This window comes from Pseudoalteromonas sp. MMG006, assembly GCF_018101025.1.
Classification (GTDB): domain Bacteria; phylum Pseudomonadota; class Gammaproteobacteria; order Enterobacterales; family Alteromonadaceae; genus Pseudoalteromonas.
Genome location: NZ_JAGJEJ010000014.1, coordinates 1 through 57,182, shown reverse-complemented (window position 1 = coordinate 57,182; position 57,182 = coordinate 1). Strand labels below are relative to the sequence as shown.

The 57,182-nt window shown below is 40.9% G+C and carries 57 protein-coding genes and 2 pseudogenes (1 of these 59 running past the window's edge); 42 read left to right on the top strand and 17 right to left on the bottom strand.

Going from position 1 to position 57,182, the window contains the following annotated elements:
- Positions 1-652, bottom strand: the 5' portion of a protein-coding gene (locus J8L73_RS13555) for a polysaccharide deacetylase family protein (RefSeq protein WP_211001333.1). 386 nt of this gene lie to the left of the window's left edge; the window shows 652 of its 1,038 coding nt (coding positions 1-652); the start codon lies at positions 650-652; its stop codon lies off the left edge, out of view.
- Between the two features lie 42 nt (positions 653-694).
- Here J8L73_RS13555 and J8L73_RS13550 point away from each other — a divergent pair, with 42 nt between their 5' ends.
- On the top strand, positions 695-1,966 hold the full coding sequence (locus J8L73_RS13550) for an MATE family efflux transporter (RefSeq protein WP_247659663.1): 1,272 nt from the start codon (positions 695-697) through the stop codon (positions 1,964-1,966).
- Between the two features lie 2 nt (positions 1,967-1,968).
- On the opposite strand, the gene J8L73_RS13545 is transcribed toward J8L73_RS13550, so the two are convergent.
- A complete protein-coding gene (locus tag J8L73_RS13545) occupies positions 1,969-2,238 on the bottom strand; it encodes a hypothetical protein (RefSeq protein WP_138682999.1) in 270 nt (89 codons plus the stop codon).
- A 9-nt stretch (positions 2,239-2,247) separates the two neighbouring features.
- Positions 2,248-2,823, bottom strand: coding sequence for a Fe-S biogenesis protein NfuA (gene nfuA / locus J8L73_RS13540; RefSeq protein ID WP_211001330.1), 576 nt, complete (start codon positions 2,821-2,823; stop codon positions 2,248-2,250).
- Between the two features lie 146 nt (positions 2,824-2,969).
- On the opposite strand from nfuA, the gene J8L73_RS13535 reads away from it, so the two are divergent.
- The 4 genes from J8L73_RS13535 to J8L73_RS13520 all read left to right on the top strand — a co-directional run bounded on the left by J8L73_RS13535 (position 2,970) and on the right by J8L73_RS13520 (position 9,803).
- A complete protein-coding gene (locus J8L73_RS13535) occupies positions 2,970-5,525 on the top strand; it encodes a M14 metallopeptidase family protein (protein WP_211017859.1) in 2,556 nt (851 codons plus the stop codon).
- A gap of 177 nt (positions 5,526-5,702) precedes the next feature.
- Positions 5,703-7,070 (top strand): alkaline phosphatase PhoX, encoded by a 1,368-nt coding sequence (locus J8L73_RS13530; RefSeq protein WP_211017857.1) that lies wholly within the window; start codon positions 5,703-5,705, stop codon positions 7,068-7,070.
- Positions 7,071-7,183: 113 nt separating this feature from the next.
- Positions 7,184-7,489, top strand: coding sequence for a hypothetical protein (locus J8L73_RS13525; RefSeq protein ID WP_211017855.1), 306 nt, complete (start codon positions 7,184-7,186; stop codon positions 7,487-7,489).
- Positions 7,490-7,682: 193 nt separating this feature from the next.
- Positions 7,683-9,803 (top strand): TonB-dependent receptor, encoded by a 2,121-nt coding sequence (locus J8L73_RS13520; protein ID WP_211017853.1) that lies wholly within the window; start codon positions 7,683-7,685, stop codon positions 9,801-9,803.
- Between the two features lie 9 nt (positions 9,804-9,812).
- On the opposite strand, the gene J8L73_RS13515 is transcribed toward J8L73_RS13520, so the two are convergent.
- Entirely contained in the window at positions 9,813-10,490 is a 678-nt protein-coding gene (locus J8L73_RS13515; RefSeq protein ID WP_211017852.1) for a phosphoribosyltransferase family protein, read from the bottom strand.
- A gap of 74 nt (positions 10,491-10,564) precedes the next feature.
- Between J8L73_RS13515 and bioH the strand changes: the two genes are divergently transcribed.
- The 3 genes from bioH (at position 10,565) to J8L73_RS13500 (ending at position 12,567) form a co-directional block, all read left to right on the top strand.
- Complete coding sequence (gene bioH, locus J8L73_RS13510; RefSeq protein ID WP_211017850.1) at positions 10,565-11,302, top strand: pimeloyl-ACP methyl ester esterase BioH; 738 nt, start codon at positions 10,565-10,567, stop codon at positions 11,300-11,302.
- A gap of 90 nt (positions 11,303-11,392) precedes the next feature.
- Positions 11,393-11,701, top strand: a complete 309-nt coding sequence (locus J8L73_RS13505; protein WP_211001323.1) for a hypothetical protein — start codon at positions 11,393-11,395, stop codon at positions 11,699-11,701.
- 5 nt (positions 11,702-11,706) lie between these two features.
- A complete protein-coding gene (locus J8L73_RS13500) occupies positions 11,707-12,567 on the top strand; it encodes a putative metalloprotease CJM1_0395 family protein (protein ID WP_211017848.1) in 861 nt (286 codons plus the stop codon).
- An 87-nt stretch (positions 12,568-12,654) separates the two neighbouring features.
- Here J8L73_RS13500 and J8L73_RS13495 read toward each other — a convergent pair whose 3' ends face one another.
- From J8L73_RS13495 to greB, 4 genes are all read right to left on the bottom strand, one after another.
- Entirely contained in the window at positions 12,655-14,973 is a 2,319-nt protein-coding gene (locus J8L73_RS13495) for a Tex family protein (RefSeq protein WP_211017846.1), read from the bottom strand.
- A gap of 168 nt (positions 14,974-15,141) precedes the next feature.
- Entirely contained in the window at positions 15,142-15,723 is a 582-nt protein-coding gene (locus J8L73_RS13490; protein WP_211001320.1) for a CBS domain-containing protein, read from the bottom strand.
- 50 nt (positions 15,724-15,773) lie between these two features.
- Positions 15,774-16,085: a hypothetical protein gene (locus tag J8L73_RS13485; RefSeq protein WP_211017844.1), complete on the bottom strand. Its 312-nt coding sequence runs from the start codon at positions 16,083-16,085 to the stop codon at positions 15,774-15,776.
- Between the two features lie 135 nt (positions 16,086-16,220).
- Positions 16,221-16,694, bottom strand: a complete 474-nt coding sequence (greB, locus tag J8L73_RS13480; RefSeq protein ID WP_211017842.1) for a transcription elongation factor GreB — start codon at positions 16,692-16,694, stop codon at positions 16,221-16,223.
- A 182-nt stretch (positions 16,695-16,876) separates the two neighbouring features.
- Here greB and ompR point away from each other — a divergent pair, with 182 nt between their 5' ends.
- Together ompR and envZ are read left to right on the top strand one after the other, a co-directional pair.
- On the top strand, positions 16,877-17,596 hold the full coding sequence (gene ompR, locus J8L73_RS13475; RefSeq protein WP_211017840.1) for a two-component system response regulator OmpR: 720 nt from the start codon (positions 16,877-16,879) through the stop codon (positions 17,594-17,596).
- Positions 17,597-17,601: 5 nt separating this feature from the next.
- The gene (envZ, locus tag J8L73_RS13470; RefSeq protein ID WP_138684017.1) at positions 17,602-18,918 is read left to right on the top strand and encodes a two-component system sensor histidine kinase EnvZ; all 1,317 of its coding nucleotides are present in this window, start codon (positions 17,602-17,604) and stop codon (positions 18,916-18,918) included.
- Between the two features lie 27 nt (positions 18,919-18,945).
- Here envZ and J8L73_RS13465 read toward each other — a convergent pair whose 3' ends face one another.
- Positions 18,946-20,988 (bottom strand): glycoside hydrolase family 97 protein, encoded by a 2,043-nt coding sequence (locus J8L73_RS13465; protein WP_211017831.1) that lies wholly within the window; start codon positions 20,986-20,988, stop codon positions 18,946-18,948.
- 159 nt (positions 20,989-21,147) lie between these two features.
- Between J8L73_RS13465 and J8L73_RS13460 the strand changes: the two genes are divergently transcribed.
- Positions 21,148-21,771 carry a methylamine utilization protein gene (locus J8L73_RS13460; protein WP_211001316.1) on the top strand — a complete coding sequence of 208 codons (624 nt, stop codon included), beginning with the start codon at positions 21,148-21,150 and terminating at the stop codon, positions 21,769-21,771.
- Positions 21,761-22,993, top strand: coding sequence for a hypothetical protein (locus tag J8L73_RS13455; RefSeq protein ID WP_211017829.1), 1,233 nt, complete (start codon positions 21,761-21,763; stop codon positions 22,991-22,993). Before J8L73_RS13460 ends, J8L73_RS13455 begins: the two co-directional genes overlap by 11 nt.
- Before the next feature lie 54 nt (positions 22,994-23,047).
- Here the strand turns inward: J8L73_RS13455 and speE are convergent, their stop codons facing one another.
- Positions 23,048-23,911 carry a polyamine aminopropyltransferase gene (speE, locus tag J8L73_RS13450; RefSeq protein WP_211017827.1) on the bottom strand — a complete coding sequence of 288 codons (864 nt, stop codon included), beginning with the start codon at positions 23,909-23,911 and terminating at the stop codon, positions 23,048-23,050.
- 199 nt (positions 23,912-24,110) lie between these two features.
- Between speE and speA the strand changes: the two genes are divergently transcribed.
- Genes speA through J8L73_RS13430 form a run of 4 tightly spaced genes read left to right on the top strand, consistent with a single transcriptional unit; the run spans position 24,111 to position 29,134 of the window.
- The gene (speA, locus tag J8L73_RS13445; RefSeq protein WP_211017825.1) at positions 24,111-25,991 is read left to right on the top strand and encodes a biosynthetic arginine decarboxylase; all 1,881 of its coding nucleotides are present in this window, start codon (positions 24,111-24,113) and stop codon (positions 25,989-25,991) included.
- Positions 25,992-26,051: 60 nt separating this feature from the next.
- Positions 26,052-26,933, top strand: a complete 882-nt coding sequence (locus J8L73_RS13440) for an acyltransferase (RefSeq protein WP_211017823.1) — start codon at positions 26,052-26,054, stop codon at positions 26,931-26,933.
- Positions 26,934-26,957: 24 nt separating this feature from the next.
- Positions 26,958-27,878, top strand: coding sequence for an acetyltransferase (locus tag J8L73_RS13435; protein WP_211017821.1), 921 nt, complete (start codon positions 26,958-26,960; stop codon positions 27,876-27,878).
- Positions 27,875-29,134: a mechanosensitive ion channel domain-containing protein gene (locus J8L73_RS13430; protein WP_211017812.1), complete on the top strand. Its 1,260-nt coding sequence runs from the start codon at positions 27,875-27,877 to the stop codon at positions 29,132-29,134. The genes J8L73_RS13435 and J8L73_RS13430 overlap by 4 nt, the downstream gene beginning before the upstream one ends.
- Here the strand turns inward: J8L73_RS13430 and chrA are convergent.
- On the bottom strand, positions 29,091-30,242 hold the full coding sequence (chrA, locus tag J8L73_RS13425; RefSeq protein WP_211017932.1) for a chromate efflux transporter: 1,152 nt from the start codon (positions 30,240-30,242) through the stop codon (positions 29,091-29,093). The two genes, J8L73_RS13430 and chrA, sit on opposite strands and share 44 nt — an antisense overlap.
- Before the next feature lie 205 nt (positions 30,243-30,447).
- Here chrA and J8L73_RS13420 point away from each other — a divergent pair, with 205 nt between their 5' ends.
- Complete coding sequence (locus tag J8L73_RS13420; RefSeq protein WP_211017810.1) at positions 30,448-31,080, top strand: OmpA family protein; 633 nt, start codon at positions 30,448-30,450, stop codon at positions 31,078-31,080.
- On the opposite strand, the gene J8L73_RS13415 is transcribed toward J8L73_RS13420, so the two are convergent.
- On the bottom strand, positions 31,077-32,855 hold the full coding sequence (locus tag J8L73_RS13415) for an ABC transporter transmembrane domain-containing protein (protein ID WP_211017808.1): 1,779 nt from the start codon (positions 32,853-32,855) through the stop codon (positions 31,077-31,079). The genes J8L73_RS13420 and J8L73_RS13415 overlap by 4 nt on opposite strands.
- A gap of 103 nt (positions 32,856-32,958) precedes the next feature.
- Here J8L73_RS13415 and J8L73_RS13410 point away from each other — a divergent pair, with 103 nt between their 5' ends.
- From J8L73_RS13410 to J8L73_RS13395, 4 genes and pseudogenes are all read left to right on the top strand, one after another.
- Positions 32,959-33,357 carry a DUF3224 domain-containing protein gene (locus tag J8L73_RS13410; protein ID WP_211017806.1) on the top strand — a complete coding sequence of 133 codons (399 nt, stop codon included), beginning with the start codon at positions 32,959-32,961 and terminating at the stop codon, positions 33,355-33,357.
- Between the two features lie 180 nt (positions 33,358-33,537).
- The gene (locus J8L73_RS13405) at positions 33,538-33,720 is read left to right on the top strand and encodes a hypothetical protein (RefSeq protein WP_211017804.1); all 183 of its coding nucleotides are present in this window, start codon (positions 33,538-33,540) and stop codon (positions 33,718-33,720) included.
- On the top strand, positions 33,721-34,338 hold the full coding sequence (locus J8L73_RS13400) for a LysE family translocator (RefSeq protein WP_211017802.1): 618 nt from the start codon (positions 33,721-33,723) through the stop codon (positions 34,336-34,338).
- A gap of 88 nt (positions 34,339-34,426) precedes the next feature.
- Positions 34,427-34,825: pseudogene (locus tag J8L73_RS13395) on the top strand (PH domain-containing protein); the annotation flags it as partial.
- Positions 34,826-34,962: 137 nt separating this feature from the next.
- Here the strand turns inward: J8L73_RS13395 and J8L73_RS13390 are convergent.
- Both J8L73_RS13390 and J8L73_RS13385 read right to left on the bottom strand, forming a co-directional pair.
- Positions 34,963-36,741, bottom strand: coding sequence for an alkaline phosphatase D family protein (locus J8L73_RS13390; protein WP_211017798.1), 1,779 nt, complete (start codon positions 36,739-36,741; stop codon positions 34,963-34,965).
- A gap of 66 nt (positions 36,742-36,807) precedes the next feature.
- Positions 36,808-37,152, bottom strand: a complete 345-nt coding sequence (locus J8L73_RS13385; protein WP_211001303.1) for a rhodanese-like domain-containing protein — start codon at positions 37,150-37,152, stop codon at positions 36,808-36,810.
- Between the two features lie 286 nt (positions 37,153-37,438).
- Here J8L73_RS13385 and J8L73_RS13380 point away from each other — a divergent pair, with 286 nt between their 5' ends.
- Complete coding sequence (locus tag J8L73_RS13380; RefSeq protein ID WP_211017796.1) at positions 37,439-37,747, top strand: metalloregulator ArsR/SmtB family transcription factor; 309 nt, start codon at positions 37,439-37,441, stop codon at positions 37,745-37,747.
- A gap of 6 nt (positions 37,748-37,753) precedes the next feature.
- Here J8L73_RS13380 and J8L73_RS13375 read toward each other — a convergent pair whose 3' ends face one another.
- Entirely contained in the window at positions 37,754-38,431 is a 678-nt protein-coding gene (locus J8L73_RS13375; protein ID WP_138684037.1) for a nitroreductase family protein, read from the bottom strand.
- 184 nt (positions 38,432-38,615) lie between these two features.
- On the opposite strand from J8L73_RS13375, the gene J8L73_RS13370 reads away from it, so the two are divergent.
- Positions 38,616-39,497 carry an ABC transporter ATP-binding protein gene (locus tag J8L73_RS13370; RefSeq protein ID WP_211017794.1) on the top strand — a complete coding sequence of 294 codons (882 nt, stop codon included), beginning with the start codon at positions 38,616-38,618 and terminating at the stop codon, positions 39,495-39,497.
- 9 nt (positions 39,498-39,506) lie between these two features.
- A pseudogene (locus J8L73_RS13365) lies at positions 39,507-43,085 on the top strand (M1 family aminopeptidase).
- A 385-nt stretch (positions 43,086-43,470) separates the two neighbouring features.
- On the opposite strand, the gene J8L73_RS13360 reads toward J8L73_RS13365, so the two are convergent.
- A complete protein-coding gene (locus J8L73_RS13360) occupies positions 43,471-44,157 on the bottom strand; it encodes a TorF family putative porin (RefSeq protein ID WP_211001300.1) in 687 nt (228 codons plus the stop codon).
- Between the two features lie 278 nt (positions 44,158-44,435).
- A complete protein-coding gene (locus tag J8L73_RS13355; protein ID WP_211017791.1) occupies positions 44,436-45,599 on the bottom strand; it encodes a hypothetical protein in 1,164 nt (387 codons plus the stop codon).
- Between the two features lie 309 nt (positions 45,600-45,908).
- Between J8L73_RS13355 and J8L73_RS13350 the strand changes: the two genes are divergently transcribed.
- From J8L73_RS13350 to rplQ, 18 genes are all read left to right on the top strand, one after another.
- Positions 45,909-47,879 carry an AsmA family protein gene (locus J8L73_RS13350; RefSeq protein ID WP_211017789.1) on the top strand — a complete coding sequence of 657 codons (1,971 nt, stop codon included), beginning with the start codon at positions 45,909-45,911 and terminating at the stop codon, positions 47,877-47,879.
- A 271-nt stretch (positions 47,880-48,150) separates the two neighbouring features.
- A complete protein-coding gene (gene rplN / locus J8L73_RS13345) occupies positions 48,151-48,519 on the top strand; it encodes a 50S ribosomal protein L14 (RefSeq protein ID WP_002959498.1) in 369 nt (122 codons plus the stop codon).
- Between the two features lie 10 nt (positions 48,520-48,529).
- Positions 48,530-48,844 carry a 50S ribosomal protein L24 gene (gene rplX / locus J8L73_RS13340; RefSeq protein WP_054206416.1) on the top strand — a complete coding sequence of 105 codons (315 nt, stop codon included), beginning with the start codon at positions 48,530-48,532 and terminating at the stop codon, positions 48,842-48,844.
- A gap of 16 nt (positions 48,845-48,860) precedes the next feature.
- Complete coding sequence (gene rplE / locus J8L73_RS13335) at positions 48,861-49,400, top strand: 50S ribosomal protein L5 (protein ID WP_058547987.1); 540 nt, start codon at positions 48,861-48,863, stop codon at positions 49,398-49,400.
- 10 nt (positions 49,401-49,410) lie between these two features.
- Positions 49,411-49,716 carry a 30S ribosomal protein S14 gene (rpsN, locus tag J8L73_RS13330; RefSeq protein ID WP_006794245.1) on the top strand — a complete coding sequence of 102 codons (306 nt, stop codon included), beginning with the start codon at positions 49,411-49,413 and terminating at the stop codon, positions 49,714-49,716.
- A 21-nt stretch (positions 49,717-49,737) separates the two neighbouring features.
- Positions 49,738-50,130, top strand: a complete 393-nt coding sequence (gene rpsH, locus J8L73_RS13325) for a 30S ribosomal protein S8 (RefSeq protein ID WP_058547895.1) — start codon at positions 49,738-49,740, stop codon at positions 50,128-50,130.
- 13 nt (positions 50,131-50,143) lie between these two features.
- Positions 50,144-50,677, top strand: coding sequence for a 50S ribosomal protein L6 (rplF, locus tag J8L73_RS13320; RefSeq protein ID WP_008115390.1), 534 nt, complete (start codon positions 50,144-50,146; stop codon positions 50,675-50,677).
- Between the two features lie 9 nt (positions 50,678-50,686).
- The gene (gene rplR, locus J8L73_RS13315; RefSeq protein WP_058547894.1) at positions 50,687-51,037 is read left to right on the top strand and encodes a 50S ribosomal protein L18; all 351 of its coding nucleotides are present in this window, start codon (positions 50,687-50,689) and stop codon (positions 51,035-51,037) included.
- A 9-nt stretch (positions 51,038-51,046) separates the two neighbouring features.
- A complete protein-coding gene (gene rpsE / locus J8L73_RS13310) occupies positions 51,047-51,553 on the top strand; it encodes a 30S ribosomal protein S5 (RefSeq protein ID WP_002959485.1) in 507 nt (168 codons plus the stop codon).
- Between the two features lie 2 nt (positions 51,554-51,555).
- Positions 51,556-51,738 carry a 50S ribosomal protein L30 gene (gene rpmD, locus J8L73_RS13305; RefSeq protein ID WP_002959482.1) on the top strand — a complete coding sequence of 61 codons (183 nt, stop codon included), beginning with the start codon at positions 51,556-51,558 and terminating at the stop codon, positions 51,736-51,738.
- A 4-nt stretch (positions 51,739-51,742) separates the two neighbouring features.
- The gene (gene rplO / locus J8L73_RS13300; RefSeq protein ID WP_002959480.1) at positions 51,743-52,177 is read left to right on the top strand and encodes a 50S ribosomal protein L15; all 435 of its coding nucleotides are present in this window, start codon (positions 51,743-51,745) and stop codon (positions 52,175-52,177) included.
- A 10-nt stretch (positions 52,178-52,187) separates the two neighbouring features.
- Positions 52,188-53,516, top strand: coding sequence for a preprotein translocase subunit SecY (gene secY / locus J8L73_RS13295; protein WP_211001297.1), 1,329 nt, complete (start codon positions 52,188-52,190; stop codon positions 53,514-53,516).
- Positions 53,517-53,538: 22 nt separating this feature from the next.
- Positions 53,539-53,652 carry a 50S ribosomal protein L36 gene (gene rpmJ, locus J8L73_RS13290; RefSeq protein WP_002959476.1) on the top strand — a complete coding sequence of 38 codons (114 nt, stop codon included), beginning with the start codon at positions 53,539-53,541 and terminating at the stop codon, positions 53,650-53,652.
- A 125-nt stretch (positions 53,653-53,777) separates the two neighbouring features.
- Positions 53,778-54,134 (top strand): 30S ribosomal protein S13, encoded by a 357-nt coding sequence (rpsM, locus tag J8L73_RS13285; RefSeq protein ID WP_058547892.1) that lies wholly within the window; start codon positions 53,778-53,780, stop codon positions 54,132-54,134.
- 12 nt (positions 54,135-54,146) lie between these two features.
- Positions 54,147-54,533 (top strand): 30S ribosomal protein S11, encoded by a 387-nt coding sequence (gene rpsK / locus J8L73_RS13280; protein WP_002959471.1) that lies wholly within the window; start codon positions 54,147-54,149, stop codon positions 54,531-54,533.
- A 21-nt stretch (positions 54,534-54,554) separates the two neighbouring features.
- Positions 54,555-55,175: a 30S ribosomal protein S4 gene (gene rpsD / locus J8L73_RS13275; protein WP_002959461.1), complete on the top strand. Its 621-nt coding sequence runs from the start codon at positions 54,555-54,557 to the stop codon at positions 55,173-55,175.
- A gap of 24 nt (positions 55,176-55,199) precedes the next feature.
- Positions 55,200-56,186, top strand: a complete 987-nt coding sequence (gene rpoA / locus J8L73_RS13270; RefSeq protein ID WP_058547891.1) for a DNA-directed RNA polymerase subunit alpha — start codon at positions 55,200-55,202, stop codon at positions 56,184-56,186.
- 39 nt (positions 56,187-56,225) lie between these two features.
- A complete protein-coding gene (gene rplQ / locus J8L73_RS13265) occupies positions 56,226-56,627 on the top strand; it encodes a 50S ribosomal protein L17 (protein WP_058547890.1) in 402 nt (133 codons plus the stop codon).
- The last annotated feature ends 555 nt before the right edge of the window (positions 56,628-57,182 follow it).

Below are 57,182 nucleotides of genomic sequence, written 5' to 3'. Positions count from 1 at the left end.
TTACCGCTCCTGAGTGCTGGCCAATACCAATAAAGCCAAGCTCTGTTACCAGTGCTTGTAGCTCGTTATTAAACTCACCATACGGATAGGCTAAGTATTTGTAATCTTGTCCGGTTTCTTCTTTTATACGTTTTTGCGAATCTAAAATGTCTTTTTTAATACGAGAGCGCCACTGAGCATTTGTTTCGTTTTCAAGCGTGCGATGTAAGTAGTCGTGTTGCCCACTGTGATTAGCAATCAGCGCGCCTTTTTTAGCGAGTTCTCTGAGTTTATCCCAACCCATAACGTAGCTCTTGCCTTCGTCTATTAATTTTGGGTTTACAAAAATAGTGTATGGGTAGCCAAATTTTTCTAAAATAGGCGCTGCTTGTTCGTAGTTATTGTTGTAGCCGTCATCAAAAGTAATGGCAACGGTTTTATCGGGCAGGGTTTCACCTTGCTTTAGAGCGCTAATCAACTCATTAAGCGCAATAACGTTAAAGTTGTGCTCTTTTAAATAACTCAAATGCTTAGTAAATGTATTTGCACTAACGCTTGTTACGGCGGGCAGGGTTTCGCTAACATGATGATACTGTAAAATAACGGCTGCTTGAGCACGTACAGATACACTAATGAGGATAAATAATACTAAATGAAACAATTTCTTATACATAATAAGGCACACCATAAAAGCTTGCTGTTGTTAGCGGGTCCGTTGATACTATCAAATATCACAGTGCCATTGTTAGGAATTGTTGATACCGCCGTAATAGGGCACTTAGGTAGCGCTCATTACTTAGCGGGTATTGCCCTAGGCTCCGCTGTTATTTCTATTTTATTCTGGCTCGCTGGTTTTTTAAGAATGAGTACCACGGGACTGGTTGCTCAAGCATATGGAAAAAACGATTTAACTCAGCTTGCTGCTTTACTTAAACGAAGCTTATTGCTTGCAAGTGCAGTTGCTGTGTTATTAATTGTGTTATCCCCCTTAATAAAACACGCTATAGCTTACCTTTCAGCTGCGCATAACGATGTACTTATTCAAGCCTATCAGTACTTTAGCATTCGAATTTTTAGCGCTCCAGCGGCATTGTGTAATTTAGTGTTACTCGGTTGGATGCTTGGTGTGCACTATGGCCGAGGGCCATTTTATCTTTTGTTAGTGACTAATATAACTAACATCGTGCTCGATATTTACTTTGTTGTGTACTTAGATTGGGCGGTTGCAGGAGCTGCATGGGCATCACTTATTGCTGATTATACCGCTTTAGTATTTGCTTTGATTTTGGTTGTAAAACTAGCTAAAAAACAAGGGGTTAAATTAAACACTCCTCATTGGCTTAGCATGAGTAAAATGACTGAGTTACTTAGCTTAAACCGCGATATATTTATTCGCTCTTTAATACTGCAATTATGTTTTAGCTTTATGACATTTTATGCGGCGCGTATTGGCGAAACTACACTCGCCGCTAATGCTGTATTACTTAACTTTTTAATGTTGGTGAGCTTTGCCCTAGACGGAATTGCGTATGCCGCAGAGGCTAAAGTGGGGCAGGCGAAGGGCCAACAAAGCGTTAAAAAAATAAGGATGTGGGTTAAAATTAGTGTGTTTTGGGGAATGCTTTTTGGCATTGTATACAGTGCCTTTTTTGCATTATTTGGCAGCACTATAATCAAGCTTTTAACTAATGTACCAGAAGTAATACAAGAGGCTATTCACTATTTACCTTGGGTAATTGTATTGCCTATTTTAGCGATGAGCTGCTTTTTGTTTGACGGCGTATTTGTTGGTTTAACACGCGCTAAAAATATGCGTAACAGTATGATACTCTCAGCTGGTGTAGGCTTTTTTGGTGTGTTTTGGGTATTTATTGATTGGCAAAACAATGGACTGTGGCTTGCAATGAGCTGCTTTATGTTAATGCGTGGAGTTACATTGATTATTAAGTATCAGCGCTTAAAAGCAAATAATCAACTGCTGGATTAAGCTTACTTCCATAGGTCAGGGTCGTGATTTTTAGGGCCCATATCTTTTAAAACCTGAGAAAAGCGATTGGCAAAAATACCGCCATATCCCCAAGCTGCAAAAAAAAGTGCAGGGATTAAAATAACAATGCCGATAATTTGTAAACTGAAGTGTGTATAGTACCCAATAGATATGAAAATCACGGCTAGCACAAACAGTGCTAAGCCGCGAAAAAAGCGCTTTAAGCTCAACTTCGGATTGCTTCCTAAGCGATAAATAAGCTGCTTTAGCATCAATAATGCTTAATAGTAAGAGTGATCGCCTGCTTGGTGCTCTGTAATATCGGCAACACCAGTGATTTCTTCAAACTTAGCTATCATCTCTTTTTCGATGCCTTCTTTAAGTGTTACATCGATCATAGAACATCCATTACAACCACCACCAAATTGAAGTACAGCAATACCTTCGGCTGTTACTTCTACAAGGCTTACTTGACCACCATGGTTAGCAAGTTGTGGGTTTACTTCTGTTTCAAGCATGTGTTGTACGCGCTCGTTTAATGTAGCGTCTTCGCCAATTTTACGTGCTTTAGCATTGGGTGCTTTTAGTGTTAACTGAGTGCCCATTTTGTCGGTAACAAAATCAATTTCAGCTTCTTCTAAAAATGGTGCACTTTCTGTATCTACAACGGCATCAAAACCATTAAAGTTTAAGCGAATGTCACTGTCTTCAACAGCGTCTTCTGGACAATAAGAAACACCACACTCCGCTTGTGATGTACCAGGATTTACAACAAACACACGAATGTTGGTTTGCTGTGATTGATCTGCTAAAAGTTTAGCAAAATGCGCTTGTGCTGTTTCGGAAATTGAAATCATAAAACCGTCTATACTTGACTAAATTACTCGGATACTGCATATCATACTCCGCTCATCGTGTTGCGGCTAGTGTTGAGCGTAAAAAGTTGGCATCTATTTTAAGCAATGCTAGCGTGCAAATAACAAACATTTTTAGAGTGATTTATATGCGCTGGATAGTAACTATAATGGTGGCAATGCTTAGCTTTTCAAGTATGGCAAAACCACTTTCGTATTATTTTGAACAAGATATAGAATTTGATAAAAGTATTCCCACGCCCGAGCAAGTGCTTGGCTACGAAGTGGGTGAATGGCATGTAAGGCACGACCAACTCGTGCGCTACATGGAAATACTTGCCGATAAAAGCGATAGAATAAGCTTTGAAGTAATAGGGCGTACGCACGAGCAGCGCCCTTTAGTGATGCTGAGTATTAGCACGCCTGAAAAACTGGCCAATTTAGAGCAAATTAGACAAACCCACTTAGCACGCTTATCAAATAATGATAAAACTAAAAGCAGTGCAGAGCAGCCTGCGGTTGTTTGGATGGGTTATAGCGTGCATGGTAACGAGTCGTCAGGTAGCAATGCCGCTTTGCTGGTGGCTTATTATTTAGCTGCCGCACAAGGTGCTGAAATAGAAGAGTTACTAAATAACACTGTTATTTTACTCGACCCTTCGCTTAACCCCGACGGCTTAGCGCGATTTGCTAATTGGGCTAATAGTAATCGCGGTATGAACTTATCGAGCGATCCTCAAACCCGTGAACATGTTGAGAGTTGGCCAAGTAGCCGTACTAACCATTACTGGTTTGATCTAAACCGTGATTGGCTATTACTACAACATCCAGAATCACGCGCACGTATTGCTAAATTTCATCAGTGGAAGCCAAATGTTTTAACTGATTTTCATGAAATGGGACCAAACAGCAGCTACTTTTTTCAACCTGGTATAGCGAGTCGCAAGCACCCAATTACCCCAGATGAAAACGTAACACTCACCAAAGCAATAGCTAACTATCATGCAAAAACCCTTGATGAAAATAACGCGCTGTATTTTACAGAAGAAAGTTTTGACGATTTTTATTACGGTAAAGGTTCAACTTATCCCGATGTTAACGGCGGAGTCGGAATTTTATTCGAGCAAGCCAGCTCGCGCGGCCACGTACAAGAAACCATAAACGGTACGCTTACATTTCCTTTTACAATAAAAAATCAGCTTTTAACAAGTTTATCTACTTTTGAGGCCGCTGTTGATAATCGCGAGGCTTTATTAAACTACCAAGCTAAGTTTTACAATCAAGCAATTGATTTAGCAAAGGATGAAAGTTTTGAAGGTTACGTAGTGGAAGGTGCTAAAGACAGCACGCGCATTAAGTTATTTTTAAATCTATTAAAGCAGCATCAAATAACCGCCTACCCACTTACGAAGTCGCTAAAAGCTAACGGTAAAAGCTTTTCTACTAATAGTTATTTTATACCATTGGCTCAGCCTCAATTTCGTTTAGTGAAAGCTATTTTTAGCGAACAAAAAAACTTTGTCGATAACACGTTTTACGATGTATCGGGTTGGACGCTTGCCCATGCGTTTAATTTAGAGTTTGCGCAGGTAAAAAGTAGCCGGGGCTTAGAAGTGGCAAGCACTGAGTGGCAAAAAGCTGTAAAGCCTTCATTCGCTTCATTAAAACAGGAATATGCATTTGGCTTTGCATGGGATGATTACTTAGCGCCTAAAATGCTAAACAGTCTTTTAAAGCAAGGTATTAAAGCACGTGTTGCACTAAGCGGTTTAACGGCTCAATCACGTTCGGGAGAAATAAAATTTTCACCGGGCAGTATTATCGTACCTGCTGGGCTGCAAAATAACAGTGATTGGGTCGCTATATTAAATAAAGCCCAAACTCAATTTGGCATTGCTATTAAGCCTATTACAACAGGCCTAACACGTGAAGGTGCTGATTTAGGGTCGCGCACTATGGCGGTACTAGAAGAGCCTAAAGTGTTACTTGTAGGCGGTAAAGGCGTTAGTCAGTATGAAGTTGGCGAAGTATGGTACTACCTTGACCGTTTTGTGGGTGTTGCGCCTACGATTGTTGAAATGCAGCGTTTAAGTAGCTTGGATTTAACTAATTACACACACATTGTACTTACTAATGGTAATTACTCTGGCCTGGCTGATAGCGAAAAAGTGGCTATTAAAAGCTGGGTAAGAAAAGGCGGTGTGATTTGGGGCCACAAAGGCGGGGCTAAATTTTTAGCTGATCAGCAATTATTAAAAGCCAGCTACTTATCGCGTCAAGATGTAGCGAGTGCATTTAATACGCAAGGGTTAAACTACGCTGATAAAGATCATTTAGCAGGGCGTCAGCGCATTGCTGGTGCTATTTTTAATACTCAGGTTGATACAACACACCCACTTACGTTTTCACTTAACCGCGATACATTACCCGTGTTTAAAAACAGTACGTGGTTATTAGAAAAGTCAGATGCTCCGTTTGTAAATATTCTTACTTATCCAGAAAAGCCGCTGCTAGCAGGCTTTACTGACGGGGTAAACGAGGATCAAATTGCAGGTGGTGCAGCTATGATTGCTCACTCGTACGGACGAGGAAGTGTTATCGCCATGACAGATAACCCTGTGTTTAGAGGGTATTGGTATGGTACTAGTCGCTTACTAAGTAACGCTTTGTTTTTTGGCCATACATTCAGAGTAAATGGCGGTTAATACTATTTATATTTAAAACAGGCTGCTAAGGCCTGTTTTAAGCCACAGAGTTTTATACATTTGTGGTTAGTTTTAAATATGACATTTCTATGAATTTACAATGCAGACGCATTTTAGTTCGTCATTTTAATTTACTATCTACCCTCTTTTAAAAGCATTATCGCTATAGGTTTAATTATGGTTTCCAGAAGACAGTTTCTTTTGAGTGCAGGTACGCTTGCATTTATCGGCCTTTCTAAAAGCGCATTTGGTAAAGTTACTTTAGCTAACTTAGCAGATAGCGTATATGCATACGGTGGTTTAATTCCTGATACAAAAAAACTACTCGATTTACCTGCTGGTTTTAGCTACAAGGTTATTTCTCAATTGGGCGATACTATGGATGATGGCTTAAATGTGCCGGATAAAGCCGACGGCATGGGCTGTATAGCACTTGACGAAGACACTGTCGCGTTAGTTCGTAACCACGAACTTTCCCCTAAAAATATTAAGCACGCAGCCACTAGTATTCAATTGCATAAAACACCGTTAGCGTATGATGAATTTGAAGATGGCGTGGCGTTACCTGGCGGCACAAGCCATATAATTTACAATATGAAAGAGCACAAAAAAGAACAAGAATACTTATCCTTATGTGGAACAATACGCAATTGCTCTGGTGGTATTACTCCATGGGGGAGTTGGCTTACTTGCGAAGAAACAGTCGCTAGTCAGGCCGATGGATTAGGCAAATCTCACGGTTATATATTTGAAGTACCTGCTACGGCAAAAGGTTTGGTAAAACCAGAACCACTTGTTGCAATGGGCCGATTTAATCATGAAGCCGCTGCAATCGATCCACGTACAGGCATTGTTTATCTTACTGAGGATAGGGGTGATAGTTTATTTTATCGTTTTATTCCTAATGAATATGGCAAACTTAATAAAGGTGGCCAGTTGCAGGCTATGGTTATTAAAAAACACGCTCAATTTGATACCCGAAATTGGAGTGAAACTGCAATGCTTAAACACACACAAATGGAAGTTGAGTGGGTTGATTTAGATGATCCACAGAGCCCAAAAGATGATTTAAGAATAAGAGGTCACAAACAAGGAGCTGCACTGTTTGCCCGTGGAGAAGGTATACACTGGGGCAATAACGAGCTTTATTTTTGCTGCACTAACGGCGGTAAAAAGCAGCTTGGGCAAGTAATGAAATATCAGCCATCGGAATTTGAAGGCGCTGATAATGAAAGCGCTTCACCAGGTAAAATAGAACTATTTGTAGAAAGCGAAGACGAGTCGTTATTTAACTTTGGTGATAATTTAACTGTTGCACCTAATGGTCACCTTATTGTTTGTGAAGACCAATATACAGATATAGTAGATAACCATTTACGTGGTGTTACACCTACCGGAGAAGTGTATACGTTTGCGCGCTTAGCTGAGCAAACAGAACTAGCCGGCGCTTGTTTTTCACCCGACGGGACTACGTTATTTGTAAATGTATACTCGCCAACTAAAACGCTCGCCATTACTGGCCCTTGGGCTCGCTTTAAAGCATAGCCATGTAACCTGTTAAGCGTCTAAGGTTTACAATGCTTAACAGGTTTATTATGCGTATAAATAATCAATTATTCTATCGACACACCTTGTAGTAACGTTATAGTATATCTATTATGCAAGCATCTGTTTTACATTCACTTAGAAACCACAAAGCATTATTAAACTACAGTGCGGTGTTTTTTTTGTTGTTCAGTGTTTTTTCTGTATGGCACGATACTGCACATGTCTTAAAAACTGAGCAAGAATGTGAGCTGTGCTTAAGCTCCCTTGATTTAGAACATTCTATACCTGCCAAAGTAAGCCTGTTTGCGCTAAATACAGATCATTTTTCTGCAATACAATTTAGTAGCCAGCACTTTTATAGTGAATTTGTGGCTGTTGCAGGAAACAGAGACCCTCCAATTGTTATCTTAAATTAACCAGATCTCTAATTAAGCGGCTTTCTAACCAATTAAAGTAGTGTTGATATTTAAATTATTTTGCTAGCGAGGGCTTTTTAGTGCGCGAAATAAATTTATGATTCAGAGATCTGGTTAAGTTCATCAGTTAAAACATCCTTAGCACTCTTAATAATAACGAGTGTGTTTTATTGTGTACTTTAGAGATAACAAAATGAAAAGTAACTATTCACCTTTAGTAATCGCTTTATTAGCAGCAATGAGTAGCACGGCGTATGCCGATGAAAAAAACCTTCAAAAAGACGAAACAGACATTGAAAGAGTCTTAATTACAGCGTCGCCAATAAAGCGTACGGTGCTTGAGTCAAGCACCCCTGTAACAATTTTAAGTGGCGAAGAGTTAGATCAAAATCAAGCTGCAACGTTAGGCGATACATTAAAAAGTGTACCCGGGGTACACAGCTCTTATTACGGACCTGTGGCAAGTAGCCCTATTATTAGAGGCTTAGATGGCCCAAGAATTAAAGTGGTTCAAAATGGTTTAGGTGCATCAGATGCATCGCGTGTAGGGCCAGATCATCAGGTTTCAACCGAAACATCTACAGCCACCCAAATTGAGGTTTTAAGAGGCCCAGCTACGCTTTTATACGGCAGTGGTGCTATTGGCGGAGTAGTAAATGTGGTCGATAACCGCTTACCTACGCAAAGGCAAGAAGGCGTAAGTGGTGAAGTATTTGCGCAGTACGATAATGTTGCAGATGCTAAAGTTCTTTCAACAGATTTAAACGCAGGTTCCGGCGATTTTGCTTTTCATATTGATGGATATACCCGTAAAACCGATGATTACAAAATCCCTGTACCAGCAGATATTGATGAAGACGGTGGCAGTACTACACTTGCAAACTCAGATATTGACGCAAGTGGCTATAACCTAGGCGCAGGCTGGATAACTGACGATATGCGCGTTGCTTTTTCGTATGGGCATATGGACTCTGACTATGGCTTACCGGGTGAAGAGGGCGTATTTATAAAGCTCAACCAAGATCGCTATCAAGGCGTAGTGGATTGGAATAATTTAGATGGCTTTATAAAAGCAGTGCATTGGCAAAACGCTTATACCGATTACGAGCACTCTGAAATTGAAGGGGCTGAAATTGGCACTACTTTTAAAAACGAAAGTATAGAGTCAAGGTTGTGGGCTGAGCATGCACCTGTTTATGGCTGGAAAGGAATTGTGGGCTTACATTATAACCATAGCGATTTTGAGGCGATTGGTGAAGAAGCATTTACGCCTCCAACCAAAACAGACAGCATTGCTGCATTTTTAATGGAGGAGAAAAAAGTAGGCTCGCTATTGTGGCAAGTAGGTACTCGTGTTGAGCAGTCAACACATAATGTAGACAATGACTTTTTTACAGCCCTTAGTTCGCCTAACTCAGTTTCGTTTGACGATAAAGATTATGACGCGGTTTCAGGTTCTGCTGGTGTTGTATGGAGTATCAATGATAGACACTCATTAGCTTTCAATTACGCATATTCACAGCGTGCACCTTCAGCTTCAGAAATATATGCATATGGGCCCCATATTGGCTCTGGTACTTACGAAGTTGGCGGTGGATTTGAGCTTAGTAACAACGCCGGTCAATATAGTGTTGTTCAATCTAATGACAGTATGGATAAAGAGGTTTCAAATAATTTAGACCTTACATATAGATATACTGGCGATACATGGAACGCTAACGTTAGCATCTTTAATAACGATATTAGTGACTATGTTTTTGAAAGCTTCACAGATTTAGTTATCAGTGATGGTGCTTTTATTACCTCAGCCGATTACGAAAACCAAGTGGCTGTTTCAGGTGAACCTAACGACGAAGCTGATGGCTTGCCTGTCGTGTTGTTTGCACAGCAAGACGCTCGTTTATATGGATATGAAGCGCATGTAGATTGGCATTTAAACGATGATTGGCGTTTAGAAGTGTTTACCGATTATACGCGCGCTAAATTAGAATCAGGCGGTAATGTACCAAGAATACCACCAATGAGAGTTGGCTCGTCAGTACATTATGAATATGGAAATTGGCACACCGAAGTGGAAGTCATTCGTAATGCTAAACAAGACAAAATAGCGGATAACGAAACTTCAACAAAGGGTTATACCATGCTATCGGCCTCAGCTAATTATTACCTAGATTTAGGCGATGTAGATATGACCATTTATATAAAAGGCGATAACTTAACTGATCAAGAAGGGCGTGTGCATTCATCGTACTTAAAAGACGAAGCCCCTTTACCGGGACGCTCAGTTAGTTTAGGCGTAAGAGCTCGTTTTTAAATGAAATAATTAAAGCGGCGTTAAACAGGTGGTAAATGCCCACACATGTTTAGCGCCCGCTTGTTTTAAAGCTTGTGTAGCAGCATTAAGTGTAGCGCCTGTTGTCATCACATCATCAATAATAGCAATTGTTTTACCGCTCATATCCTGTGTACAAATAAAGGCATTTTTTAAATTTTTAACTCGCTTAGCTTTTGAAAGTTCAGATTGCGCTTGCGTTTTTTTATTGCGAATAAGGCTGTTATTTAAAGGTGCAACTTTAATTAATAAAGGTCGCCACACTTGGCTTACTTGATTAAAACCACGCGTAACAAATCGACTTTTATGCAACGGTAAAATAATAAAGAAGTCTGGCAGAGTAGGGCTTTGCTCAAAAAACTGCGTAAGCTGTTTTTCAATGACTTGCTGTAATGCCTTTTTATAATGAATTTGGTTATTAAATTTAAGCTGTTTAAGCCAGAGCTCAAAAGGTGCTTGATAAAATGCACAAGCAAATAACGTATCAAATTCACAGTTAGGAAACATGTCAACAATATCAGGTCGGTGCAGTAAATTTTTATGCGCTGTAAAATCAAATAATGGTAAGTCTTCAAGGCAAAAACTACATAACCCTAAATTAGTAGTAATAGGGCTTTGGCATTGCACGCAGTATGAAGGAAATAACCAATTTAAAACCGCCTGTTTCATTGATACAACCTTCGCATTGCAATCGCCTTTTTAAACGCTATGATGAGCCTAAGTTTGGTAAAGGTTTGGTAAATATGCAAAATGAGTTAGTGCTATTGCACGGATGGGGAATGAACCAAGGCGTTTGGCAATTAATAAAGCCAGAGCTAGAGTTTTTATATTCAGCAAATGTACGCAGTCTTGATTTACCTGGGTTTGGTGATAGCCCTGCTTGCCCAACGCCCTACACTTTACATGATGCGGCAGCACTTTTAAGTGAGCAACTAAAGCCAGACTCTATTCTAATGGGGTGGTCGTTAGGTGGCTTATTTGCTCTTTATATTGCTAAGCATTGGCCAGAAAAAGTATCAAAAGTAATTTTAATTGCCTCAACCCCTTTTTTTGCTGAGGCAGATAATTGGCCGGGAATAAAAGCAAATGTATTGGCGCAGTTTAAAGAGCAGTTAGTTAACCATCGAGAAAAAACAATAGAGCGCTTTTTAGCTATTCAAGCAATGGGTAGTGGGTCGGCACGTGATGATATAAAGCAGCTTAAGCAATTACTAAATCAGTACGGCGCACCAAAAAGTGAAGCATTGAGTGCAGGTTTAGATATTTTACAAAATGACGACTTGCGTGACTTATTTGCACATTGCTCTGTGCCGATTAAAGCTATATTTGGTCGGTTAGATGCGTTGGTGCCGTACAAAGCGATTAGTAAAATGGCAGCACTAAATGCTGACTTTGAATACGAGGTGTTAGATAAAGCCTCACATGCGCCGTTTATTTCTCATAAAGATGAGTTTTTATCTACCGTTAAATCAATGCTTTAAAATAGAGAAAATATTAACGTTGTTTAAAGCTTTATTTTGTATATAACCTGAGCGATAATTAAACAATGTTTAGTTGGTGGAGGTTTTATTATGCCAATAGGGTCTGTATTTAATAGTGGTGTTGAAGGGTTTAATCGTGCAAGCCAAGGTATAGAAAAGGCAAGCGCTGAGATTAACCGTGCCAGCATAGATCAGCAAGACGATGCGCAATTAGCGCAACAGCGTCAGCTAACAGCCGCACGCCCAGAAGAAGCGGTTACTGCACCCGTTGCACAGCCCGCGCGTGTTGACGAAGCACTTGTGAATTTAAAAGTGGAAGAGTTTAACGCCAAAGCTAATACGCAGTCTATTCAAACGGCCGATGACGTATTAGGCACGTTAATAGATATTAAAGTGTAGCAATAATGAATATCGTCACGCCTTTTCCGTCAATCAATATAAACACCGCAAATGTTTATACGGAATCTGCACGGCGTGACAATCAACTTCGGGAAGTTATTCCAGCTCCAGCGTCAAGTAGCGCAAGCAATACTGAAACTAAAGCCCAAAGCGACGCTGAAAAAGCTAAGCTGCCAGGCAGTAATAGTGATGTATCGACTTATGATGCCACCGGTAAACTAGCTGACGATAAAGCAATTGATCAGCGTGAAGGTAATTCAGAAAATTCAGAGAGTACTGATCAAGAGGGCGAGCAAGAAGCGTCTCAACAAGAAACTGAGCAAGAAGAGCAACAGCTCGAACAAGAGCAACAACAAATAAAAGAACTGAAAGCGCGCGATACCGAAGTGCGAGTTCATGAGCAAGCGCACGCCTCTGTAGGGGGGCAGTATGCTGGCTCTCCTAGTTATGAATACCAGCGCGGTCCAGATGGCACAAATTACGCTATTGGCGGTGAGGTACAAATTGATGTATCTGAAATCCCAGATGATCCGCAAGCGACAATAGATAAAATGCAAACGGTACGTGCAGCGGCACTTGCCCCAGCAGAGCCATCAAGTGCCGACAGAGCAATCGCTGCTGATGCAACACAAAAAATGGCGGCTGCCCAAGCTGAGCTTTCAGCTCCTAAAGAAGAGCAAACTGAAGAAAGTGAGCAAAGCACTAAACTCTCATCAAACGAAACCAGCACAGCAGAATCACAAAGCGATACTAATACAGAGCAATCACGCGATCCTGAAGTAGACGCACGAGCCGGTCGTATTGCTAATTTTTATCAAATGACGAGCTCTCCACAAAGTGAAAGTGGCTTTTCGGCGTATGGTTGATTAGGTTTAGGTTAGTTAGCATTAAAACAATATAAATAATAAAAAAGCCGCATTAGCGGCTTTTTAAGTTTAGTAAGTTAACAGCGTTTACTTTTTAGTTTTTGCGTTAGCAAATGCATCTGCAAATGCATTACCCATCATCGCATTGCCATTATCGCGTTTTGGCTTAGCTGCGCGAGGTTGCTGTGAGTTGCTGTTACGTTGTTTTTGAGGAGCAGTGGGTTTATTACTTGTGTCTATGTCGTCATCTAAACGCATAGTAAAGCTAATACGTTTACGAGCTGCGTCTACTTCAACTACTTTTACTTTTACAATGTCGCCAGCTTTTACTACTTCGCGAGGGTCTGAAATAAACTTATTAGTAATAGCTGAAATATGTACAAGGCCATCTTGATGAACGCCTACATCAACAAACGCACCAAAGTTGGCAACGTTAGATACAACACCTTCTAAAATCATACCTGGTTTAAGGTCGCTAATTTTTTCAACGCCCGCTTTAAATTCAGCAGTTTTAAACTCAGGACGCGGATCGCGACCAGGTTTATCAAGCTCACTAATGATATCGGTCACCGTTGGTAAACCAAATTTCTCGTCAATATAGTCGTTAGCAGCAAGTTTATTTAAAAAGTCACTGTTACCAATTAAGCTACTTACATCAAGGCTATTACGTTCACAAATACGTTTAACAATTGGGTAAGCTTCAGGGTGAACAGATGAATTATCTAGAGGGTCACTTCCATTGTTGATACGTAAAAAGCCGGCTGCTTGTTCAAAGGCTTTTGGCCCTAAACGTTCAACTTTTTTAAGTTCACTACGCTTAGTAAATACGCCGTTAGTATCGCGGTAATTAACAATGTTTTGCGCTAGTGTTTTGTTTAAGCCAGACACACGAGTAAGTAATGGCACTGAGGCCATATTTAAATCTACACCTACTGAGTTTACACAGTCTTCAACTACAGCTGTTAGCGTTTGCCCCAATTGACTTTGTGACACATCGTGTTGATATTGGCCTACACCAATTGATTTTGGCTCAATTTTAACAAGTTCAGCAAGAGGGTCTTGTAAACGACGAGCAATAGATACAGCTCCTCGTATAGAAACATCTAAATCTGGAAATTCGTTAGCAGCAAATTCAGAGGCTGAGTAAACCGATGCACCCGCTTCGCTCACCATAATTTTATTAATTTTAAGCTCGGTATTGGCTTTAATTAGTTCGGCAACTAATTTATCTGATTCGCGAGAAGCCGTGCCATTACCGATCGCAATCAGCTCTACTTTATGTTGACGACAAAGCTGTTCTAATGTGCGAAGTGATTTATCCCAATGATTTTGTGGCGCATGAGGGAAAATAGTTTGTGTGGCAAGCAATTTACCTGTGCTATCTACAACGGCAATTTTACAGCCAGTTCGTAAGCCAGGATCGAGCCCTAAAGTAGTTCGCGGGCCTGCTGGAGCTGCCATTAATAAGTCTTTTAAGTTTTTAGCAAATACATCAATAGCGCCAGTTTCTGCTTTTTCGCGCATTGCTGCTAAAAACTCATTCTCAAGGTGTAAGCCGAGTTTAATTTTCCATGCCCATTGCACAACATTTAAAAGCCACTCGCTTGCAGCTTTATATTTAATGTCTAAGCGGTAATGCTCGGCAATCATTTGTGCGCATAGTTGCGCTGAATTTTCTGAGTTAGGCTCTGGGTTTACGTTTAACTGTAGAATGCCTTCGTTACGAGCGCGCAACATAGCTAGTGCACGGTGAGAAGGAACTTTTTTAAGGGCTTCTTGATGCTCAAAGTAATCTCGGTATTTAGCGCCAGCTTGTTCTTGCCCTTTAATAAGAGCGCTTTCTATAGCGCCGTTTTGGCTTATGTAACTTCTAAATTTAGCAAGCAATTTAGCGTCTTCGGCAAAGCGCTCCATTAAAATAAACTTAGCGCCATCAAGTGCTGCTTTGGTATCTGCAATGCCTTTCTCGGCATTTACAAATTGTTCAGCTTGTTGCTCTGGGTTTAAATTTGCATCGTTAAATAGTGCATCGGCAAGAGGCTCTAGGCCTGCTTCAATTGCTATTTGGCCTTTAGTACGGCGCTTAGCTTTATAAGGTAAGTATAAATCTTCAAGCTCTGTTTTACTTTGTGCGCTGGCAATATCGGCGCTTAGCTCGGCGGTGAGTTTATTTTGCGATTCTATCGTCGATAAAATAAAACCACGGCGCTCTTCAAGTTCTCGTAAGTACGACAAGCGTTGCTCTAAAAGACGCAGTTGAGTGTCATCTAATCCACCAGTGATTTCTTTACGGTAACGTGCAATAAAAGGAACAGTTGCGCCTTCATCAAGTAACTTTGTTGCTGCAACAACCTGTTGCTGCTGTGCATTTAGCTCTGAGGCTAAACGTGCAGAGATATCGCTCATGCAAAAACCTTTTTATACAATAAAATAAGACCAGAAGCGTGTTACTGGCGTCGTTAATTGCTTGAATAATATCACAGGAGGTAGTAATAAAAAGCTCTTAAAGCAAGCTATTTTACTTGCTTTAAGATGGTTGGGTTGGGAGTAAATTACTGCGGTTAAAAGAGCGCTCTAGTGAGGGTGCTCAATGTTTTCTAATACTTCACTGAAAGAGTGGGCTATTGGCGTAATATGTACTGGTATGTGTAATGTTTTAGCTATTTGGCGAGCTGAAATTAAGCCGCAAATTTCGCTGCTGGCTGTTGTTACCAATAAAAACATCGTGCCTTGGTGCTCCATCGTTTGAAGCGCATCACCAATACATGCGTAGCTTAAGCTTTGCATGCTTACACCTGTAAGTTTACTAATAGGGGTCATGATGTCGCGTAAGCTCACTTCGCTTTTTGGTGTATTTAAACGCTGGGCAATAATAGTGATTTTAGAGCTTTGTAGATCAGCGCTAGAAACCAGCCCAATTAATTTTTGATTTTCATCAGTGACTAAAACAAAGTCTGATTGTTGTGCACTTACTTGTTTTAGTGCTTCAGTTATCGTTGTTCCGTACTGTGCACGGATTGGCGTTTTATGGGTAAAGTTATTTACCATTTTTAACGCAGGAGATGATAAATCAATTAATGGTTGATCGTCTGCAAATGTGCTAGCAATAACACCGTGAGATACATTTTGGGTACGTAATTCTTTAAAGTTAGACATAATAGTCACCTTAGTCGTTATAAAATTTAATTAAGTTGTAAAATAATGAATTAAATTAAATAGCTAGGTGGTCCACGTTGGTACGCAGTGCTAAAAGGTCTGTTTAAATTAGTGCTCTTATAAAAAGAGTTTACGACATTAGGAAGTGGTTGAAGCGCCCTAAAGGTAAATGCATTAACGTGAGAGTCAACGTCAAAGTCGAGGTTAGCTTGGTCAGGAACATCGCAAGCAATAAAGTGGTTGGTTAGCTTAGCGCTATCAATGTTTACTTGTGTAGTATTGGCATGCAGAGACAAACTTACACTCATAAAAAGTGTAAATAATACGGCATTACTTAATATGCGCTGTACTACGTTTGACATGGCCACTACCTTAAAAAATACAGGTTAACCAAATAACCTGATTAACTCTCTTATAACCTACTCAAATAGATTACACAATAAAAAGTTAATATGATCTGAATCAAAGTTTTTATTGATAACTACTGTTATTGGGCTTTATTTTTGATATTCAATACTATTTACGTACCACTCCTTTTTACCTTGAGGTGTAACTACTTCAAAATCGTCATCTACTTGCTTTTTAATAAGTGCGCGAGCCATCGGTGAATCGATTGATATGTAATCTTTGCGATCGTAAATTTCATCAGGGCCTACAATTCTGAACTTTTTAGTTTCACCTTGCTCATTTTCTATTTCTACCCAAGCACCAAAAAATACTTTACCAGCTTGCTCTGGTGAGTAATCAATAATTTTTAAATCGGGCAAACGCTTGCGTAAATAGCGCACGCGGCGATCAATTTGACGCAGTAGTCGCTTATTGTATTGATAGTCTGCATTTTCAGAGCGATCACCTAAGCTTGCTGCCCAACTTACAATTTTGGTTACTTCAGGGCGCTTTACGTTCCATAAATGGTCGTGCTCTTGTTGCAGCTGCAAATACCCCTCTCGGGTCACTAAGTTTGTTTTCATGATGAATTCTTTATTAACTCTAATGGTGTGCACGTTATTAAAATTGCCAAAATTTGTCGAGCGTAAACTTTAATAATATAGCTTTGAAATGTTCAGTAACAATCTAAGCAAGTAATTAGTTTTTGATTATTAAGTTTTTCATTTATATTAACTATTAACTGGATATAAAAATAAGAAACACAATGAGACATGAAACTACAAAAGTATTGGTTGTCGATGATGACATGCGCTTGCGCAGCCTGCTAGAGCGTTATTTAGTAGAGCAAGGCTTTATTGTTAGGACGGCTGCAAATTCAGAGCAAATGGATAGGCTCATTGAACGTGAAAACTTTCACTTAATGGTTCTCGATTTAATGCTCCCAGGCGAAGACGGCTTATCTATTTGCCGCCGCTTACGTCAAAAAGAAAACGAAATTCCTATTGTTATGCTTACTGCAAAGGGTGATGAGGTAGACCGCATTATTGGTCTTGAGCTTGGTGCCGATGACTACATTCCAAAACCATTTAACCCACGCGAATTATTAGCGCGTATTAAAGCTATTTTACGCCGTCGAGCAAAAGAGGTTCCCGGTGCGCCAGCCGCTGAAGAAAACTTAATAGCTTTTGGTAAATTTACACTTAATTTGGCAACACGCGAAATGAGCGAAGGCGATAAAACTATATCACTAACCAGCGGCGAGTTTGCAGTGTTAAAAGCTTTGGTCTCGCACCCAAGAGAGCCACTTAGCCGCGACAAATTAATGAATCTTGCTCGTGGGCGTGATTACAGTGCGCTTGAGCGCAGCATTGATGTACAAGTATCACGACTACGCCGCATGATTGAAGTAGATGCGGCTAATCCACGCTATATTCAAACCGTTTGGGGTTTAGGCTACGTGTTTGTTCCTGACGGTGAAAAGTAATTTATATGGGATTTTTTCCGCGTAGTGCATTTGGACAAACCGTTTTTTTAGTGGCCGCTTTGCTGCTAATAAACCAAATTGTGTCGTATGTTACGGTAAGCTTTTATGTTGTAAAGCCCACCATAGAGCAAGTTAATTTAATGCTCGCAAAGCAAATTAAAACTGTATTTATTGACTGGGAAGACGGGGTCGAAATTAACGACGAAGTGTCGGCTAAGTTTTTTGAAATTACTGGAATTGAGGTAATGACTCAGCGCGAAGCAATGCGCCAAGGGCTTGGTCAAACTCGCGAATACTCAATGCTTTCACGTAGTATGTCTGAGCAATTAAATGGCTCTGCACGAGTGCGTATTAGCCAAACCGATCCATTAATATACTGGGTAGAAGCACCACAAGCACCAGGCTATTGGGTCAAAGTGCCGCTATCAGGCTATCAAGAAAACAACCTCGAGTTTTTAACTTTTTACTTATCAAGTATTGGCTTTTTAAGTGTTTTAGGTGGCTGGTTATTTGCTAGGCACTTAAACCGCCCGTTAAAAGCATTGCAACAAGCGGCGGTAAAGGTAGGCAAAGGCGACTTTAGCTCTAAGCTTGATGAAGAAGGCTCAACCGAAGTAATCGAAGTTACTCGTGCATTTAATCAAATGTCGCGCGGTATAGCCGCTCTTGAAAACGACCGCCGTTTATTAATGGCTGGCGTATCTCACGATTTACGCACGCCACTTACCCGTATTCGCCTTGCAACTGAGATGATGGTTGATGAAGATGATTACCTCCGTGAAGGCATTATTTACGATATAGAAGACATGAACGGTATTATCGATCAGTTTATTGAGTATTTACGCCACCATAAACGTGAAGAACTCGCCTGCGAAGATATAAACGCCTTAGTTGCTGAGGTTGTTCATTCAGAGCTACAACACCAGCGCACAATCATATTTAAGAGCAATCCAAGTATAGGCAAAATTCCATTGAGTTCTGTGGCTATTAAGCGTGTAATTACAAATATGATAGGTAATGCATTGCGTTACTCTGAGGATGATATTGAAGTACTGAGTTACTTTAATTCAAATAAAAAATACGTAGTTATTGCGGTTAACGATAAGGGGCCAGGTATACCTGAAAGCGAGCTTGAATCTGTATTTGAACCTTTTAAACAAGGGGATGCAGCGCGTGGCAGCGAAGGCAGTGGGTTAGGCCTTGCTATTATTAAACGCATTATTGATATGCATGACGGCAAAGTGAAATTAGAAAACCGCCCAGAAGGTGGCTTAAGTGCACAAATTTATTTACCGATTAAGGCGCTTAACTCTGCACAGTAAACTGTGCAGAGTTACTTACTCAATGACTTAAAGTGCTTTAAAGCGAATGGCTGTGCCACCGCTGGTAGCGAGTTTTAAGGTTAGTTTATCGTTTGTGGTGACTACGCGCTTTTCGATATTTAAATCATATGGATTATTTTTCCACTCTGCGTTTTTACCGTCTTGATAAATTTGCGCTTCAAACTTTTTACCTTGCTCTAAAAAGTCGAGCTTTACTTCAATAGTACGGGCTTTTTCGTCGGTTACGGCGCCTAAGTACCAATCATTACCTGTGTATTTATCGCGTTTGCGTTCTTTACGTGCAAATACAATAAAGTCGCCCACTTCGCCATCAAGAGCAATACTTTGCTGCCAATCTGTTGGTACGTCTTGTATAAATTGAAATGCGTCTGGCTTAGCTAAATAGTTTTTAGGTAAGTCGGCGGCCATTTGAATTGGGCTATATAACACAACATAAAGCGCAAGCTGTTTTGCAAGCGTAGTTTGTGGGCGGTTTGTATCATCCCCTAAACCATTAAAGCTCATATCAAAAATACCCGGTGTAAAGTCCATAGGGCCAGAAAGCATACGTGTAAAAGCAAGCATTGGTACATGCTTTGGTGGGTTAGGAGGCGAACCCCATGCATTATATTCTTGCCCACGTGCACCTTCTCGCGCAATCCAATTAGGGTAAGTACGGCGCAGGCCAGTATCTTTAATGGGCTCGTGGGTATTAATACTAATTTTATGTTTAGCAGCCAGTTTTACGTTGTGTAGGTATTCGTTAACCATAAATTGGCCATCATGCCATTCATGGCGCGCAATACCGTTTTTGTCTATACGTTTTATATTACCGCCATCAGCCACATAACCCGTTTTAACTTGGCTTACGTTTGATTTTTCGTAAAGAGCAAAAGCATCTTCCATTTGGTCACGGTAATTACTTACATTACCCGATGTTTCGTGATGTCCAATGAGTTGTACGCCTTTTTGTTTGCCGTATTGAGTCAGCGCAGCTATGTCAAAGTCGTCGTATGGTTTGGTAAAGTTAAATACATCACCATTAAAATACCAATCGCCATCCCAGCCTTCATTCCAACCTTCTACTAGCACACCATCAAATCCGTACTCAGCCGCAAAATCCATATAGTATTTTGTGGTTTGTGTGGTTGCACCGTGTTTTTTTCCGCTGCCCCATGTTTGCGTGTTTATATGCATGCCCCACCAAATACCTACGTATTTTCCTGGTTTTACCCACGACACATCACCGAGTTTATTAGGCTCGTTTAAATTTAATATAATGTCTGAATTAACTAAACCCACGGCGCTGTCGGCAATTTGAATGGTACGCCACGGGGTATTAAACGCGCCTTGTTTTTTAACCGCAATACCGTCTGACCACGGTGTTAAATCAGCTGTAAACGTACCTGGGCGGCGCTGATTTAGTACCATACCTGCGTAATCAACAAGGGCCGCTTCATGAATACTTACGTGAGTGCCATCATTTGTTTTAAACGTAAATGGTGTGTGGGCTAGCGCCGCTTCGTTAAGCGCGGTGGTGCTGTAAACGTACTCATAACGGTTCCAACCACGAGCGGGGATCCACCAAGCTTTAGCGTTGTGACTATTATTTATTGCAAACTCAGTTAGCTCTTTAGTTATATATGTTTGCTCAAAGCCTGCTTGTTTAGGTACTTCGTATCTAAAGCCGACTCCACTATTAAATGCGCGAAAACGAATGGTATAAGTGCCTAAGTTAGGTTCTTTTTTTGTAAAGGTAACAGCTACTTCGTAATGTTTATCTGTGACTGTTTGGCGCTCTCCCCATGGCTGTTGCCACTGTGAGTCTTCGCTTCGCTGCTTGATATCTTTAATTTTAAAGCCATCACTAAACGCAGCTTGAGTTTTAAATTCAAAACCAAGCAGCGATTTATTTATAATAGGCTTATTTTTAAATTTTATAGAGTAGCTTGGTGTGGTGTTTTCATCAGAAATAGTGACCGTTATTTGTGTGTCTGGCGATTTTAGCTCAACCGTTTTTGCGTAGCTGTTGCTAGCAAAGGCTAAAAGCACAAGTGCTGGTATTCTCATTGTGTGTCCTTAGGTGAGTCAGTGGTGACATTTAAGGATAATGACAGTTGTAAATTAATACGACTGGTTACATACGTATTCAATGTTTTAAAAAATAGAAAGAATTTAACTACTTGTTCGGTCTATAATGTAAATAAATTGATAATAGCGATGACTAATATGATCAAAGTTTTAGTTTATGTATTTTTATTATGTGCCAGCGCTCAGGGCTTTACCGCCAATATAACGATAAAAAATTCAAGTAATGAGCCCTTAGCTAATGCCGTTGTGTGGTTAACCGCTAGCGGTTCTACTGAGATTACCGTGCCCGAAGCTCCTTATGCAATGAGTCAACAAAATAGAGAATTTATTCCGCGAATATTAGTTGTTCCGCAAAATGCAAAAGTAGAATTTCCAAATGCGGATTCTATCATGCACCACGTTTATTCATTTTCTAAAGCAAAAACATTTGAATTAAAGCTATATAAAGAGCAGCCAAAAGCACCGATTATTTTTGACCAAACGGGTGTGGTTGAGCTTGGCTGTAATATTCACGATTGGATGCTAGGTTATATAGTGGTCGTCGATAGCACTGTGTTTGCAATTACAGATGAAAACGGTAAGGCTAATTTACAGACCGGCGCGGGCGAATATACGTTAAGTGTTTGGCATTCAGGGTTTAGTGATATAAGTAACGTTGAAACTAAAAACGTGATTGTAGGTACGCAACCGCTTGAATATAAAGTTAAACAGGAAGTAGCCGCGCAAATTGATTTTGCAACGGATGAATTCGATGATTATTAATCGCACTTTAACGTTTGTATTTTTAGTTAGTATTTTATTTTTTAGTGCTGCGCTACATGCGCAGGTTAAAGGTTTGATACAAGTTAGAACCGTACAAGGTGATGATAATACAAGCTTTCAAGATGGTGGAATTGGCCTCTATCGCCATGATACAAAAAGTGATGAGCTTATTTTATCGCAGGGTATTTTAGATTTTAATGTTGATTTAGCATCTAGTTGGTCGGCTCATGGGGTATTAAATTTAAATCAAGATCCTGATGTTGGCTTAGGCTTAACACAAGCTTATATTAAGTATCAGCCTCTAACTGATAGTAAGTACAAATGGCATGTGCGCGGTGGTGGTTTTTATCCGCTCATGTCGCTTGAAAACCCCGATATTGGCTGGACTTCTCCTTATAACTACACAAACTCAGCCATTAATAGCTGGATAGGCGAAGAGTTACGTACCGTTGGTATCGAAGCAACTCTTAAACGCCCAGCTAAACGCTTTAATTCTAAGCATAGTTTTAGCTTTGTAGGTGCTACGTTTAAAGGCAATGATCCTACCGGTACTTTACTCGCTTGGCGTGGCTTTGCATTGCACGATAGACAAACCACATTTAATGAAGGGGTTAACATTGGCCCTATAGCCTCATTAAATGAGTTTGATTTACGCTGGCAATCGGGCCGTGTTTTGCCCTTTGAAGAAGTAGATGGGCGATTTGGCTATTATGCAGGTGTACATTGGGATTACTTAAAAAAATCGCAATTTCGTGTTTATTACTACGATAATAACGGCGACCCCAGTACTGTAAATTATAGCTCTGGGCAGTATGCATGGGACACTCGCTTTACGAGCGTTGCCTGGCTATATAAATTTAATAGCAAAACTCGCTTTATAGCACAGGTGCTCAATGGTGAAACCGAAATGGGTGCGAATGCTTTAATTGATAATGCGTTTTACAGCCATTACTTAATGCTAAGCCATAAAGAAGGTAAGCATCGAGTTTCAGTACGCTATGATTACTTTAAAGTGACAGATAACGACACCACTGCGTTTGATCCTAATGCGAGCCATGGGGAGGGAGTAACCGCAACGTGGCGCTACCAGCTCAGTAATAGTTGGCAATTAGGTGTTGAAGGCTCTGCGATTAAAAGTTTTATAAAAAATAGAGCCGCCAGCGGCTTTGCACAGCGCATATCGCAGCAGCAAATTATGTTAAACGCTCAATGGCGTTTTTAAAGTACAAAAAAGGGAGCTTTTAAAGCTCCCTTTTAGTTTCAAAAAAAGTGTAAATTATTTTTTATCAAAAGCGCGTTTCATGTAGTTAGGTGTAGCGAGTGCACCATGGTGAATACCGCTGTTGTAGTATTCACTTTGCTTGGCTATTTGTGCTGCGCCGTCTTCTCTAAAGCCGCTAAATGCCTCTGATTTACGAGCAAGTGTTACCGACCATAAACCGCTTGGGTAAATTGGTTGTGGGAATGGCAGTGTTTGTAAATCATTAAATCCTACACTTAACATAGCTTCACGCATTTCAACTAACAATGGCATGTGCATAAGTGGCGATTCACTTTGCTGTACTAAAATACCGCCTGGGCGAAGTGCATTTAGGCAGCTTGTGTAAAACGCATGGTTAAATAACCCCTCACCAGGGCCTACTGGATCTGTACCATCAACAATAACAACGTCGATAGACTCACCCGCAGCTTCGCGCATGTATTTAATGCCATCATCAAACATAACGGTTGCACGAGGATCGTTATTAGACTCGCAAAGCTCTGGGAAGTATTTTAACGACATTTGCGTCACTACTTCGTCTATATCTATTTGGGTTACGGTTTCTACATCTGGGTGTTTTAATACTTCGCGTAATGTACCGCAGTCGCCGCCGCCAATAATGACCACGTTTTTAGGATTTGGGTGCGCTAAAAGTGCAGGGTGGCTGATCATCTCATGGTAAAAAAAGTTTTCGCGGGTTGTAACCATTGTACAGCCGTCGATGATCATTAAATTACCAAAGTCTGTGGTTTCGAACATTTCTACTTTTTGAAAAGGAGACTGTTTTTCGTCTAGCTTTTTGTTAATACGTAATGAAAATGCGCTGCCATCGCGGTCGCTAATTTCAGTAAACCACTTACTTTGATCTAAATTTGCCATAGTTGCTTTTACACTTTTTTGGTTGAGTATGAAAAAGGGGCAATTCTGCCAGTGCTTGTCGTTTTGCTCAATGAAATTTTAACCTATTTAACGAATAAAGTTAGCTAGGGGTGAGTGAAAGTTCAATTTTTGTTAGCCTAGCCAGTACTGACGTATTAAAATGCGCCTTTATAGCTAAATTGACTAAAGAAGAGTTGCCATGACCTGGGGTTTAGAAACAGCACGCGCTACTTATAACGTTGCTCATTGGAGTGATGGTTATTTTGATATAAACGCACAAGGCGAGTTGGTAGCCTACCCCGATGGTGACCAAACTAAAAGCGCGATTTCTTTAACGCAATTAACAGAGCAGTTTAAGCAACAAGGTTTGACGCTGCCGGTTTTAGTGCGCTTTACTGATATTTTAAAAAACCGTGTAGATACGCTGACAAATGCGTTTACTCAAGCACGTAGCAGCCGTGAATATAACGGGAAATACACCTGTGTATATCCTATTAAAGTAAACCAGCAACGCTCCGTGGTAAGTAAGTTACTTGCCCATCCTAGTGGTTTAGTAGGCCTTGAAGCTGGCTCAAAACCAGAACTTATGGCTATTTTAGGCGTTGCAAAAGAGCCAATTACTATTGTGTGTAATGGCTATAAAGACAGTGAGTTTTTACGCTTAGCGTGTATTGGCCAAGCCATGGGGCACAGCGTTAAAATAGTAGTAGAAAAACTATCAGAACTGACCACCTTACTTGAAGAAATAGATAACTTAGGCATTGAGCCCGCTATTGGCATTCGTATTCGCTTAAACTCAGTGGGTAAAGGTAAGTGGCAAAATACCGGTGGTGAAAAAGGTAAGTTTGGCTTAACTGCAGGGCAAGTGCTTAGTGCTGTTGAAGTACTTAAGCAGCATAATAAATTGCACTTAATGCAAATGGTGCATTTTCATATTGGCTCTCAAATTGCCAACATTCGAGACATACACCGGGCCCTGCGCGAATGTGCGCGCCACTTTGCGGAACTTACTCAGTTAGGTGTACCACTTAATACGGTTGATGTCGGTGGTGGTTTAGGCGTTGATTACGAAGGCTCGGGCTCTCGCAGTGCGTGTTCGATGAACTACACAGTAGAGGAGTACGCACGTAACGTAGTAAATGCGTTTGCAGAAGTGTGCGACCAACATAACCTTGCACACCCGGCCATTATTACTGAATCGGGCCGCGCTTTAACTGCTCATCACGCTGTGTTAATTACTGATGTAATTGATGTCGAGAAAGCACCTAATCATTTAAACCCAGAGCCACCTATTGAAAATAGTGCCCTAGTGCTTGATGAAATGTGGCAGTGTTTACAACGATTAAACCCGCGTATGGCGCTGGAAATTTATCACGATGCGATGCACCTATTTAGCGAAGCACACGATCAATACGTGCATGGTTTGGTCAGCATGTTAGAGTGGGCAAAAATAGAGCAGTTATACTTTACTATTTTACATCGCGTGCGTGCATCGCTTAGTAATAACGCCCGTGCACACCGCGAAGTACTCGACGACTTAAACGAAAAATTAGCTGATAAACTGTTTGTTAACTTTTCACTGTTTCAGTCGTTACCTGATGTGTGGGGTATACAACAGTTATTTCCGGTAATGCCAATAGAACACCTAAATCAGCCTTTAACTCAGCGCGCAATTATTCAAGATATAACCTGTGATTCTGACGGACAAATTCGTGAATACGTAGAAGGCGCGGGTATAGAAACCAGCCTACCTATTCCGGAGTACAAACCTGGTGAGCAATACCATATTGCTATGTTTATGGTAGGTGCATACCAAGAAATTTTAGGTGATTTACATAACTTATTTGGCGACACCGACTCAGTACATGTTGAGCTAAATGACGAAGGTTATGTATTAACCAATGCCATTAAAGGTGATAGCGTTAAGGATGTATTAAAGTTTGTTGACTATGATAGCGCCATTTTGGCGGATAACTTTGCTTATCAAGTTAATAAGCTAGCTGTATCTGAGCAATGCAAAGAGGGATATCTAGCAGAGCTTAATGCAGGCCTTGAAGGTTACACCTATTTTGAAGATTAATTTATAAGTAAATAAAAGCGCAGTGCTAGTTGCTGCGCACTGTTTAAAGGAATGGAAGTAATGTCAGTTATTCGCAGTGTATTAAGCCTTATTTTTTACACGTTAAACACACTTATATGGTTTGTGCCTATTTTTGCTTGTGGTCTTTTAAAGCTTATTCCTTTTAAGCCGCTACAAAAATTAATGAGCTGGACAGCCAAGTCATGTGCTACAGCTTGGGTCTCTTTTAATGGACTGAATCAAAAGCTATGTACGCCTACAAAATTAAATGTAACTGGCTTAGAAGACGTTAAATTAAAAGATTGGTACTTAGTAATTGCTAATCACCAAAGCTGGGTAGATATTTTAGTACTGCAGCGAGTGTTTAATCGCAAAATTCCATTTTTAAACTTCTTTTTGAAAAAAGAGCTTATTTACGTGCCTATTTTAGGTTTGTGTTGGTGGGCACTCGACTTTCCATTTATGACGCGCACCAGCAAAAGCCAGTTAAAAAAGAACCCTAAATTACGTGGTAAAGACCTAGAAACAACCCGTAAAGCCTGCGAAAAATTTAAAGAAATGCCAGTAAGCGTCGTTAACTTTGTTGAGGGCACACGCTTTACAGAGCAAAAGCACGCACGACAAAGCAGTCCTTTTCCACACTTATTAAAACCAAAAGCAGGTGGAATTGCATTTGTAATGCAGGCGATGGGTGAGCAAATTTCTAAAGTAGTGAATGTCACGATTCATTACCCCGATGGCATACCTACGTTTATGGACTTTGCTGGTGGTAAAGTTAAGCAAATCAACGTACATGTAGATATTCGCCCTGTGAGCAAAGAGCTAATTGGTGATTATACTGGCGACTCTGAGTTTAGAGTGGGCTTTCAAAGTGAACTAAATCGTTTATGGGAAGAAAAAGAGCTGACGCTACAACAGCTTGAGCAAAACCATAAACAATAAGGCGAATATAATGAGCTTACAGTTATGCTAAAAAAGTGGTTACCTAATTGGCTTAACGGCTTAATTGTAGGCTGCGTATTATTCTCTAATGTGATTATTTTTGGCACCTTAGTTTTATTACTGGGAGTGGTTAAACTACTACTGCCCTTGAGGATAATAAATACTCTTTTACATCAGGTCTATCGTGGCTGGTGTAATGGTAATAGATTTGGTTTGTGGCTGGGCTGCCCTAACATTGAAGTAAATATAAATGGCGATTTAAACGCGCAAAGTTGGTATTTACTTATTTGCAATCATATGAGCTGGCTAGATATAGCCGTACTTAGCTCATTACATAAATTGCCAGCTCCAAAGTTTTTTTTAAAAGATGAATTAAAATACGTGCCTTTTATTGGTACTGGCGCGTGGGCTATGGGCATGCCATTTATGAAACGCGTGAGTAAAGCGCAGCTCGCTAAAAACCCAAAGCTTAAAGGTTTAGATGTGGAGCGTACAAAACACAGTTGCCGTAACTTTAAGCGTAATCCCACTACAATAATTAATTTTGTAGAAGGCACCCGCTATACTCCCGCAAAGCACGCAAGTCAGCAAAGCCCTTTTAAACATTTACTTAAGCCTAAAGCTGGGGGGATAGCCTTTGCGCTTGAGGTACTTGGCGAGCAATTTGACGCCATGTTGAATTCGAGCGTAGTTTACAGCGGTAAAACTAGCCATGTGTGCCGCAATATTTTAAAAGGCGAGCTTAACTCAATTTATGTCTCTATTGATGTGATACCTATCAGCGAGCAAATGCTAGGCAGCTATCAACACGACAGAGTATTTAGAAGCGATTTTCAAAAATACGTTAATGAGCTTTGGGTTGCTAAAGATAGGCAGCTCACTGGCATTTATGCTCAACAAGATTTACTTGAACCACAAATCAGTAAGGAAATTGAAACACTATGACCCACACACACCTTCAGGATTTAATTGCACCTTGGTTTGAAAAAGTACCCGATGCAAATTTTCTTAGTTCAATTACAGCGGCCTCAATTGGGGTTTTATCACTATTAATTGTCTACTTGTTTACACGCCGATTAATGCTCCCTGGTATTCAAAAAATTGTAACTAAGTTATCTCCTGAGCGTATTGGTTTACTCTCCCCGTTGCTTAATAAACTCAATAAACGTATTGCAGGTATGCTATGTAGTGTACTTTTTTTAGCAACCTTTGATAGCGTATACCCGGTTAATGAGCTAACAGCCGAGATTTTAAAAACGATTGGGCAAGGCATACTGATTATTCATGTAGGCTTTATTTTTAGCAGTATAGTGAGTATAGCTGGTGCTATTTATAACCAGCTAGATTTTGCACGCGAAGTGCCTATTCAGGGCTTACTACAAGTCGTAAAACTTATTACGTTTATTGTATGTGCAATATTAATAGTGAGTATCGTGCTTGAAAAATCACCTACGTATATTCTTTCTGGCTTTGGTGCTATAGCCGCTGTTACCTTATTAGTATTTAAAGACACCATTTTAGGTTTTGTGGCGAGTATTCAAATTGCGGCAAACAGACTGGTTACTTACGGCGATTGGATCCAGGTAGAAAACTATGGCGCAGATGGGGAAGTAATAGATTTAGGTTTGAATACTGTAAAAGTGCGCAACTGGGATAACACCATTACGACTATTCCTACTTATATGCTGGTTGCGGGTTCGTTTAAAAACTGGCGCGGGATGCAAGAATCTGGTGGCAGACGTATTAAGCGCTCACTAAATATAGATATGCACAGTATTTGCTTAGTGAGTGATGGATTTAGAAAGCAAATAGATGCGGCTATTCCGCTGCATGAGTATATACGTGTTGCGTCATTGCCTGATCCGGTCTCTAACTTAGGGTTGTTTCGTCGTTACGCAGAGGGCTACTTAAAACAGCATAATAAAATTAATACAACGCTTACACTGATGGTGCGAGAGCTGCAGCCGTTAAATCACGGCTTACCTATTGAGTTTTATTGCTTTAGTGAAGACAAACGTTGGATTTCGTACGAGCACTTACAAGCTGAAATAATGGATCATTTGCTTGCTGTATTGCCGGTGTTTGGCCTTAGAGCGTATCAAAGTGTGAGTGGGCAATTAAGCCCACCGAATACCCAGCAAACAGATAAGCCAACCTTTAAAGTAATGGCAAATAGTACTGGGCAAGACCCACAGCAATAAATAAAGCTAATAGCCACCAAATAGGTGGCTTTTTTATTCTTAACCATGCAAAGGCCGCAATTATCAGCCCTACTTGCCATAGGTTATGCACTGCTGATGTCCAAATTGGTGAATACAATGCAGCGGCTAAAAAGCCGACTACGGCAGCATTAAGCGCTGCTATAGAGCTTGCGAAGCGAGGTTTGTTTGCAAGGTTTAACCAGCTTTTTTGAAATGCCAGCATTAATAAAAAGCCCGGTGTAAATATAAGAAGCGTAGCAATAATAGCGCCCACAAATGGCTGCTCTGTGGTTAACTGCGTGCCTAAATAGGTCGCAATGGTAAACATAGGTCCAGGCACTGCCTGTGCACTGGCATATGCACTTAAAAATTGATCGTCGCTTAGTGTGGGTAAGCCTGCTTGTAGTATTGGCAATACAACGTGTCCGCCACCAAACACCATTGCACCGGCCTGATAAAAAGCAGCAAACACATTGGCATTTTGACCTAAGGGTACAAAGCTAATAGCCAGTATGAGTACAAATACGCTTAAAGCGATCCAATTTACCTTACTTTTATTACTGTTAGGGCTACTTGATTGAGCAAGTTTGAGCATAGGCAAAATGGCGCCAACGGTGGCTGCAATAACTAAAATAGCTATTTGTGTGCCTAGCATAGGCATAAATATTAGCGCCAATGTACTTAGTACTGCTAGTAGCTTTAACACATAATTAGTACAAAAGCTTTTAGCCATGCTCAGCGTGGCATCGGCCACAATAACCACTGCAAATAACTTTAACCCCGCAATAACCGCAAAGTAAACTGCATCAAACTGATGCGCACTAATAGCAAGTAGCACCATAATTAAAAATGAAGGCAGTGTAAAACCAATAAACGCAGCTATTCCTCCAAGTACGCCCGCTCGCTCTACACCAATAGCAAAGCTTACTTGGCTTGAACCTGGCCCAGGAAGAGCTTGGCTCAAGCTAATAAGCTGGGCATAACGAGTGTTAGTTAGCCAGTTTAATGTATCTACAAAATGACGCTTAAAATAGCCTAAATGAGCAGCTGGACCACCAAAGCTCATGCAGCCAAGTAAAAAAAACTGCCTAAAAATAGCTAATAACATAGCGCCAAAGTCCTCGTTAAAATTCATTTAATTGTCACAAATCAGTATGACACTTTTATTAATACTACGCTGCAGAGTATGCTATTGTGCGTATTTGTGAAGTGAGCAGGGGTTAAATTTACTTAATTATTAACAGACACTTCATAGTTTGTTCATAGATGTATTTGCATACTCTTGCTAATTATAGAAAGAACAGGACATCATCATGACATTAACTAAATCACTAGTAAGTGCATCTGTTATAGCTCTACTTTTAAGTGGCTGTGAAATGAACAATACTGGTAAAGGTGCAGCTATTGGCGCAGCAGCCGGTGGCGTACTAGGTAAAGCAACGGGTAATCATAAAGATAAACGCATATTTATTGGTGCTGCCATTGGTGCGCTTGCGGGCGCTGCAGTAGGTGATTACATGGATAAGCAAGAAGAAGCGTTTCGTGATGAACTTGCAGGCTCGGGCGTTGAAGTTGTACGTGAGGGCGATAATCTACGTTTAGTTATGCCGTCTAATATCACTTTTGCGACTGATCAATCTTATATTTCATCAGGCTTTAACGATACCTTAGATGCAATTGCAAAAGTAATGAATAAATACGAAAAAACGTATCTTAGTGTTGAAGGACATACCGATAGCACAGGTAAAGATAGCTACAACATGAACCTATCGCGCGAACGTGCTCAAAGCGTTAAAAACTATTTAGTAAACCAGCAGATTATGGCTGCACGTATTAGCACAACAGGCTATGGCGAAACACGTCCAATTGCGACTAACGATAGCGCAAATGGCCGTGCTCAAAACCGCCGTGTAGAAATTCAAATAGTGCCGAACACAGAAGGTTAGTTTTTGTTGAACTGCAATTCACAAAGACGCTGATACAAAGGGGAGCTTGCTAGTAATTGCTGGTGGCTCCCTGTTGCTTTTATTTCTCCATTTTCCATTACTACAATCACATCTGCATGTTTAACCGTTGCCAACCTATGGGCAATAATTAACGTTGTTCTGTTTTGCATTAAATGCTCAAGCGCGGCTTGAACGTGATGCTCGCTTTGCGCATCGAGTGCGCTGGTTGCTTCATCAAGGAGCAGTATTTCAGGGTCTTTTAAAATAGCGCGTGCCAATACAATGCGTTGCTTTTGTCCGCCCGAAAGCCTTACCCCTTGTTCACCTAAAAAGCTGTTATAACCTTGCGGTAATTGTTTAATAAACTCATCTGCGTGGGCGTGCTTTGCAGCGGCATACACTTGCTCGTCAGTGGCATTTGGGTTGCCGTAGCGAATGTTATGCATTACATCTGAGCTAAATAAAATAGGATTTTGTGCCACCATACCCATTTTACCTCTAAGGGTATTAAGCGATAGGTCTTTAATGTTTATATCATTAAATTTAATCGCGCCTTTTGCTGGGTCGTAAAAGCGCTGTAGTAATTCAAATAACGTCGTTTTACCTGCGCCAGAGGGGCCAACAATGGCAACGGTTTTACCTTGCTCTATAGTTAAGCTTATTTTGTTAAGCGCGCTTACATCGGGGCGAGATGGGTAGTTAAAGCTAATGTTTTCAAGTTCGATAGCGGGACTGTTAGTGTTTACTAATAGCTCATCGTCTTGTGAAGTGATTGGGTTTTCTATTTCGCTTTTAACTGCAAGTAGCTCCAGTAAGCGCGCCGCAGCACCTGCTGCACGTTGCAGCTCGCCGTAAACCTCTGCAACGGTTGCCACCGACATAGCCACCATAATAGCGTAAAACACAAAGGCGCCTAGCTCACCGCCAGTCATAGTACCAGCTAGTACGTCACTGCCACCTACCCAAAGCATTGCGCTAATAGCGCTAAAAGTTAAAAATATGACCGCAGCAATTAAAAATGAGCGTTGCTTAATGCGGCTTTTAGCCACACTAAAGGCTTTTTCGGTTTCAAGTGCAAAAGCGTGCTGCTCTTGTGCTTCATGGCTATAGCTTTGTACTACTTTTATGTTTTGAATGATCTCGCCGGCATAGGTGCTTATGTCGGCTATTGCATCTTGGCTGGAGCTTGCAAGCTTTCGCACCTTTTTACCAAATACCATCATGGGTACCAATACCAGCGGCACACAAGCAACCACAACAAGGGTAAGCTTTAAGTTAGTAACTAACAGCATTACCAAGCCACCCACCAACATTAATGCGCTACGCAGTGCCATAGAAAACGATGAGCCAATAATCGATTGTAATAAGGTGGTGTCGGTTGTTAAACGCGACATAAGCTCGCCACTGCGGTTTTCTTCAAAGTAGCTTGGGTGCAGGGTAACAATGCGATTAAACACCGCTTTGCGAATATCGTTACTGACGCGCTCGCCAATCCACGACATTAAATAAAAGCGGCTAAACGTGCCCACGGCCAATAAGCTAATCAAACCAATAAGTACCAATACAGCTTGTTGTAACTGGGATTGGGAGCCTGCGATAAAGCCATGATCTATGACAAATTTAACGCCTTGCCCTAATGATAAGTTAACGCCAGCAGTTACTAAAAGGGCGCCAAGCGCCGCTACTACCATCCATTTATGCGGTTTAATAAAAGCAAAAATAGGTAATAAACTACTAAAGGCGGCTTTATCGGGATTAGGTGTTGTTTTTGACATAGTGGATTCTTTTTAAAGGTTAGGGTATAGATATGGCACTAAGATAATAAAAATCAATACGCTTAAATATAAGTACAGTTTAAATCATCAATAAGGAAACGTTATGACTACTAAAACCGTAAGTGGAGAATTTAATGTAAACCTAGCCCCTATAGAAGGCTACGCAAGCGGCCAAAATGGTATTAATTTAGGGCGTATGTCGATAGATAAAACTTTTAAAGGTAGCTTAAATGCCACCAGCCAAGGCGAAATGCTAAGCGCCATGACACCCACGCAAGGCAGTGCCGGTTATGTTGCTATAGAGCAAGTAATAGGCGAGCTTGAAGACAAAAAAGGCAGCTTTGTATTGCAGCATTTTGGTACTATGAATAAAGGCCAAGATAGCCTAATTTTAAATGTTATTCCTGATTCAGGCACTCATGAGCTAGAAGGGTTAACGGGCAGTATGAAAATACGTATTGAGCAAGGGATTCACTACTACGATTTTGAATACACTTTATAATACCAATCCGCAATATTACTTAATCATTTTGCGGGCCTAAACGTGTCGCTACCTGCGTTAAAAAATTCTCATTTAGAACAACTAAATAGCGAATTTTTTGCCTAGCTATCAACACGTTTTTCCATCCTCAAAAAAGATCACTTAAATAAGCGAATTGGTATAAGACACTCAAGGATTAAAGTGCAAAAAGTAATCGAATTTAGAAAGACTCGTTTTTTGGGTGGGGTAGATATAGTCGCACTGAATGACCGCATAAAGGAATTAAACCAAGATGGCTGGAAAGTAATAAACGCAGTGCCATTGACAGGCTTTTATGGGCAAGTGCACGGTTATACATTACTTATTGAAACTGACGAGCTTTAAATGACATTTACAGTATGGTTAAGCCTAGCGGCTATTTGCATGATGGGCGCAATGTCGCCAGGGCCAAGTTTGGCGGTGGTTTTAAAGCACTCACTTAACGGCAGTATGAAAAACGGTATGCTTGCCGCACTCAGTCATGGCACTGGCGTTGGCTTGTATGCCGGAGCATCGTTATTAGGGTTAGGTGCTTTAATGACGCAGTTTCCAACTGTTTATCAAATACTCGTTTACTTAGGTGCGGCCTATTTGGCGTATTTAGGCATAAAAATATTGCTAGCAAAACCAAGTAATAACGAACTTGAAGTACAAAAAAGTGAGGTAAGTGCAGCTAAAGCATTACAAGATGGCTTTGCCATTGCTTTTTTAAACCCCAAGCTCGCTATTTTCTTTTTAGCCTTGTTCTCACAGTTTATTGACCCTCAGGCACTTACTTTAAGTGTGGGCATAATTATGTGTTTAACGGTGTTTGTAATTGACACCGGCTGGTATTTGCTCGTGGCGTTACTGATAGAAGTTTCAAAAAATCGCTTTGGTTTTACTAAGCAAAACCCATGGCTTGATAAAATATTGGGAATTATATTTATCATGCTAGCCATAAAAGTAGTGTTTAGTGTGTAATGATTTATTGGATTTATAAATCAATAGGTTAGAGTGTAACTTAGCTTTTTTAATCTATAAAACGTTTAGATGTATTGAGGATAAACCAATGAGCAACCCTATTTTAAAAAGTGCCAGCTTTGATCCTAAAGTGAAACAATACTGGATGACTATGGCATGCTTTTTTAGTGCCGTTGCTTTAGTGACTATTCCGCTCATACCCGTGGTGTTAATTATTGTTTGGCTGGTGGCAGGTAAAGTTTTAGTGGCTATGTCGGCGCAATTACTCACGCAAAAGCTGGTTGTTAAACGCGGTATTTTATTTAAAGAAGAAAAATCGATACCACTTGAAAAAATAACCGATGTTGGGCTGAGCCAAGGGCCGCTGATGCGTTTATTTGGTTTATACCGCTTAAGTTTTGAAACTGCGGGGCAGTCTGGCCATGGTGCATTGGTGTCATTACTTGGTGTTGTAAACGCAAGTGAGTTTAGAGAAGCCATACTTGAGTAAAAAGATAACTTAGCTGCGCAAGCACCTAAAGTGGAAGAGTTTGCTGAAGATCACCTCAACCAAGCATTACTTGCCCGCTTAGTTGAGGTAGTAGAGCGAATAGATACGCGCTTAGCTGCTTTAGAGGCGAAGCGTTAAACGCTTTGTAATTGAGCTTGCCCCGCAAGCATACTTAGCTCTTTGGTACGGCTTTCAACAATTTGATACTCATGTGCTTTAATTGTGCTTACATAGTTCCACTTAGCACTGGCTTGTGTGGGTGTAAAAGTAACGGTTAAATAGCCGCGCTCTACTAAATTATTATAAGCAAGGTCGTCAACTAACAAAGCAATCACTTGCTCTATTTGTGCCACGGTTTGCGCATCTTGTGTGTTTAGCGCTAAATACTTTTCAAGCCCTGGTGATGAAACCGAGGCAGTTGCAAACTCCACTCCTGCATTTTGTGAGGCTGCAATAGGGTTATTGGCATCAGTTTTAAGCTCTCCTGCCCAACCATTATGTGTATCACCGGCTAAAACCACTAAGTTTTTTTGTGCAGCAATAGCGGTGCCTAATAACACTTCTCGCTCGTAGGCGTAGCCATCCCAAGCATCAAGGTTATACGGTATGGTGGTTTCTACCCGTGCAAGCTCAGCGGCTGTAACGCTTGGGTCACCCGCTAATACTCGGCCTTTAATTTTCGCCAGCTCTGCAAATAAAATATTTGCCTGTGCGAGTAAAGCACTAGGGTCGCCACCACTTGCTTGTGTACTTTGTAAGCTAGCTAGTAGCAGCATCACTTCTACAGGTAAATGCATTTTGGTCATGAGCACTTGTTGCCCTAATACTTGCCACTGAGTACTTGAGGTCGTTATTGCATCGCTAAGCCAAGTAAGTTGTTCACTGCCTAATAATGCGCGATCACTCGCACCAATTGCTGCGGCAAATGCACTTTGACCCACAGGGGTTGTGAGATCAAAATCGCTGTAGCTAAGCTGTTCATCACGGGCCAAAACGCGGGTGTCTAGCATGTATAAAGAAACTAAGTTACCAAATTCAAAGCGACGGTAAATGCGCTCTTTATCGGCTACATTACGAATTGGCATCCACTCAAAGTAAGCTTGTAGTGCATTTAGCTTACGTTGGCTAAACTCGCCTTCACCTTCGTTATGATTTTCAGCGCCTTCGCGCCATGTGTCGTTGGTAATTTCGTGGTCGTCCCACACCGTTATAAATGCACAGTGGCTATGGGCTGCTTGTAAGTCGGCATCGAGGCGATAATTTGCATAGCGTTTTCTGTAATCGGTAAGCGCTATAATTTCACTGCTGTTATCGAGGGGGAGAAGTCGGTCTAATTGGGCAGCGTCTTCGGTTGCATAGCCAGTATTACTGTACTCGTAAATGTAATCACCTAAATGTAATACGGCATCTAAATCGCTTTGCTTAGCAATTTCACCATACACATGGAAATACCCGGCAGGGTAATTTGCGCACGATACAACTGCTAACTTTACTTTATCTACGTTACCTACAGGAAGCGTTTTTCCTTGCCCGGTAGGGGAGGTTTTTCCGTGTGCGTTAAATCGGTAGTAATAAATGGTGTTGGCATCAAGCCCTTGTAAATCAACTTTAAGCGTAAAATCGGTGGTATCACTTATGCGTGCTTCACCATCGTGAACAATATTAGTAAAGCTTTTATCTGTGGCGGCTTGCCACTGCACGTTTAATGTTTTAGTTGTTATATTAAGTGGGGTTACACGGGTCCAAATAATTAAGCTATCGCTAAGCGGGTCGCCGCTGGCAACACCGTGATCAAAGCTAACAGGAGTGTCGTCATCGTCATCAAACCTGCAACCTGCTAAACCAAGTGATAATACGGCAGCGCCAAATCCTGCTGCCGATGCTTTTAAAAAACTTCTCCGTGTAAATTCCATTGCTTTGTACCTGTTAAGTGTAAAAAGCAAAGTGTAGGCAATTTAGGTTACTTTTTTATGAAGCAGTTAAAAAACTTCACTCACTTGCGTTGCGTTACAGGTTATAACCGTTACGTTTTCGTAGCCAACGCGGGTTAGCGCTTCTGCGCTTAATGTGGCGCGCGCACCGCTGGCACAATGTAAGTAAATAGGGCGGGCAGGGTCTTTTTCTATTTCCATTAGCTTCATTTCGAGTAATCCGCGAGGAATATTGATTGCCCCAACTGCAGCTACATTGGCACGCTCAGCAGGTTCGCGCACATCAATAAGCAGCCCTTTATTTTGTTCAAGCTCTTGCTTTGCTTGTGCTGCATCAATGCGGCGCTGGTTAGGTGTGATAATTTTTAGTAAATCAGGAATTGAAGTAAGCATGAGTAGGTATATCCTCTTTTTGCGCAAAAGACACTCACGGGCATCGCTTGGTGTAATTTGATTGCACTAAGTTAATGCCAATAAATGTGTTAAAAATTGAAAGCTACTCTCAACAAAGTAGTTTAAAAGCACCGAAATTGTAACGGCACAGCCACTAATAAAAACTGTATTACCGATGATTTAAATCTAATACTAATTAATATTAGCAACCCCTAATGTTAATTATATTAGAACTTACTAATGTAAAAGTCTATAATTAAAGCACGCAAAATAACTAAGCATCACAATGAATATTGAACAACTTGCCGAAAACGCTCAGCAGGCAGAGCAATTTTTAAAACTTATGGCTAATAAAAGTCGCTTAATGATTTTATGTAGTTTGTTGCAAGGTGAGCAAAGTGTGGGTGAGTTAAATAAAAATATTCCGTTGGCCCAGTCTGCTTTGTCTCAGCATTTGGCGAGTTTACGCAAAGCGCAGCTAGTGGCTACTCGCCGCGATGGGCACACTATTTATTATTCGCTAATCGACCCAAAAGTTGAGTTGATTATTACGTTACTTTACGAGTGGTTTTGCAAGCAAAGTACGGCTAAATAATGTGTTTTAAATAAAGGTCGCAATTTCATTAAGCGATTTTTTATCAAGTGCATGGGCAGGTACTGTTGCATCATCGCTTGGGTAGCCTGCAATAAGTAACATGTATGGGCGTTCGTTGTCTTTGTCACGCTTACATATATCGGTTAAAAAGCTCATTGGTTTTGGGGTATGGGTAAGTGTTGCTAAACCACTACGATGCAAAGCTTGAATTAAAAAGCCGGTAGCTAAGCCAACAGACTCATGCACATAATAATTGGTGTTTTTATCATCGGTGTTTACGCCTCCCTTTTTTTGACTAAATACGGCAATAAGCCAAGGCGCGTGTTCTAAATAAGGTTTACTAGCATCGGTGCCTAACGGCTTTAGCGCATCGAGCCATTCTTCTCCTGCTCTGCCTTCATAAAAAGATCGCTCTAGTTTTTCGGCGGCCTCTCTTATTTGTTTTTTTACATCACTACTGTTTATAGCCACAAAATGCCACGGTTGATGATTAGCTCCACTTGGCGCAGTACCAGCTGCTTTAATACAGGCTTCAATTATATTTTTAGGTACGGGTCGGTCGCTAAAGCTACGAATACTATGGCGGCGCTGACTAGTTTGTAAAAATTCGTTTGCACGCTTTAGCATTTCATCGTGAGGGTATTCTATAAAGTCGTTTAGTGGTTGGCTTTGATGTTTTTGCATGGCTTTACGCTTCTTATAAAGTGTGTGTGTGGTTTTTATACCGACTGAATAAATGCTAGGCAAGTATTTTTACTTGCTGTGTTTATTTATTGTTACAAAATTAACTGTCGTGTAACTTATGTTCCTTTTTTTTATGTGGTATAAAAAACGCAATAAAAAACTATTAGAATTCAAGGAAGTAAAAATGCTATCAATAACAGGGTTATCTAAAACCTACGATAATGGCGTACATGCACTACAAGGTGTTGATTTATCAATAGGAAAAGGGATGTTTGGGCTGCTTGGGCCAAATGGCGCGGGTAAATCGTCACTTATGCGCACTATTTCCACGTTGCAATCTGCCGATTCGGGTTCAATCACTTTTGATAGTATTGATGTTTTTAAAGACCCACAGGCTCTGCGCCAACGTTTAGGTTACCTACCGCAAGATTTTGGCGTATACCCGCGTGTTAGTGCTTACGACTTGCTGGACCACATGGCTGTTTTGAAGGGCATTCATAACAAAGGCGAGCGTAAAGAGTCGGTGGAAGGCTTGCTTGCACATACTAATTTATATCAACATCGTTCAAAAGCCGTAAGTGGCTTTTCGGGCGGTATGCGCCAGCGTTTTGGAATTGCACAAGCCTTACTTGGCGACCCTGATTTACTAATTGTTGATGAACCCACCGCAGGGCTAGACCCTGAAGAGCGAAATCGTTTTCATAACTTGTTAGTAAGCTTGGGCGAGCAAAAAGTCGTTATATTATCGACCCACATTGTTGAAGATGTAGCAGAGCTTTGCCCAAATATGGCCGTACTGGCAGGCGGAAAAATACTATTAGAGGGTAACCCCATTGCCCTTACCGATAAACTCCAAGGCCAAATTTGGCGCAAAGCTATGAGCCAAGAAGAAGCGCTAGAGCTTGAACCGCAACTGCCTGTTATTTCAAAACGCTTATTTGCTGGGCAAACCATATTACATGTATTAGCCAATGAAGCCCCTGAAGGTTTTGAGCTCAGCAGTGCAAACCTAGAAGATGTGTATTTTTCTACATTGCTTAATCATCGTAACAGCCAAGTAGCATAAGGGGGCGCTATGTTTTTTAATATGCTCGCGTTTGAGCTGCGCTATTTTGTGCGCCAGCCTTCATTTTATGTGACTTCATTAATCTTCTTTTTTATGGCGTTTTTTATAAGCTCCAGTAGTAAGTTTCCGCTAGGTGGGGCTAATGTTCATATGAACTCGCCTTATACCATTATGCTTTTAACGGTTATCTTTTGTACGCTTGCTATGTTTTTAGTGGTTAACTTTGTTGCAAGCTCAGCGATTCGCAATAGTGAGACCAAAATGGATGAGCTGGTGTTTAGTAAGCCCGTTAACCCGCTTGCTTATCAATCAGGACGTTTTTTTGGTGCTTACTTGGTTGTGCTCGTTGTTTTTTTAACTGTGCCATTAGGCGTGTTTTTGGGAACTCAATTTGGTTTGTTGGTTGGTTGGCTTGATAGTGAGCTAGTTGGCCCTAATAAGTTTATATATTACGCTGCGCCTTTCTTATATTTAGCGGTGCCAAGCTTATTGGTGCTCAGTGCTATTTTTAATAGTGTGGCGGTTTATTTTAAAACCATAATGGCGGTATATGTAACGGCCGTGGTGATCTATATAAGTTACCAATTGGCGAGTATCTATTTTGACGATTTAGCGTTTAGAAATATTGTTGTTTACGCAGACCCATTTGGCACTGGTTCATTAATTGACTTAACCCGTTACTGGACTGTAAGTGATAAAAATACTGAAGTGTTAACGCTCTCGGGCGATTTTTTAATTAACCGTATTTTATGGGTAGCAATAAGTTTAGCGATGTTTTTTGGCCTTGGAAAGTTAGGTAACCGCGTAGTCACTAAAAAACAGAAAAAGCAATTTGCTGTTTCTACGTTTGTAAAAAATAAACAAGCAGCACTTATTAGCAGCGCTAAAAATTACAAGTCAAAAGGGGTCAATACGCAATCGCAATTAGTAATGCGCAGCTTATTTGAGCTTAAGTAGGTTATATTAAGTGCTCCTTTTATGATTTTAGCGGGTGTCAGTATTATTACGTTACTCGCACCACTTTTTGCGCCTATTGGCGCATATGGCACAACAGATTGGCCGCTCACACAAAACATGGTGGGCATTATTCAAAACGCCTCCGCTATATTTATGTTTATTATTATTGCTTATTACAGCGCAGAGCTGGTTTGGCGAGAACGCCACAGTGGTATGGGCGATATTGTTGACAGCTACCCGGTGCATAACAGTGTGTTTTGGGTATCTAAAATTATTGCGCTAATCACTGCAGTTTGTGGCCTTTATTTAGTAGGCATGATGTTTACCATTGCAGTGCAACTATTTAAGGGGCAATTTAACCTAGAGCTTGGCCAGTACTTATTTAGATTGGGCTACCTTACATTACTGCCTTTAATTATGATGGCTATATTGGCGTTCTTTTTACAAATAATTAGCCCTAATAAATACATAGGTATGGGTTTGTTTATTCTGTATTACATTGCTCAAATGGTAATGGGTGCTTACGGGTTTGAGCATCATATGTATCATTTTTCACAAAGCAGTAGCGTACCGTATTCAGACATAAACGGTTACGGGCATTTTTTACAAGGCGCGCATTGGTATACCCTATATTGGGGTGCATTGAGTGTGTTTTTAGCTATTGTAGGGTTTGCTTTATGGCATCGCGGTCCATCGCAAACATTGCGTACGCGTTTATCTTTAGTGCGTTACAACATGTCTTTAAAAGGCCAGGTTACAGCCGTTATAAGTTTATTGGTATTTGTGGGCGCGGGTTATAACATTTATTACAACACCCGTGTAATCAATGAGTTTGTAACAAGTGATGATAACAAAGCGCTACAAGTAAGGTATGAGCAAGAGTTCTCACAATACAAAGATTCACCGCTGCCTATAATAACTGATGTTGATTTACACATTGATATTTATCCTAAAAAACGTGCTTTAAATGCCGTGGCTAAAATTAAGTTTACCAATACCGCAAACGAGCCAATAACCCGTGTGTTAATTATCGAGCCTAGCCAATCTAAAAGCTGGGATGTAAAAATGGCGGGCGGGAAAATAGTCGAGCGTTTAACCGATTTTGGCATGGTATGGTTTGAGTTTGAACAACCGCTAATGCCGAATGAAGTACGCGAAGGTGAGCTTTCTGTTTCTCGTGAACACGACGGTTTTGTTGATAGAGGATCTGATACTCAACTCGTGCACAACGGTACTTTTATAAATAATAGAGAATTACTACCGCGTTTTGGTTATCAAAAGTATTTTCAAATTGCCGATAAGTATGAGCGCCGTAAGCACGACTTACCCGAACTGGAACGTGCACATAAACTAGAAGACAGTCGTTTTTATACGCAAAATGAGTTTGGTCCTGCTAATGGGTTTATAAACTACAAGGCAACGGTAACCACCGATGAGTCGCAATTTGCTATTACACCAGGTTATTTAAAAAGTGAGAGTGTAAAAGACGGACGCCGTACTTTTATTTATGAAATGGACGCCCCCATTTTAAACTTTTATTCTGTGCTTTCGGCAGAGCTTGAAAGTAAAAAGGTGGAGCACAACGGTGTAAACATTGAGGTGTACTACCACAAAGATCATGCATGGAATGTTGACCGTATGATTGAATCGGTACAAGATTCGATAGATTACTACACGCAAGCCTTTGGGCCATATCAGCATAGGCAGCTTCGTATTATTGAGTTTCCTAAGTATCGCTCGTTTGCGCAAAGTTTTGCCAATACGGTGCCTTACTCAGAAAGTATGGGCTTTATTACAGACCTAAGAGATGAGAGTAAAGTTGACTTACCTTACTATGTAACCGCACATGAAGTTGCACACCAATGGTGGGGGCATCAAGTATCGGGGGCTAATGTAGAGGGCAGTGCCGTTATTTCTGAAACACTTTCCCAATACAGTGCGCTTATGGTGCTAAAAAAGCGCTTTGGCGCCGAGAAGCTTCGTAAATTCTTAAAGTACGAGTTAGATAAATACTTAATGGGCCGTACTGGCGAAGCCTTTGAAGAAATGCCGCTGTATAAAACACAGTCGCAACAATATCTTCATTACAATAAAGGCTCAGTTGCAATGATGGCTTTGTATGACCGCTTAGGTGAAAAACGCTTAAATGCCGCACTTAAAGCGTTTTTGAATGAGTTTAAATACCAATCAATGCCATACCCAACCACACTTGATTTACTTAGTTACTTAAAGCGAGATGCAACACAAGCTGAACAACGCTTTATTGATGATCAGTTTAAATATATAACGCTTTATGAGCTTGAAATGAAAGAAATCTCGGTTACAGATGATGTTGATAGCGAAGGTTTTTATACAGTAACACTGAACGTTGAAGCAACAAAGCAGCATGCCGATGGACAAGGTGAAGAAACCGAGCAACCACTCGATGAGCTAATTGATATTGCATTGTTTAGCGATGACCCTGAAAACCTACTCGCTGAAGACTTTGTTATTTACTCGCAAAAGCATCAAATAGTATCTGGTACCAATACTATTGAGCTAAAAGTAAAAGAAAAGCCGATGTTTGCAGGGGTAGACCCGTACATTAAGCTTGTAGATAAAGACAGTAAAAACAACCTAGCTAAGTTTTAAATATTAGCTATTAACTTAAAGGCCGCATTTAGTGCGGCCTTTTTTTAGCTAATGTGTATAGCATTAACCCTCAATAATACTTAATTACTTCAGGGCTAAACGTGGCAGCTAGCTGCGTTAAAACCTCTGGTTTAGAAAAACTAAATAGTGAATTTTTGTTTAGGTTCCGCCGCGTTTCTCTCACCCAAAATAGATTAGTCACTTAAGCGAGTTGGTATAACAGGTAAATGATTTAACCTCAGGGAGATAGTGATTGATTAACCGAGGCGTATGGTCGAGCGTATTAGTTGCTAACCTTAGAGGGCGTTATGGGTATTTAAGCTGTTCTAAAAACGAGAAAAGGGCCAAAAGGCCCTTCGTGTTGCAGCAAGTAACACATTCTTTTCTATAGCGTAAAGTCTACTGCATATGCTACGTAAACTTTAACATCTGATTCGTCCATGTCGGTGTCAGATACGCCAAAAGTAAAACCATCTTTTGATACAGAGATACCGTAATCAATAATATTATCATCGCCAATAAAGTCACCAGAGTAATGACCTAAATGAAGTGCCATTTCCGTACCATTGCTGCCAACAGCAAAGCTGTAATCAGCATTTAGGTATAATGAATCACCAAAGTCAGTGCCATCACCGTCAGCAGCTGAAGTAGCAAGTACTGCTGCACCAAAAGTAAAACCTTCTACACTAATGCTACCGTAAATTTCAGAGAAATCAGCATCTGCTTCAGACGCTGCATCTGGGTATGCGTAGTAAATGTAACCTACATCATAGCTAACTGTTTCATTAATATCGCCACCAAAGCCAGCGTATAGGTCTAGCTCATAAGTCATTTCGTCGGCCCATGAAGCATTTGATACCCAAGTACCAGCATAAAAGCCAGACTCATCTGCGTAATCAATACCACCAGAAACAGCAGCATCTCCCCCAGTTTGCTCTTGTCCACGCCATAAATAGTTAGATGTTGCCGCAGCGTTTGCTGTTACTTCAGCATGTACAGCCGTTGACGTTAAAGAAGTTGCACCCATTAATGCTATTGCGCTAATAGCGATGGTTTTTTTTAGTTTTAACATGTCCATTTCCCGTTATATGATTTTTGCTCGCCAAGGTTTTTATTATGTATTCGCAACCCTTTTGGCTGGCGGCTTTTTATTGTTTAACTAACGGTATATTTGCACTGTATGTGCCAGCTCAATTAAATTATCTTTAAAATGGTTTTTTATTGATATAAAACAGATGCTTGAAGGTTTTCTATTAAAGCGTAGTATTATGAGGAAGGAAGTATTGCGCACACTGCTGGTGCATAAATTAACCTAACTGCACCAGATAAATACAGTTAGGTTAGAAGTTTTTAGCCAAATATAGTGCGCATAAGGCTAATTGTTTCGTTTACACCGCGACCTTTTTGTACTTCGCTAATAATTGAATCACGCTTAGTGCGGATATGCTCCGGGATATCATCGGCGGCAAGGGCGCGATCTACTAAAATCTCTGCCGATTCCTTGCCTCTACGCTGCGTCTTTCCAGTAGTGGACGTACTACGCTTAGGCTTGCTCAGTAACTTTATGTAGTTAGAGTTATCGGCTGTGCTTTTATCTGCGTAGTAAAAAAAGCAGGGTAGTAGTGCTTTAATACCCACAAGTTGAGTTTCTAATTCATTTGAGCCACTCGCCATTTTAAACCACGACATAGCGTGTATGCTTTGCACAATATCTTGCCAGTAACGTTCAAAATCACGATTATTTAGTTTAGTAATACCAAGTGCGCCACATAGGGCATCTAGTCGGCTATTACTAATTGGGGTAAATACATCAGGGCGACGCATAGCTAACAAGCGAGTTGCTGGCGCTAATGTTGGTTTTTCATCTGTGGCGTTAAATGCATTTAAGTAAGCTACAACGAATTGTTGGTAGTCATTTTGCTCTACATCGCCTTCAAGAGGGATATGACTTAGCGCATCATCAAATGCACCAGGTAAGTCTGCTAGCATTTGGTGAAAACCTTTAGCGCTTTTAGTTGAAGCAAACCATTCAACGTCAAAATTATACGTGCTTGGGTCTAGGGCAGATGTATGCTTACCACTAAAGGTAAGTAAATCTTCAGGGATCATTTCCTTTAGTGATTGCTGGCGAATACTGCTTATGTAATTCGTTAAACGAAGCTGTTCTTCAAGAGCAATAAGCTCTTTATGTTGCTCTACAAACATACTTACTACTGGCCAAGGCGCAACGCGTAAAGTTTTAACTTGTAAAAAGCTAATTGCTGATATGAGTTGATCGTGTAACTTTTTTAAAATGGGGAGCTGTGGCGTTTCAAGCAAGTCGTAATTAATACGATCTTTACTTGCGCTCAGTAACTCGTAGCACCAACCTAAAAAATCTTCTGGGTGGTTTTCTACTTTCACGGCCATTAGGTTTAGGCTAAGTTCTGAAGCTTGCTTCAAAATATTTTGGTAAATTTGACTTTCTTGCTCGCCTAGCGCCATTTTTGACGGTGAAATTAGCAGTTTTTTCATGCTTTGAAGACTCTCCGATTAGATACATTTTTTAGCTGCTTCATTTTAGCGTAAATACACCAATAGCAACAGGGGCGTGCATCATACCTAAGAAATTAATGTATGCAATGTTGAAGAACTTCAATAAGTACGATAGATATTAACTTGCGTTTTTTTAAAGTTGTATGTGTCAGTTAAGTCGTTTTTCAGCACAAATTCATTTTTAGGTAAATAAATTGCCATAAAACGCTTTTTTATTATAACTACAATGATTTTAAAGCTAACACTCGCTATGATAAGAACATTATTTGCACGTTTGAAAGGATGATCATGAAGACCTTACTTAAAATTGTTGGTGTAATACTCCTACTTTGTATTGCATTAATTGTTGCCGCGCCATTTTTAATTCCTACTGATACCATTTTTAACAAAGTTTCGCAGCAGGTTGAAAGCACAACTGGGCGCACACTTACTATAAATGGCGATAAAACGCTTAGCGTATTTCCTGCGTTAAAGTTAGAACTTAACGACGTGCACTTTGCGAACATGAAGTCTGGTTCGCGAGATGACATGGCAAGTATGCAGCAGCTAGCAGTTCATATACCTTGGATGTCGTTATTTGGTGGTGAGTTTAAGCTTGATAAATTTGTAATTAATGAACCCAATATTTTATTAGAAACCGATAAAAACGGTAAAGCTAATTGGCAATTATTTGATGCTGTAGCAGAGCAGCCCACAGAGCAAAGTCAATCAGGTGAGGCTGTTAAATTACCAGAGAACTTTGATATAGAGCTAGGTGAGGTAGCTATTTATGGCGGTACGTTTACTTACCTAGATGGGCAAACAGGCGCTAAGCAGCAAATTAGTGATTTAGAGCTGGCTATTTTACTTCCTTCTCTTCGTAAAGCATTAGAAGTAAAGGGTGGTATCACTTATATGCAAGAGCGTTTTGAACTTGATATAACACTAGATACACCTGCAAAAGCGATAGAAGGCGCTACATTTGATGTTAAACAGAGTCTTGACTCTCGCATAGTCGATTTAACGTTTAATGGCAGCATTGCTCAGCAAGGAAAAGATGTAAAGGGTGAGTTGGCACTCAGTGGTGACTCAGTCAAAGAGCTTGCAGCATGGCAGGGCGTAGACTTAAACGCTAAACAAAACGCGTTTAATGCCTTTAGTGTTAACGGTAAAATGCACTTTGCGGGTGAGACATTTAACCTTGAAGAGTTAATCGCTACATTAGATGAGCTAGAAATAAAAGGTCAAAGTGAGCTTAACTTAGGAAGTCGCTTAGCTGTTAATGCTGATATTGACTTAGGGATGCTTGATTTAAATCCATACCTACCAGAGACAGTAGCGAAGCAGGAAGAGCAACAGAGTGAAGAACCTAGTGAAGCACAGCCTATTGTTTGGGATGACACTAAAATTGATTTAAGTGCGTTAAATGCACTAGATGCAAATGTAGTTATTCGTTCAAGCGGTTTAAAAGCGAATGATATTGAGCTTGGTGCAAACCAATTTACAGTGGCACTTAAAAGTAGCGTGGCTAAATTAAGCCTTGATAGCTTTTCTGCATATGAGGGCACTGGTAAAGGGGTCATTAACATTAACGCCCAAAACACACCTTATAAAATAACCACTAATTTTGATTTGTCAGGCATAGATGCACAACCATTATTAACTGATGCCGCTGGATTCGATAAGTTAATGGGTAAAGGTTCATTAAATTGGAACTTGACGACCACGGGTCAAAGTCAAAAATCGTTTATTGATGCATTGAACGGTAAATTAGGTTTTGAATTTGCTGATGGGGCTGTAAAAGGTGCAAACGTAGCTGAAATGGTTCGTAAAGGTAAGGAGCTTATTACTGGTAATCTTGGTGCGGTAAGTGAAGGGCTAGACACAGGTTTTGAAGAATCAGAGCAAACTGATTTCTCTGCGCTTTCAGGTAGCTTTAATTTTACTAATGGTGTGGGAAACAATACTGATCTTTCACTAATTAGCCCACTAATTCGTATTTCTGGTGAAGGCGACGTAGATTTACCAAAAACAAATGTAGATTACCGTTTAGTCACAGGCATTGTAGATTCTATAGAAGGGCAAGGGACTACTGATGATAGTACTGGTTTTAAAATACCTCTACGTATAAAAGGCCCATTCCACGATGTGGGTATTAAATTAGACGTGAGTAATGCGCTTAAAGATGAAGCAAAACAGAAGCTAGATGACGCCAAAGAAGAGGCCAAAGAAAAAGCCAAAGATAAAGTGAAAGATAAACTAAAAGGTTTGTTCGGTTAAAAAACGTAAATAACAAATAAATAAGGCGCATTTAGCGCCTTGTTTGTTTTGTAACCACCTGTAAAATAGCTACATAGCCGTAATTACTCAATTTTAATTCCTATCTAGGTTAAATTAATTAAAAAATAACCTATCGTTACCCCCTCAATGCTGGTACAATTGCCCGCCCTTAAGAGACAATTCGTTTGTTTTTGAATGGGATTTAATCGAAATGTCTGATTTTTAAACAAATTTTAGGCACGTTGTAATTACTACACCGGAGGTCATTAACATGATCCAAATGCAAACTCAGCTGGAAGTTGCTGATAACAGCGGCGCTCGCAAAGTGCAGTGTATAAAAGTCCTTGGTGGTTCACACCGTCGCTACGCAGCGATTGGCGACATCATTAAAGTTTCTGTAAAAGAAGCTATTCCTCGCGGTAAAGTGAAGAAAGGTGATGTTAAAAACGCGGTAGTTGTGCGTACCAGAAAAGGTGTTCGCCGTCCAGATGGTTCTCTGATCCGTTTCGACAGCAACGCGGCTGTTATCTTAAATGATAACTTGCAGCCAATTGGTACACGTATTTTCGGCCCTGTGACTCGTGAACTTCGTAATGATAAGTTCATGAAAATCGTTTCACTAGCCCCAGAAGTACTGTAAGGAGCCAATCATGGCAGCAAAAATACGTCGTGATGACGAAGTAATCGTACTAGCAGGTAAAGACAAAGGTAAGCGCGGAAAAGTGCTTTCAGTTGTTACTGAATCTGGTCGAATCTTTGTCGAAGGCATAAACTTGATCAAGAAACACCAAAAGCCGGTTCCACAATTGAACCAAGCTGGCGGCATTGTTGAGAAAGAAGCGTCAATGGACGCATCAAACGTTGCGATCTTCAACTCGGAAACGGGTAAAGCGGATCGTGTAGGTTTCAAGATTGAAGATGGTAAGAAATTACGTATCTTTAAATCTACTGGTAAAACTATCTAATAGTTGGAGTAGAATGATGGCGAAACTGCATGAAGTATATAAAGACAAAGTAGTTTCTGAACTTCAAGAGAAGTTTGGTTTCAGCTCTGTCATGCAAGTCCCTCAGATCGAAAAGATCACATTGAATATGGGCGTGGGCGAAGCCCTAGCTGACAAGAAGATTTTAGATAACGCAGTAGCGGATCTAGCAGCAATCTCTGGTCAGAAACCTCTAATCACTAAAGCACGCAAATCTGTTGCTGGCTTCAAAGTGCGTGAAGGTTACCCAATTGGTTGTAAAGTAACCCTACGCGGCGAGCGTATGTGGGACTTTTTTGAGCGTTTGGTATCAATCGCTATCCCACGTATTCGTGACTTCCGTGGCGTAAGTGCTAAGTCTTTTGATGGACGTGGTAACTACAGCATGGGCGTACGTGAACAAATCATCTTCCCAGAAATCGATTACGATAAAGTAGACCGTGTACGCGGTATGGATATTACTATCACTACTTCTGCGAAATCTGATGAGGAAGGCCGTGCGTTGTTAGAAGCGTTTAACTTCCCATTTAAGAAATAAGGGTAGGGTTATGGCAAAGAATTCTATGAAAGCGCGCGAAGCAAAGCGCACAAAACTAGTTGCTCAGTATGCTGAAAAGCGTGCAGCACTAAAAGCTATCATCAGTGATGTTAATACATCTGAAGATGATCGTTGGGACGCGGTACTTAAGCTACAAGCTTTACCTCGTGATTCTAGCCCTGCACGTCAACGTAATCGTTGTAACATTACGGGCCGCCCACATGGTTTCCTTCGCAAATTCGGCATGAGCCGTATTAAAGTTCGCGAAGCAGCTATGCGCGGTGAAATTCCTGGCCTTAAAAAGGCTAGCTGGTAATAGAATCATGGGAGTAAGACTATGAGCTTGCAAGATCCTATCGCGGATTTGTTTACACGTATCCGTAATGGTCAATCAGCGAAGAAAGTATCTGTAACGATGCCAACTTCAAAGCTGAAAGTAGCATTAGCTAAAGTACTAAAAGACGAAGGTTACATCGCAGATTACGCTGTTAACAGCGAAGCGAAACCTGAGCTTTCAATCGAGTTAAAGTACTTCGAAGGCAAAGCTGTAATTGAAAATATCCAGCGTGTAAGTCGCCCTGGTTTACGTATCTATAAGAAACGTGACCAATTACCTAAGGTAATGGGTGGTCTTGGTATCGCTATCGTATCAACTTCTAAAGGCCTAATGACAGACCGCGCAGCACGCAGTGCTGGTGTTGGTGGTGAAATCATTGGTTTTGTAGCTTAATCGGAGGGGAACTATGTCTCGCATAGCAAAGGCACCAATTAATGTTCCTGCCGGTGTAGAAGTTACATTAAAAGGCCAGGAAATCACAGTTAAAGGCAAAAACGGTGAACTTACTCGTACTATCAACAACGCTGTTGAAGTACAAGTTAACGACAACGTTATTACAACTTTACCTCGTGAAGGCGTAGCTAATGCATGGGCTCAAGCAGGTACTGCTCGCGCTCTAATCAACAACATGGTTGTTGGTACGCATGAAGGTTACGAGAAGAAACTTCAGTTAGTAGGCGTTGGTTACCGTGCAGCAGCTAAGGGTAAAGTTTTAGACTTAACACTTGGTTTCTCGCACCCAGTTAATTTCGCAGTTCCAGAAGGAATTACGATTGAAACTCCAAGCCAAACAGAAGTTCTAGTTAAGGGCGTAGATAAGCAGTTAGTTGGTCAAACAGCTGCTAACATTCGTGCATACCGTAAACCTGAGCCTTATAAAGGTAAAGGTGTTCGTTATTCAGATGAGAATGTACGCCGTAAAGAGGCTAAGAAGAAGTAAGGTAAGACGATGGATAAAAAAACAGCTCGTCTACGTCGTGCTAAACGCACTCGTAGAAATTATATTGAACAAGGCACAACGCGTCTTGTTATCCACCGCACGCCACGTCACATTTATGCTCAAGTAGTTACTGCTGAGGGTAATGTACTGGCTGCTGCTTCTACTGTTGAGAAAGCTATTAGCGAAACAGTTAAAGGCACCGGTAACGTTGAAGCTGCGCAAGCAGTTGGCAAAGCGGTTGCTGAACGTGCGGCTGACAAAGGCATCGAAAAGATTGCTTTTGATCGCAGTGGCTTTAAATATCACGGCCGTGTGAAGGCGCTAGCTGATGCTGCGCGTGAAGCCGGTTTGCAATTCTAGGAGTAGACTATGGCTAACGTAGAAGCAAAGCAACAACAGCCTGATCTAGCTGAAAAGCTAATCGCGGTGAACCGTGTGTCTAAAGTAGTTAAAGGTGGTCGTATCTTTAGCTTTACTGCACTAACTGTAGTTGGTGATGGCGCAGGTAAAGTAGGTTTCGGTTATGGTAAAGCACGTGAAGTTCCAGCTGCTATTCAAAAAGCAATGGAAAAAGCACGTCGTAACATGATCAACGTAGACCTAAATGGCAACACATTACAGCATCCTGTTAAGGGACGTCATGCTGGCTCACTAGTGTTCATGAAACCAGCATCTGAAGGTACTGGTATCATCGCAGGTGGTGCTATGCGTGCAGTACTAGAAGTTACTGGTGTGCAGAACGTACTTTCTAAATGTTACGGTTCTACTAACCCAATCAACGTAGTACGTGCAACGATTTCGGCTCTTGAGAATATGAATTCTCCACAGTCAATCGCTGCAAAACGTGGCTTACGTGTAGACGAAATTCTGGGGTAACCATGGCAAATCAAACTGTAAAAGTAACACAAGTAAAAAGCTCTATCGGTCGTTTACCGAAACATAAAGCTACATTACGCGGTCTTGGTTTACGTCGTATCAATCACACTGTTGAGTTAGAAGACACAGCATGTGTGCGTGGTATGATAAACAAGGTTTCTTACATGGTTAAGGTAGAGGGTTAATTCGATGCATTTGAATACACTTTCACCTGCTGCAGGTTCTAAAACTGCTCCAAAACGTGTTGGTCGTGGTATCGGTTCTGGTCTTGGTAAGACTGGTGGCCGTGGTCACAAAGGTCAAAAATCACGTTCTGGCGGTAAAGTACGCGTTGGTTTTGAGGGCGGTCAAATGCCTATGCAACGTCGTCTACCTAAATTTGGTTTCACTTCTCGCAAATCTTTAGTATCTGCAGAAATAAACCTTTTTGAAATCGCTAAAGTTGAAGGCGATGTGGTAGACCTAAGCGCGTTACAAGCAGCTGGTCTAGTTAAAAAGAACGTTCTGTTCGTTAAAGTTGTTAAATCTGGCGAAGTTTCACGCGCTGTTACCGTTAAAGGCCTTAAAGCCTCTAAAGGTGCTCGCGAAGCTATTGAAGCTGCCGGAGGCAAGGTAGAAGACTAAGGAAGTACTAATGGCTAAACCAGGTCAAGATACACAAAGTGCACAAAGTGGACTTTCGGAATTGAAGCGTCGATTACTATTCGTTTTAGGTGCTATCATTATTTACCGTCTAGGTTCATTTGTGCCAATCCCTGGGATTGACGCCGCTGTACTTGCCGATTTCTTCGAGCAACAAAAGGGCACCATTGTTGAGATGTTCAACATGTTTAGCGGTGGTGCGCTTGAGCGAGCTTCAGTGTTAGCACTGGGTATTATGCCGTATATCTCGGCTTCGATTATTACGCAACTATTAACGCATATGTATCCTCCGTTTATAGAGCTTAAGAAAGAAGGTGAGCAAGGGCGTAAAAAAATTAGCCAGTACACACGCTACGGCACGCTTGTGCTTGCTACTATCCAATCAATCGGTATTGCTACTAGCTTACCGGGCATGATGGACGGGTTAGTTGTTAACCCGGGTCTCGGTTTCTATTTCACCGCAGTGGTGAGTTTAGTGACAGGTACCATGTTCCTTATGTGGTTGGGCGAACAAATAACAGAACGCGGTATCGGTAACGGTATTTCAGTTCTAATATTTGTTGGTATTGTAGCTAACCTGCCGTCTGCTATTGGTTCGACAGCCGAAATGGCGCGCCAAGGTGATTTGAATGTTTTTGTACTGTTGATGGTTGCGGTTATAGTATTCGCTGTTACTTATCTTGTAGTGTTTTTCGAACGTGGGCAACGTCGTATCGTTGTTAACTACGCTAAACGCCAACAAGGTCGTCAAGTATTTGCTGCTCAAAGCACGCATTTACCACTAAAAGTAAACATGGCGGGTGTTATTCCACCAATCTTCGCTAGCAGTATAATTCTGTTCCCTGGTACTATTGCCAGCTGGTTCGGCCAGGGTGAAGGTCCGGTCGCTGATGTATTACAAGCAGTTGCAACTACGTTGACCCCAGGTCAGCCGTTGTATTCACTTGTACTAGCTGCGGCTATAATCTTCTTCTGCTTTTTCTATACAGCGTTGGTGTTTAACCCTCGTGAAACAGCAGATAACCTGAAGAAATCTGGCGCATTTATCCCAGGTATTCGTCCAGGTGAGCAGACATCTAAATACATTGATAAAGTGATGACACGCCTGACATTGGCAGGTGCTTTGTATATAACCTTTATCTGTCTGGTGCCCGAATTCATGACTATGGCATGGCAAACGCCATTCTATTTCGGCGGTACATCAATTTTGATTATCGTTGTAGTAATCATGGACTTTATGGCACAAGTACAGACTCACCTGATGTCTCATCAGTATGATTCTGTGCTGAAAAAAGCGAACCTTAAAGGCTACGGTCGATAAGGTCAGTTTACGGAGTTGAGCAATGAAAGTACGTGCTTCCGTTAAGAAAATATGCCGTAACTGTAAAGTTATTAAACGTGCTGGTGTAGTACGCGTAATTTGCAGTGAGCCTAAGCATAAGCAAAGGCAAGGCTAAGTAAACAGTCGTGCAGGCTGAGATTTCTCGGCCTGTGTTTTTAGTTGTGATTTGGTCTTCGTTTGAGTATCCTTACGGGCTTTTCAAACTTATGATTACCAAATTCAAATATAGGAGATGTGTTAGTGGCCCGTATCGCTGGCATTAACGTCCCTGATCATAAACATGCAGTTATTGGTTTAACAGCTATTTATGGCATAGGTAAGACTCGCTCTAAGGCTATCTTAGAAGCGACTGGTATCGCCGAAACCACAAAAATCGGTGAACTTTCAGACGAAATTCTTGACGTACTGCGTGATGCAGTTGGCAAGTACACTGTAGAAGGTGACCTTCGTCGTGAAGTTACTCTAAATATCAAGCGCCTTATGGACCTTGGTTGTTTCCGTGGCCTACGTCACCGTCGCTCTTTACCACTTCGTGGTCAAAGAACAAAGACTAACGCGCGTACCCGTAAGGGTCCTCGTAAGCCTATTAAGCGATAAGGGGATAGTATTATGGCTAAGACACCAATTCGTCGTAAAAAGGTTAAAAAGCAAGTTGCTGATGGTATGGCTCATGTTCATGCGTCTTTCAACAACACTATTGTAACGATTACCGACCGTCAAGGTAATGCACTATCATGGGCTACTGCCGGTGGTTCAGGTTTCCGTGGTTCACGTAAATCTACACCATTTGCTGCTCAGGTTGCTGCAGAGCGTGCAGGTACTGCTGCTCAAGAATACGGTTTAAAAAATCTAGAAGTTTTCATCAAAGGTCCAGGTCCAGGTCGTGAATCTGCTGTACGTGCTTTGAATGCTGCTGGTTACCGTATTACCAACATTACTGACGTGACGCCAATACCACATAATGGTTGTCGTCCACCGAAGAAACGTCGCGTTTAACAATAGGTTAGGAGAAATAACATGGCAAGATATTTGGGCCCTAAGCTCAAGCTGAGTCGTCGTGAAGGTACTGACCTGTTCCTTAAGAGCGGCGTAAGAGCTATCGACTCTAAGTGTAAACTTGAGACTGCACCTGGTCAGCACGGCGCTCGTAAAGGTCGCTTATCTGATTACGGTTTACAATTACGTGAAAAGCAAAAAGTACGTCGTATCTACGGTGTATTAGAAAAGCAATTCCGTAACTACTACAAAGAAGCTGCTCGCCTTAAAGGTAATACAGGTGAAAACTTGTTACAGCTTTTAGAGCAACGTTTAGACAATGTTGTATATCGCATGGGTTTTGCTAGCACACGTGCAGAAGCACGTCAGTTAGTAAGCCACAAAGCGATTCTAGTTAATGGTCGTGTTGTGAATATTCCTTCATACGTAATTACTCCAGAAGATACTGTAGTAATCCGTGAGAAGTCTAAAACACAAGCACGTATCATCGCTGCTCTAGAGTTGGCTGAGCAACGTGAAAAGCCGACTTGGGTTGAAGTTGACGGTAAGAAATTGGAAGGCAGCTTCAAGCGTCTACCTGAGCGTTCAGATCTGTCTGCGGACATTAATGAACAACTAATCGTCGAACTTTACTCTAAGTAAAGTTAAGAGTTAAGAGAGGATAAAATGCAGGGTTCTGTTACAGAATTTCTAAAACCAAGGTTAGTCGACATCGACGCTATCAACCCAACGCGTTCTAAAGTAGTTTTAGAACCACTAGAGCGTGGCTTCGGTCATACTCTGGGTAATGCCTTACGCCGTATACTGTTATCATCTATGCCTGGATGTGCAGTAACTGAAGTTGAAATCGACGGTGTATTGCATGAGTACAGCGCGAAAGAAGGCGTACAAGAAGACATCATTGAAATACTATTAAACCTTAAAGGTTTAGCAGTAACGTTAGAAGGCAAAGATGAAGTTTTTCTGACCCTGACTAAATCTGGTGTAGGCCCTGTGACTGCGGCTGATATTCAGCACGATGGCGATGTAACAATTGCTAATCCAGATCACGTTATTTGTCATTTAACGACAAATAACAGCGAGATCAGCATGCGTATTCGTGTTGAACGTGGTCGTGGTTATGTGCCGGCATCTAGTCGTTTATCCTCTGATGACGATGAGCGTCCAATTGGTAGGTTGTTGCTTGATGCATCATTCAGCCCAGTTGAACGTATTGCGTACTCGGTTGAATCAGCCCGTGTTGAGCAACGTACAGACTTAGACAAGTTAATCATTGATATGGAAACAAACGGCACCTTAGATCCTGAAGAAGCGATCCGCCGTGCGTCTACTATCTTAGCTGAGCAATTAGATGCATTCGTAGATTTACGTGATGTAACTGAGCCAGAAGAGAAAGAAGAGAAGCCAGAATTCGATCCTATTCTACTTCGTCCAGTTGATGATCTTGAACTAACAGTACGTTCAGCAAACTGTTTGAAAGCCGAGCAAATTCAATATATCGGTGATTTAGTTCAGCGCACTGAAGTTGAGCTTCTTAAAACGCCTAATCTAGGTAAGAAGTCTCTAACTGAAATAAAAGACGTGCTAGCTTCACGTGGTCTTTCTCTAGGCATGCGCCTAGAAAATTGGCCGCCTGCAAGCCTAGCTGAATAATCTAAATCACTATATTAGTTTAGTTAGAAGGATAGGGTCATGCGCCATCGTAAGAGTGGTCGTCAATTAAACCGTAACAGTAGCCATCGTAAAGCGATGTTCAGCAATATGGCAAGTTCTTTGGTGAAACACGAAATCATCAAAACTACTTTGCCTAAAGCGAAAGAGTTACGCCGTGTAATTGAACCTTTAATCACACTGGCTAAGACTGACAGTGTAGCAAATCGCCGTTTAGCGTTTGCTCGCACGCGTGATAATGAAGTAGTTGGTAAATTGTTCAGCGAAATCGGTCCTCGTAATGCGGATCGTCCAGGTGGTTACACTCGTATTCTTAAGTGTGGCTTCCGTGCTGGTGATAATGCACCAATGGCTTATATTGAACTAGTAGGTCGCCCAGCGACAAACGAAGAAGTTCAAGAAGACGCGCAGTCTGCAGAGTAAGTCTTTAAAGAGACACCAAAAAGCCGAGCTTATGCTCGGCTTTTTAATGCCTGAAATTTACAAACATCATTCCTGAAATTATTATATTTACCTATTTACCTATTTACCTATTTACCTATTTACCTATTTACCTATTTACCTATTTACCTATTTACCTATATATCTACTTATCTACTTCTAATCCTCTAGTTCCTAGATGGTTCAGTGAAAATGGACAGTGTTATTGCATAGACGTCGACGTTAGCATTTAGGTAACCAAATAGATTCATAATCTAATGAGGTTTTTTAAAATAGTCATCTTTAGATAGGAACTTGGAATAGATTTATCATCATGAATTCAGGTTAAATAGCGTTATTAGATAAATAAAGCTTATTTTTAGTTGTGTTTTTGAGCGTTTAGCTCAAATACTCAGCGAACAGTCATTTATTTCACGTTTTCTTCAAAAAAGGGTTGATCTGTTTTCGGATCTCCCTATAATGCGACCCCACTGAGACGGCAGACAGCAACGCTTAGCGAGGCAAGAGTCAATCAGTGAGTCGAGTAAAACTTAGTGT

What these genes read in the sequence shown, in the direction of transcription:
- rpmD (WP_002959482.1), top strand. Translation starts at nt 51,556, where the DNA reads ATGGCAAATCAAACTGTAAAAGTAACACAAGTAAAAAGCTCTATCGGT.
- rpsD (WP_002959461.1), top strand. Translation starts at nt 54,555, where the DNA reads ATGGCAAGATATTTGGGCCCTAAGCTCAAGCTGAGTCGTCGTGAAGGT.
- rplN (WP_002959498.1), top strand. Translation starts at nt 48,151, where the DNA reads ATGATCCAAATGCAAACTCAGCTGGAAGTTGCTGATAACAGCGGCGCT.
- J8L73_RS13400 (WP_211017802.1), top strand. Translation starts at nt 33,721, where the DNA reads ATGACATTTACAGTATGGTTAAGCCTAGCGGCTATTTGCATGATGGGC.
- J8L73_RS13390 (WP_211017798.1), bottom strand. Translation starts at nt 36,741, where the DNA reads ATGGAATTTACACGGAGAAGTTTTTTAAAAGCATCGGCAGCAGGATTT.
- rpoA (WP_058547891.1), top strand. Translation starts at nt 55,200, where the DNA reads ATGCAGGGTTCTGTTACAGAATTTCTAAAACCAAGGTTAGTCGACATC.
- J8L73_RS13350 (WP_211017789.1), top strand. Translation starts at nt 45,909, where the DNA reads ATGAAGACCTTACTTAAAATTGTTGGTGTAATACTCCTACTTTGTATT.
- J8L73_RS13430 (WP_211017812.1), top strand. Translation starts at nt 27,875, where the DNA reads ATGACCCACACACACCTTCAGGATTTAATTGCACCTTGGTTTGAAAAA.
- J8L73_RS13415 (WP_211017808.1), bottom strand. Translation starts at nt 32,855, where the DNA reads ATGTCAAAAACAACACCTAATCCCGATAAAGCCGCCTTTAGTAGTTTA.
- bioH (WP_211017850.1), top strand. Translation starts at nt 10,565, where the DNA reads ATGCAAAATGAGTTAGTGCTATTGCACGGATGGGGAATGAACCAAGGC.
- J8L73_RS13490 (WP_211001320.1), bottom strand. Translation starts at nt 15,723, where the DNA reads ATGTCTAACTTTAAAGAATTACGTACCCAAAATGTATCTCACGGTGTT.
- J8L73_RS13520 (WP_211017853.1), top strand. Translation starts at nt 7,683, where the DNA reads ATGAAAAGTAACTATTCACCTTTAGTAATCGCTTTATTAGCAGCAATG.
- rplE (WP_058547987.1), top strand. Translation starts at nt 48,861, where the DNA reads ATGGCGAAACTGCATGAAGTATATAAAGACAAAGTAGTTTCTGAACTT.
- rplX (WP_054206416.1), top strand. Translation starts at nt 48,530, where the DNA reads ATGGCAGCAAAAATACGTCGTGATGACGAAGTAATCGTACTAGCAGGT.
- chrA (WP_211017932.1), bottom strand. Translation starts at nt 30,242, where the DNA reads ATGTTATTAGCTATTTTTAGGCAGTTTTTTTTACTTGGCTGCATGAGC.
- J8L73_RS13385 (WP_211001303.1), bottom strand. Translation starts at nt 37,152, where the DNA reads ATGCTTACTTCAATTCCTGATTTACTAAAAATTATCACACCTAACCAG.
- J8L73_RS13465 (WP_211017831.1), bottom strand. Translation starts at nt 20,988, where the DNA reads ATGAGAATACCAGCACTTGTGCTTTTAGCCTTTGCTAGCAACAGCTAC.
- greB (WP_211017842.1), bottom strand. Translation starts at nt 16,694, where the DNA reads ATGAAAACAAACTTAGTGACCCGAGAGGGGTATTTGCAGCTGCAACAA.
- J8L73_RS13410 (WP_211017806.1), top strand. Translation starts at nt 32,959, where the DNA reads ATGACTACTAAAACCGTAAGTGGAGAATTTAATGTAAACCTAGCCCCT.
- J8L73_RS13370 (WP_211017794.1), top strand. Translation starts at nt 38,616, where the DNA reads ATGCTATCAATAACAGGGTTATCTAAAACCTACGATAATGGCGTACAT.
- J8L73_RS13515 (WP_211017852.1), bottom strand. Translation starts at nt 10,490, where the DNA reads ATGAAACAGGCGGTTTTAAATTGGTTATTTCCTTCATACTGCGTGCAA.
- J8L73_RS13380 (WP_211017796.1), top strand. Translation starts at nt 37,439, where the DNA reads ATGAATATTGAACAACTTGCCGAAAACGCTCAGCAGGCAGAGCAATTT.
- envZ (WP_138684017.1), top strand. Translation starts at nt 17,602, where the DNA reads ATGGGATTTTTTCCGCGTAGTGCATTTGGACAAACCGTTTTTTTAGTG.
- J8L73_RS13435 (WP_211017821.1), top strand. Translation starts at nt 26,958, where the DNA reads ATGCTAAAAAAGTGGTTACCTAATTGGCTTAACGGCTTAATTGTAGGC.
- rpmJ (WP_002959476.1), top strand. Translation starts at nt 53,539, where the DNA reads ATGAAAGTACGTGCTTCCGTTAAGAAAATATGCCGTAACTGTAAAGTT.
- rplO (WP_002959480.1), top strand. Translation starts at nt 51,743, where the DNA reads ATGCATTTGAATACACTTTCACCTGCTGCAGGTTCTAAAACTGCTCCA.
- nfuA (WP_211001330.1), bottom strand. Translation starts at nt 2,823, where the DNA reads ATGATTTCAATTTCCGAAACAGCACAAGCGCATTTTGCTAAACTTTTA.
- rplF (WP_008115390.1), top strand. Translation starts at nt 50,144, where the DNA reads ATGTCTCGCATAGCAAAGGCACCAATTAATGTTCCTGCCGGTGTAGAA.
- ompR (WP_211017840.1), top strand. Translation starts at nt 16,877, where the DNA reads ATGAGACATGAAACTACAAAAGTATTGGTTGTCGATGATGACATGCGC.
- rplR (WP_058547894.1), top strand. Translation starts at nt 50,687, where the DNA reads ATGGATAAAAAAACAGCTCGTCTACGTCGTGCTAAACGCACTCGTAGA.
- rpsH (WP_058547895.1), top strand. Translation starts at nt 49,738, where the DNA reads ATGAGCTTGCAAGATCCTATCGCGGATTTGTTTACACGTATCCGTAAT.
- J8L73_RS13545 (WP_138682999.1), bottom strand. Translation starts at nt 2,238, where the DNA reads ATGCTAAAGCAGCTTATTTATCGCTTAGGAAGCAATCCGAAGTTGAGC.
- rplQ (WP_058547890.1), top strand. Translation starts at nt 56,226, where the DNA reads ATGCGCCATCGTAAGAGTGGTCGTCAATTAAACCGTAACAGTAGCCAT.
- rpsN (WP_006794245.1), top strand. Translation starts at nt 49,411, where the DNA reads ATGGCAAAGAATTCTATGAAAGCGCGCGAAGCAAAGCGCACAAAACTA.
- J8L73_RS13420 (WP_211017810.1), top strand. Translation starts at nt 30,448, where the DNA reads ATGACATTAACTAAATCACTAGTAAGTGCATCTGTTATAGCTCTACTT.
- speE (WP_211017827.1), bottom strand. Translation starts at nt 23,911, where the DNA reads ATGGCAAATTTAGATCAAAGTAAGTGGTTTACTGAAATTAGCGACCGC.
- rpsE (WP_002959485.1), top strand. Translation starts at nt 51,047, where the DNA reads ATGGCTAACGTAGAAGCAAAGCAACAACAGCCTGATCTAGCTGAAAAG.
- J8L73_RS13360 (WP_211001300.1), bottom strand. Translation starts at nt 44,157, where the DNA reads ATGTTAAAACTAAAAAAAACCATCGCTATTAGCGCAATAGCATTAATG.
- J8L73_RS13485 (WP_211017844.1), bottom strand. Translation starts at nt 16,085, where the DNA reads ATGTCAAACGTAGTACAGCGCATATTAAGTAATGCCGTATTATTTACA.
- J8L73_RS13525 (WP_211017855.1), top strand. Translation starts at nt 7,184, where the DNA reads ATGCAAGCATCTGTTTTACATTCACTTAGAAACCACAAAGCATTATTA.
- J8L73_RS13355 (WP_211017791.1), bottom strand. Translation starts at nt 45,599, where the DNA reads ATGAAAAAACTGCTAATTTCACCGTCAAAAATGGCGCTAGGCGAGCAA.
- J8L73_RS13440 (WP_211017823.1), top strand. Translation starts at nt 26,052, where the DNA reads ATGTCAGTTATTCGCAGTGTATTAAGCCTTATTTTTTACACGTTAAAC.
- J8L73_RS13535 (WP_211017859.1), top strand. Translation starts at nt 2,970, where the DNA reads ATGCGCTGGATAGTAACTATAATGGTGGCAATGCTTAGCTTTTCAAGT.
- J8L73_RS13530 (WP_211017857.1), top strand. Translation starts at nt 5,703, where the DNA reads ATGGTTTCCAGAAGACAGTTTCTTTTGAGTGCAGGTACGCTTGCATTT.
- J8L73_RS13375 (WP_138684037.1), bottom strand. Translation starts at nt 38,431, where the DNA reads ATGCAAAAACATCAAAGCCAACCACTAAACGACTTTATAGAATACCCT.
- secY (WP_211001297.1), top strand. Translation starts at nt 52,188, where the DNA reads ATGGCTAAACCAGGTCAAGATACACAAAGTGCACAAAGTGGACTTTCG.
- J8L73_RS13505 (WP_211001323.1), top strand. Translation starts at nt 11,393, where the DNA reads ATGCCAATAGGGTCTGTATTTAATAGTGGTGTTGAAGGGTTTAATCGT.
- J8L73_RS13460 (WP_211001316.1), top strand. Translation starts at nt 21,148, where the DNA reads ATGATCAAAGTTTTAGTTTATGTATTTTTATTATGTGCCAGCGCTCAG.
- rpsK (WP_002959471.1), top strand. Translation starts at nt 54,147, where the DNA reads ATGGCTAAGACACCAATTCGTCGTAAAAAGGTTAAAAAGCAAGTTGCT.
- speA (WP_211017825.1), top strand. Translation starts at nt 24,111, where the DNA reads ATGACCTGGGGTTTAGAAACAGCACGCGCTACTTATAACGTTGCTCAT.
- J8L73_RS13500 (WP_211017848.1), top strand. Translation starts at nt 11,707, where the DNA reads ATGAATATCGTCACGCCTTTTCCGTCAATCAATATAAACACCGCAAAT.
- J8L73_RS13455 (WP_211017829.1), top strand. Translation starts at nt 21,761, where the DNA reads ATGATTATTAATCGCACTTTAACGTTTGTATTTTTAGTTAGTATTTTA.
- J8L73_RS13495 (WP_211017846.1), bottom strand. Translation starts at nt 14,973, where the DNA reads ATGAGCGATATCTCTGCACGTTTAGCCTCAGAGCTAAATGCACAGCAG.